The following is a 41,873-nucleotide window of genomic DNA, read 5'->3' as shown; positions in this document are numbered from 1 at the left end:
TCAATAATGACACTTAATCAGACTATTTTTATAAACACTTCCTCATTGCCCCTTAACCAACAATCCATCAAAGTTGGACTCTTTGTAACAGAGAGTCCTTATGAACAAACCCATTTCCTTTATAATCTGTTTCACTACCTTATTTATAACGGCTTATACTCCGAAAGAAAAACTTCAGCAACTTGAAACTGAACCTCGCTCGATCATTCTCAATAAAAACATTCAAATAGCACAGCCCGATCTCTATCTAACAACACCAAAAGTTATGCGTTATGATCGCTATCTATTGATAAATATATCTCCAACGTTGGCTCAAAGTGACCCGATCGAACAAATAATTGATGTTCATATCCCAACTTCTCAACAATCCCCTGTTAGTGATGCAATGCGTTATATTTTACAACCGTCGGGATATTCTTTATGTAAGACAACATCGTCTAATCAAGTACTCTATAACCAAAAACTTCCTGTTGTACATCATCAATTAGGGCCTATGCGCTTAAAGCAGGCTTTGCAAGTATTGGCAGGTGTTGCATGGCACTTGAGATTGATGCAGTACAACGAATAATTTGTCATTCATTGCGAGAAGGTTACCAATTACCGACAGAAATACTCACAAACTCAATATTATCAGCGGATAGGATGTTGCAATGAAAATTCAATCTATATTGAATTCTCAATTTTTAGTCTCATTGGGGATTAGCGTGTTGACAGTGTCAACAGAAGGAATGGCGGATCAAAGTCAACATCAAGTTTTAAAAACAGAGCAACAGGCATTAGAACAATCACTAATCGCTGAAAATGCTCAAGAATGGAAATTAACAGAGAAAGAATGGCAATGTTATGAAATGCTAAAAAAGGGGATACGAGGGCTGTTTTCACCGAATTTAGATCCCTTAACTTTATTAGGTATTGAAGCTCGTACTTATGAGGAGCGACGTTATTTTGCTGAATTAGTGGTGAGGCAAGAATTTCAGCGTGTTGAAGCAGAATTAGCCTTTCAGCGAGAGGCGAATCAAGCATGGCTTCGTCTTTATCCTGAAATTTTACCAATTCAAAATGAAATGAGAGAAAGTCGTCAGGCTTTATTTGTAAAAGAAAGTTGTTCTATTTGTGAGGTAAAACTCGCTCAGCTTATCAAACTAAATCAACCTATTGATATCTATTTAGTGGGAAGTGGGGGGAAAGATGATGTGATACGAAATTGGGCTAAAAAACATCATATTCCTATCGAAAAGGTAAAAAATCGCCATATCACATTAAACCATGATAACGGGATATGGCTAAAGCATGGCAATGGAATAATGCCTGTTGTTTTACAACAAGGAACGCAAGGATGGCAAAGAGTCGATTAGTTTTTTTATTTATCTCCATTGTTTATCTTGGTGATAATAGTCGCCGTTGTTGATGGTTTGGTCAGACGTGATTTACGTCGATATGGTGCAGCTTATGAATCTAGTTTTGTTTATCATCATGCTAAGCGAATAATCAAGCCCGCAATTTATATCCTCTGTGTATTGTATTTGTCATTGCCATTTGCAGTTTATCCGAATTTCTTGTTGTTGCCTTCTATCTTTTTGATAGGGATAGCTATTTCTGTGACAATAGGGTGTTTTAAAAAGTATTTGTAGGGATTATTCCTTTTTATTAATTAAGATTAAGATGCGATGGAGTTGCTGATGCCTGAGTTAACAATACGAGAGTGTGGTGAGGAGGCAATTAGATTAACTAATGAGTTATTTCAACAGTCTGAGCAATCTTTTATGGCATATTTATTAAATGAATCAGACTTAGCATGGTGTATTGCAAGTACTAGAAATTTTCCGCCAGAGAGGCAACTTCCTTGGGATCACGCAGGACAAACATTTCAAAATGATAATGGATTTAGCTTTTGTTTTAAGTTTTTAGATATGCAAAATAGGCCTGCTGGAGCCTGCATTTGTGAATATTGCTCTGATAATGTATTGAATATTGAAATGATTCAGAACTTTCAAATTAAATCATCTATTCTTGATGGAAATACGCTTAAGTTTATGCTTTATACCATAGTGTTTTTTCTGTTACTGACACAAGGGACGGGTGTACGGCTCATGTTTCCTATAAATGAAAATGTTGCAACATACTATGTTGAAAAACATGGTTTTCAGGATTTAACTGGTGATGGTTCAAAAGAAATACTTTACCGCTCAGCAGAAGATTTATTAAATTGGTTTGAGCAAAATAACCGCTCAGTTGATAGTGAGTGATTTATGAGCGATACTATAATGCAATCAACATGGCAAACTAAGGAGTTGGGTATGGTAACCAGAAAAGGAAAATCTGTTACGCCTGAGTCTTCGTTTTTCCAAACGCCACACATTATTCAGACTCGAGAAGATGGAAGTACTGTTAGTACTGTTTGTAGTCGTAGTGGAAAAGAAGTGACCTTTGTTACTCCAAAAGGAAAAAGGATCAGAGCATCACAGAATGAAGTTTTTAATACTTTATTGAAATCTATAAAATCAGTAAATCATTCATAAAATAAATAGTTATTGGATACAGAAAAAGAGAGTTTAGACTCTCTTTTTGCATATCTATGGTGTAGCTAGTGGTTTTAATTACAAAATTAATTTCTGATTACTCAAGCTCTTGATATTTTCTTACGGCAACAATGTGTGTTGAAGGATTAGCGACTGCCTAATTGATCTGCTTTAATCAAACAAGACACTTTAATAATGGAATATAATTTAACTATTGAAGTGTTGAATGAAAAAACGAACAAACCGAGTTTATACTCTTGAGTTTAAGCAAGAAGCGGTCGCATTAGTCTCAAAACAAGGTTATAGCGTCTCAAAAGCGGCAGCTTCTTTAGGGATCACCGATAAATTACTTTATAACTGGAAAGCAAAATTCGACGCTGAGCAATCCGGTAGTAGCTTGAATTCCGATGAGAGAGCTGAACTATTAAGGTTTCGAAAAGAAAATAAAGAACTTAGGATGGAGAAAAAAATCCTAAAAAAAGCAGCGCCCTCCAGCTAAAGGAAACCAAGTAACGTTTAAAACGATTAAGCAATTACCTTCTCAGTTTCCCGTGCAGAAGCTCTGTAAGTTAATGAAAATAAGTCGTTCTGCCTACTACGCTTGGCTTAAACGCCCAGCAAAATTGATCACCGCAGAACCAAAGCTATCTTTGAACAGAGTCGAAATAGCTTAGGTTACATAACGTGATATAAACGGTTATGCAAAGAGGGCTTTAGCGTGAGTGCTTATGGCGTTCAAAAGCTAATGGCTCAGCTTGGCCTAGTCGTCACTCAGCGTGTTGCTTACAAAGTCACCACAAAACGCAAACACAGTGATGCGGTAGTCGATAATTTGTTAAATCAAAATGTTAATCCTCACGCACCTAATGAAGTGCGGGCGGGTGATGTGACCTATTTAAAAACAGGGGAGGGCTGGGTGTATTTAGTCATCGTGATGGACTTATACTCACGCCGTATTGCGGGTTGACACATCGATAAACGAATGACGGCAGATTTAGTTGTGCAGAACAATTAGGGCATGCCAGTATTACATCGACATTAGAATACATTGATGAAAGTGTTGATAACTTGCGAGATATACTTGAAGCGGAATTGATGTGATAAGAATAACAAGAGGAGTATCTAGATTTGACAGTGATTAGGAAAGAAAGTAAAAGTGACAAATAAAAAAAACAGCCTTGATATGAGCAAGACTGTTTAGTTTAAGAGTTTTAACATAAAGTGACTGTGCCAAATTATATTATTTTTCAACTCTTGTTTGCCCTCTCAGTGATTTAACTCACTGACGAACAAAATAAATATGGTGCCCGGACTCGGAATCGAACCAAGGACACGGGGATTTTCAATCCCCTGCTCTACCGACTGAGCTATCCGGGCAACGGGGCGTATTAAACCCGATCTCACCGTCTTCGTCAACGTTATTTATCACAAAACTGTTCAATCGCTGTTTTTTTAATCTTATTGATTAATAAAAGACTCTTTTTTTCACAGAATGAGTAAAAAGAGTACTGAAGTGATTTTTGTTGTCGCAGAGCAATAAAGAAAAAATGTAGCGAAGTGAACAAAAGCAGGGTACCGATAACAAAAAAGCTTACCCAAATTGATTGGGTAAGCTTTATTTTTAACCATAATAATGGTTAACGATAGTTACGTTGCGCGGTGCTTACCTTTTCAAGATAACGCCGTGATTGGTCGGCCGGATGTTTATTGCGCAATGTCGTATAAACTTCCGTCGGCGCTAAGTTATTAATCATCGCGGCTGCTTTTTTCTTATCACTATGGAAGATGCGTAACACACTACCCGCACCGCCATTGTAAGCCTGTATCACCGCATAGCGACGAGAAACGGGATCTTTAATGTCACCTAAGTAGCTATTTTGTAATATCGAGATATACGCTGTACCAACATCGATATTATTCGCCGGATCAAATAAGTAACTGCGACTTGGCTGTCCTGATTTACCTTGCATACGAAATACATCTCGTCCGGCTGTTGCTGGCATAATTTGCATTAAGCCTAGTGCATCTGAGCTACTTACCGCATAGGGGTTGAAGCTGGATTCAATTTGCATAATTGCAAGGATCAGGGAAGGTTCAACACCATACTTGGCCGCGGCTTGTTGTACATAAGGTAAGTATTTATGTGCACGTTTATCTAAGTGGTTAGGTACTAAGTTAATAGTGACATACCAAATAGTGTTCAGCCCTGATTGACGTTTTTGTAATTTATTGGCAATTAGATAATCTGCAAATTTATTTGCTCGCCACTCCCAGCGTATAGGCTGCCCTGTATTATCAAGTACTTGTCCTAATAAAAAAGGCTCTGTACTGTGGGGGATATTATTTACATCAGAGTAGAGGTCGATAGAGCCGGGATCTTCTCCCATAAGCAATGTCGTGACAATCGCTTTATGTAATTGGAATTGAGGCGCGTCACCCCCTAGGGTTTCAATAGTGATAGTACCCGCTTCAAAATTAATATGGCTACGAGTTCTATAAGCGTCCGTATATTTTACGTAGTCTTTAGGGCCTGCGATTAATACTTCCTGCATTCCCCAAATCATCTCGATATTATTGGCAAATTGTCCCATTAATATATCGAAGGCATTGGTGTCTTTGCTGTAATCAGGCTCAAAAGTTTTAGTGGGTTTACTACTACATGAGATGAGTAGAGGGGCGATAATCAGCAAGAGAAGGATTTTTTTCATGGTCTATTGCATCGCTCTGGTGAATAAAACTCCAGAGCCGTAATGGCTCTGGAAAATGGATATTATTTTTCAGGTGGTGTGTAGCCGTCAATATGAACATCGTGGCCTTCAAATAAAAATCTTACCATCTCTTGTTCTAATAATTTGCGATCGTCAGGATTCATTGTGTTGAGTTTTTTCTCATTGATAAGCATGGTTTGCTTTGCCATCCATTGACCCCAAGCTTCTTTAGAAATCTCATTGAAAATGCGTTTTCCAAGCTCTCCTGGATATAACTGAAAATCAAGTCCATCCGCTTCTTTATTTAGGAAAGTACAAAAAATAGTTCTACTCATAATAAATCCTCAAATATCGCCGGTATTAGCTTAGACTAATTGTCTAAGTAAATTTTCTACAGGTGCCGCAAGCCCTACGCTTGCCGGGGTTTGTAAGTTATACCAAAGTCCTTGTTGCGCCTCCATCAGAGAGGTAAACGTGGAGAGTTTTACGCAAATTGGTACTATATCTAAATGAAAATGGCTAAAAGTATGTCTAAATGAAATTAATTGCTCAGTTTTATTATTTTCAAGACCATGTTCAGCTAGCCACTGTTCTAAAAGTATTTTTGTTTCAAACTGAGGAAAGGAGAACAGTCCTCCCCATATTCCTGCTGGTGGTCTTTTATCTAACCAGACCAGATTATCATATTGTAAAATAAGAAAATAAGTTGTTTTTTCCGGAATAGCCTTTTTAGGTTTTTTCCCCGGATAATCCGCCCAACTATGGTGAGCATAAGCAATACAACCTGTATTTAAAGGGCAAAGTTCGCATTTTGGTTTTGTTCGCGTACAAACCATTGCCCCTAAATCCATCATTGCTTGATTAAAATATTCAACCCCTTTGGTTGGGGTGACTTGTTCACTGATTTCCCATAATTTATTTTCAACTTCTTTTTTACCCGGCCAACCTTCTACAGCATAACAACGCGCTAAAACACGTTTTACATTGCCATCAAGAATAGGGTAAGGCTTTTTTAGTGATAGCGATAAAATAGCCCCTGCTGTAGAGCGTCCCACACCCGGTAAAGCACAAACGTCCTCAAAGGTATCAGGAAACTGTCCTTGATGCTTATCTACAATGTGTTGTGCCGCCTTATGTAAGTTTCTGGCGCGGGCGTAATAACCTAAACCCGTCCATAAATGTAGCACCTCATCAAGTGGCGCTTTCGCTAATGCGCTAACATTCGGAAAACGCGCAATAAAACGCTCAAAATAAGGGATCACCGTGGCAACTTGAGTTTGTTGTAACATCACCTCAGATAACCAAACGTGATAAGGCGTTTTTTCTTGTTGCCAAGGTAATGTTTTGCGCCCGTATTTGTGATACCAGTCGAGTACGACTTGCGAGAACTGCTGTGCTTCCATCATATTTTATTTTTAACTCAGATCTGTATAAGGGTAAGATTGCACCACAGAGAGCATAAACTGTAAACACCCTTAATATTTATCTTATAGAGTGATGCTTATATAGGTGACTCTTGCTAAAATTGGCTATCTTTGGATAATGTCGCTTAAATGTATACTATAACGACATTATAACGTTATTAAGTTAATAATTGGCCTAACGACTGACAGTATTAGACATGATCAAGAATGTAATTTCTCCGGAATTCAATGAAGAAGGGCGTGCTTTACGACGCGTTCGTAGTTTTGTTCGCCGACAAGGCCGTTTAACTCCTCGTCAGGAACAAGCATTAGAAAAGCAATGGCCTATCTTTGGCATTGAATATCAACCGGAACCTATCGACTTCAGTCAGGTTTTTGGACGTAACGCCCCTGTTGTTTTAGAAATTGGTTTTGGAATGGGCGCTTCGTTGGTGACTATGGCAAAAAATTCGCCAGAAAATAATTACTTTGGTATTGAGGTACATGCCCCCGGTGTAGGTGCTTGCCTTGCCAGTGCACAAGAAGAGAATATCTCAAATCTGCGAGTTATGTGTCATGATGCGATAGAAGTACTCAATCACATGATCCCAGATAATAGTTTACAGATGGTTCAGTTGTTTTTTCCTGATCCATGGCACAAAGCGCGTCATAATAAACGTCGTATTGTGCAAGTACCATTTGCAGAGTTAATTTTAACTAAATTAGCGCCAAACGGTGTTTTCCATATGGCAACAGATTGGGAACCCTATGCAGAACATATGCTTGAAGTTATGACAAGTGTTGATGGATATCAGAACTTATCAGAAACTCAGGATTATGTACCACGACCAGAAACACGCCCCGTGACTAAGTTTGAACAACGCGGTCATCGTTTAGGGCATGGAGTATGGGATCTTATGTTTAAGAGGGTAAAATAATGGCTAAACAACGTAGTCGCCGCTTACGCAAAAAAATGCGTATCGATGAATTTCAGGAATTAGGTTTTTCAGTTAAATGGACGTTCCCAGAAAATACCCCTATTGAGGAGGTCGACAGCTTTGTTGATGACTTTATCCTTAATGTGATAGAGCCAAATGGGCTGGCATTTGATGCGAGTGGTTATCTGAGTTGGGAAGGCCTGATCTGTCTACAAAAAATTGGCAAATGTACCGAAGAGCATCGTCAATTAGTAGAAAACTACTTAAAAGAAAAAAATATGCAAGATGTACAGACCTCTGAACTATTTGACGTTTGGTGGGACTAATAAAAAGTTATACATTTTTAGCAAATAATCACAAGGGCATCCAACAGGATGCCCTTGTCTGTCTAGGGAATCAGCTGTGACTACAACGTTATCTAACGCATTATTGTCAGATATATTGCAACAAATTCGTCCTTTAATTGGGCAAGGAAAAGTAGCAGATTATATTCCTGCTCTCGCTCAAGTACCTGCTAATCAAGTGGCTATGGCCGTGTATACGGTTGATGGTGAGCTTTATCAAGCGGGTATGGCCGATAAACGTTTCTCTATTCAGTCTATATCAAAAGTACTTAGCTTAACCCTTGCGTTAACACGTTATGATGAAAGCGAGATTTGGCAACGAGTAGGCAAAGAGCCTTCAGGATTACCTTTTAATTCGTTGATCCAGTTAGAAATGGAAAAAGGGCTACCACGTAATCCTTTTATCAATGCTGGAGCGATAGTGATTACGGATATGTTGCAATCGCGATTAAGTGCGCCAAAACAGAGAATGTTAGAAGTTATTCGTGCACTGACGAATACAGCTGATATTTGCTATAACACCGTTGTGGCAAAATCAGAGATGGAACATTTAAGTCGCAATGCTGCCATTGCCTATCTGATGAAATCGTTTGATAATTTTGATAATGATGTTATCACCGTATTAGAAACCTATTTTCACTATTGCTCGATTGAAATGAGTTGTGTAGAGCTTGTTCGTTGTTTTAGCTACTTAGCGAATCAAGGAATATGTGTTGGAAGTAAAAATCAGATTATTACGCCAAGACAAGCCCGACAAATAAATGCGTTAATGTTAACTTGTGGTATGTATGATGGTGCGGGAGAGTTTGCTTTCCGTATCGGTATTCCCGGTAAGTCTGGGGTGGGAGGCGGTATTATTGCTGTGGTTCCTGATGCCTTTACCGTAGCAGTATGGTCACCAGAGTTGGATAAATCTGGTAACTCATTGGCGGGGTGTGCTGCCCTTGAATTATTAGCAAACAAAGTAGGGCGCTCAATATTTTAAGTGGCTGTAGCGCCAAGAATGCGCAATGTTAGGTAAAAAAAGTAGTTCAATACGCTTCTAGGAGAGCGATTATGGGATTTAAAAAGTTGGTCGTTGCATTGGTTTTTGTCGCAAGTTCAGCCACTGCTGCACCCAGTTTTGACTGTGCTGTCACGCCAAAAGATGATTTACGTATTACACCTGAATTTGTTGAAGTGGTCGGCTCTAATGGTTTACTTGTTATTTATCCCGATGGCACGTTACTGCGCGATGAAAAGAGCGTCACACTAACCCCTGAGCAACAAGCTATTGCGAAAAAATATCAAGCGACAGTTAGGCAAGATATTCCTTGGTTAAGAAAAGAGACGGGAATTAAATTACAAGAGTCAAGAAAAGTACTGGATAAAGTTGTTATTGAAGCCTTTGGGCAAGATAGCCGTATTTTAAAGCGCTTAAGTGACTTAGAAAAAAATCTTAATCAACAAATGGATACTGTTATTTCGCTCAAGCCTGATAATGTCACATTCCATGCTCAAGCGATTAAACAGGTCGAAACCAAAGGGCGAGAAATAATTGAGAGTAGCCTTGGGGGGATGTTGCAAGATAGCATTAATGAATTAGGTCAAAAACAATTACTAGCTGCTGCGAGTGGTGATAGGAAAAAAGCCTTAAGTGGATTATTAGGTAATCTTGATGGTTTTCAACAAATCATCGAAAAAGAGTGGAAGCAACAAGAAGCTTCATTTAATCAATTTGGGCAGCAGGCATGTAATAAAATCACCCAAATGGAAAACCAACGTGTCGAATTGATAAATTCACTAAACAAATAGCTTTATCCTTACAGTAAATAAGAGTTATAGATTGTTGATTCACAATAGTTGAAAATAACAATGAAAATCATTCTTATTCAATTGACATGTAAAGTAAGCTGTTTAGAATGCCCTGCTTAAGTATTCCACTTAAACAGGGCTAAATTCATGAAAAAGATCCTTGCGTTAGTTACTGCCTCTCTTCTGTCAGTTAGCAGTTTTTCTGCATTAAGTAATACCTCAGTTACATACCAGCCTAATCAAATTGTTGAACAGCAAAATGATAAAGTTGTTATCAAGCACCTATTAGGTGAAACTGCAGTATCTAAAAATCCGTCTAAGGTTGTACTGTTTGATTTTGGTCTATATGACTCTTTAGTTGCATTAGGTTTAGCGGATAAAGTGGTTGGTTTACCATTAGGAAATGCACCTGAATATATTAAAGGGCGTATTGCGAATGATGTGGCTAATGTTGGGGGAATGAAAGCCCCTGATTTTGAGAGACTCGCTGAGCTTAAACCTGATTTAATTATTATTACCGGTCGTCAAGGCGCTTCTTATGAGAAACTCACAAACATTGCCCCCACGATTAATTTAGGTACAAATAGTGCGAATTATCTTGATTCAGTGGAAGCGAATATTCAATTAATAGGTGAATTATTTGATAAGCAACAAGCTACTCAAACACAATTAGCAACATTGAATACCGTGATTGAACAGGCTCAGAAAAAAGCGGCAGGATCAGATAAAAAAGTGTTGGTCTTACTGCACAATGCAGGCAATTTAATGCCCAATAACCAAAGCGTGATTTACGATGTGGTTAAAGCGAAGAAAGCAGAATTACCACCTGTTGCTGAAGAAGAGAAAGGCAAACGTCGCGTGGTTACTTCTGAAATGATCGCCAAAGTAAATCCGGATGTTATTTTTATTATCGATCGCAGTGAAGCCATTGGTGCCGGTAAATTAGAGAAAAACACCTTTGAAAATGATGAAGTGAAAACAACTTCTGCTTATAAAAATGGTGGTATTGTTTATTTGCAATCTGATCTTTGGTATCTCTCTGGTGGTGGATTAGAAAGTCTTACTCAGCAAATTGAAGCGGTGCAAAGTGCACTTTAAAATCAGTGATAATGGTTATAAGCGCCGATAAATAAATTATGCCCATAGTGTAAATGAACAGTATGGGCATTTGTTTATTAACGAAATAAGTGAATTTTCGTATTAAAGAAAGAGTTCAAGTAATGAATTAAGAAACAGTTTACCGTGGGGCGTTATCTGCCAATGGGTTTCTGTTTCACTGATATAACCTAATGCGAGTGCTTCATCAATTTGCCTACGGATAGTCTCTTGTGCAAGCCCCGTGTAGTCGCTAAAATCTTGCCGAGGAAAAGCTTCTAATAACCGAAAGCGGTTCATAAAAAATTCAAATGGACGGTCATCATTATCAACCCAATTTTGCTGGTGAAGATAACGTCCTGCCATAAAACCTTTAGGATGTTTGGTTTTTACCGTTCTCATAATTCGGCCATCGGCAAAACTTATTTTTCCATGAGCACCACAGCCAATACCTAAATAATCCCCAAAACGCCAATAGTTTAGGTTATGTTGACATTGAAAACCTGGCTTACAATAAGCCGATGTTTCATATTGTTGATATCCTGCTGCGGTGAGTAATTTGTCACCTTCAGAAAAAATATCCCATAACATATCATCATCAGGTAATTTAGGCGGACGGGAGCCAAATTGCGTATTGGGTTCAATAGTTAATTGATACCAAGAAAGATGTGGGGGAGATAAAGCGATTGCTTGTTGTAGATCTGAAAGTGCTTGAGATAATGATTGGTCAGGTAAGCCATGCATTAAATCAAGATTAAAGCTACGTAAGCCTAACTCTTTTGCTAGTCTCGCGGCATTTTTAGCTTCATCGGCATCATGAATGCGTCCTAAGCGGATCAGTTTATCATTACCAAAGCTTTGTACACCAATGGATATACGGTTAATTCCCGCACGTTGAAAACCGGCAAATCGTTCAGCTTCAACCGTACCAGGATTGGCTTCCATCGTAATTTCAGCATCAGGAGCAACGGCTATGCGCTCTTTTACGCCATACAGTAAATCAGCCATTGATTCAGCACTTAATAGGCTTGGCGTGCCACCACCAATAAAGATAGTTTGCACTTCACGAGAGCCAACATGAGTAAGATCAGCATCTAAATCATTGAGCAGATGTTGCACATATTCCTGATGTGGAACTTCGCCTTTTAAGGTGTGAGAATTAAAATCACAATAAGGGCATTTTTGTACACACCAAGGAATATGAATATACAAACTTAATGGTGGTAACTTAAGCATTCTTAAGTGCATCCAACATTAGTTTTAGTGCTTTACCACGGTGAGAGTATTGATTTTTTTGCTCTCTGGTTAACTGTGCCGCAGTGCAATTTAGCTCAGGGATAAAGAAAATAGGATCATAACCAAATCCACCATCACCTTGCATTTCTTGAGTTAACACACCTTGCCAAATACCATGGAAAATTAGCGGAGTGGGATCGTTTTCATGGCGTAGATAAACTAACACACAGTTAAACTGAGCTTGACGTTTCTCTGCGGGAACATCTTTCATTGCTTCGAGTAATTTATCTACATTTTGCTGATCGGTTGCCTCAATACCAGCATAACGAGCAGAGTAAATGCCCGGAGCACCACCTAATGCATCAACCGAGATCCCTGAATCATCAGCTATAGCCGGTAAGCCTGTTACTTTGGCAGCATGACGCGCCTTAATTAGTGCGTTTTCTACAAAAGTAAGACCTGTTTCTTCAACTGAGCCAACACCTAGCTCAGTTTGTGCGACAATATCTAAACCAAAATCAGCGAGTAATGAGGCTAACTCTGTTACTTTACCGGGGTTTCCAGTAGCAAGAATCACTTTTTGCATATTATCTTCCTTAGTAAAGTGTCATGGTGATTAGCCACTGTAAAACATCTACACGTAAATAATTAAGGGCATAAAGGATCAGGATAACAATCATGGCTGAGAAATCTAATCCTCCCATTGCCGGAATAACACGGCGAATTGGGGCCATTAAAGGCTCAGTTAATTGGAAGAGCAGATGATCGATAGGATTACGTCCTTGACTGACCCAACTGAGAATTGCACGGATGATAATCATCCAAAAAATAATCTTACCTGCTGCGGTGAGTAATTCAATAAATGCGAAGGGTAGGACTAAAGAAAATGGAATAGCACCACCTGCTCCGGATAAGTAAGAAGGGAGGATAATTTCTAATAACACTAAAACATATGCCAAGATGACCGAAGCAGTATCAATAGAGCCAATAGAGGGGATAATTCTTCTTAATGGACGCACAACAGGTTGGGTAATTTTAACCACAAATTGTGAAAATGGATTATAAAAATCAGCTCTTACACATTGCATCCATACACGAAGTAGTAGCACGGAAATATAGAGTTGAATAAGAGTCAGAATGACGAAATTTAAAAAGTTCATTAGTTGGCCCTGATGAAATTAAAACTGTTTTTCCATTTCTTGCGCTCGTTTAATCGCCGCTTGCATCGCTAAAGCAACATTCTCAGGTAATTTACCTGCATAGAATTGTGCCAATGCTGCAGCTGTTGTGCCACCTTTTGACGTTACTTGTTCACGTAATGTTGAAAAAGGTAAGCTATTTTGTTTTTCAGCTAATGCAGTAGAGCCACTGGCTGCTTGTTGTACAATAGCTCTTGCTACGTCGGCTGAAAAACCTAAGCGCTCGGCTTCTTGTTGCATAGATTCCATAAACAAGAAGAAATAAGCAGGCGCACTACCCGCAACGGCGATAATATCATTGATAGCTGATTCTTGCTCTACCCAAACCGTCGTACCGACGCTTTTCATTAACGCATCAGCAAATTGTTTATCTTCAGGGGTAATAGTGTTTTGAGCAAACATACCGCTTAACCCTTTGCCAACCAGTGCTGGGGTATTTGGCATGATGCGGATCAGTCGTAGCGAAGTGGCTAAATAATCATTATAACGAGAAGCTGGAATACCCGCGGCAATGGTTAGCACTAATTTTTGACTAAAATCGATATGTTGTAATGGCTTACAAACTTCAGCCATCATTTGTGGTTTGACGGCTAATACGATGACATCGGCATTTTCAACAGCACTGATGTTGTCGCAAGTACTCTGTATGGCAAACTCTTTTTCTAAAGGCTCACGTCGAACCTCTGAAGGTGAACTTACCGTAATGTTTTTTGCGGGATAACCACCATTAACCAGTCCTGCAATAATAGCGTGTGCCATATTTCCGGCACCAATAAAAGCGATATTGCGATGTTCCATACTAATTTAACCTCTTTTTTATTTATTGGCGTAATCACGAGCGCCAAAAATGGCCGTTCCAATACGTACCAGTGTTGAGCCACAGGCAATTGCTGCTTCCATATCACCAGTCATTCCCATCGACAATGTATCAATATCGGGGTACTGGTTTTGTAACTGTTTAAATGCTTGATGCATTTTCTCTAGTACCTCGACTTGCTTGTTATAGTCATTTTCTGGGGCAGGAATAGCCATTAGTCCGCGCAGTTTGATCCCTGGCAGAATGGATATTTGTGCAGCAAGGCCATCAAGCTCGGTAAGAGAGATCCCTGATTTACTGTTTTCATCACTAATATTTATTTGGATCAAAACATTGAGTGGCGGTAACGTAGTTGGACGTTGATCACTTAATCTTTGCGCTATTTTTAATCTATCTATGGTATGGCACCAGGCAAAATGTTCAGCAACAAGACGTGTTTTATTGGACTGCAATGGGCCAATAAAGTGCCAAACTAAATTTTTGTTTTCAGCAAAATAGCTAATTTTATCTACACCTTCCTGCACATAGTTTTCACCAAATTCAGTTTGTCCACATGCAATTGCTTTTTCGATATCGCTCACAGGCTTAGTTTTACTAACTGCAAGTAGAGTTATTTTGTCTGGAGAACGCCCGCATTTTTGCGCTGCGGTGTCAATGTGAGACCTGACATTGACGAGATTCTGTTTAATAGTATTCATGGCAACTCAGGAGATAATAAGATGAATATGGAAAAATTAATTATATATAGTGTAAAGCATAATGCTTCCGATCTGCACCTTTGTTGTGGCGATGTGCCACGATTACGGATCAATGGCGTACTTTATCAACAAAATCAATGTAAACCTATTACTTCTGATACGCTACTCAAATGGATAACACCTTATCTGACCACAGCGCAATTGCAATTTTTTGGTAAGGAGGGGCAAGTTGATACGGCGATAACTCTTGCTGAGGGGCAGCGCTTACGAGTGAATTTATTTCGCCAACAATTAGGGATATCCGCAGTACTAAGAGTGATAAATTCACAACTCCCGACATTAACATCACTACGCGCACCAAAATCAATCACTGCATTATTAGATAATGTTTCTAATGGACTCATTTTAGTGACGGGAGCAACAGGGAGTGGTAAATCATCCACATTAGCGGCGATGATTGATTATCTCAATCAGCATAAGCGTCAGCATATTCTTACTTTGGAAGCGCCAATAGAGTTTATTTACACCAATAAGCAAAGCATTATCCAACAACGTGAAATAGGGCGCGATGTACAAAATATAGCGAGTGCAATAAAAGCCGCATTACGTCAAGATCCCGATGTAATTATGCTAGGGGAATTAAGAGATCTAGAAAGTATTAAAATGGCATTAATTGCGGCTGAAACGGGGCATTTAGTACTAGCAACATTACATACGCAAGGCGTTGTTCAAACGTTAGAGCGTGTCACTAATGTATTTTCATCCAATGAACGACAATGGATCTCGGCACAATTAGCTGGAAGCTTAAAAGCAATTATTTCTCAGCAATTGGTTCCAGCAACACAAGGCGGGCGTGTTGCCCTGTTTGAAGTGATGTATATGACGCAGGGGATTGCACATCTGATCAGAGAAGGGAAATATCATCAAGTGACGACATTAATGCAAACTGGGTTTGAATATGGCATGCAAACCTTCACTTTAAGTCGCCAACAACGTCAATATGAAGGTTTGCTCAATGAGCACATCAATGAAGAAAATTAATACTGCCGTTCAAACCAGCTTTCTAAAATAATAACGGCAGAAGTTGCATCAACACTGCCTTTATCTAAAGAGCGATACCCCCCTTGTTCAAAAAGGTGAGCACGGGCTTCTACTGTGCTAAGGCGCTCATCATGTAAGGCGATTTGTACGCCAAAACGTCCATGTAAGCGATTGGCAAATTTTTTGGCTTGAGTAGTTACTAGCTGTTCTGTGCCGTCCATATTAAGAGGCAAACCTACCACCACTAAATCCGGTTGCCATTCTTTAATGATTTTTTCGATTTGACTCCAATCTGGAATACCATCTTTAGCTTTAAAGGAGGCTAATGGCCTTGCTGTCCCTGTAACTTCTTGACCTATTGCGGCTCCAATACTTTTGGTGCCAAAATCAAACCCCATTACCGTTCTATTTGACATTATGCATGACCAGCCGTTGGTGAAATTGTGTGGATATCGATACCAATTAGTTCGGCGGCTTTATGCCAACGCTCTGCAATTGGGGTATCAAAAATGATTTGTGGGATTGCTTCAACGGTAAGCCAACTATTTTCTAAAATTTCTCTCTCAAGCTGGCCTTTTTCCCAACTGGAATATCCTAATGAGACTAAGGTTTTTTCAGGCTGTCTTGCTGTGCCTAATGTTTCTAACACATCTTTTGACGTGGTGATCATGGTGCTATCGCTGATTTTAATACTTGAGCTAAAACCAGAAACAGGGGTGTGTAAGATAAAACCATGCTCTTCCGCTACAGGGCCACCAGACATAACCGGTTTTTGTAAGCTAATCGCACTATCTCTATCTGCTGAGAATATCTCCAACTGCTCTAAGACACTTTCAATAGAGATATCTTCAATTGGCTTATTAATAACTAAACCCATTGCACCGTTTTCATTATGTTCGCAAACATAGACGACCGAGCGTTGAAAGAGCGGATCGCTTAATGATGGCATAGCAATAAGAAAATGGTTGAGTAAATTCATAATAGTAATACTGTTCTCTGATTGTTTTTATTAAAAAACCTAGCCCTATTGATAATGTTTAATATAAGGGCTAGGTAAAGACTTTTAAACCTTAAAACACATCGTTTAAAAATTAGTTTTTCTTGTTAAGGCGAGCTTCAATAGCATCCATTAACATACCTGTAATAGAAACCTCAGGATAAGCTGCTTCAATCTCACGAGCACAAGTCGGGCTTGTAACATTAATTTCCGTTAAACGATCACCAATAACATCTAATCCAACAAAAATAAGGCCTTTTTGTTTTAAGATAGGTGCTACTTGGCGTGCAATTGCCCAATCGCTTTCTGTTAATGGACGCGCTTCTCCACGGCCACCAGCGGCTAAGTTACCACGGGTTTCACCTTTGGCAGGGATACGAGCTAAGCAATAAGGAACCGGCTCTCCATCAACTACCAGAATACGTTTATCACCATCAATAATTTCTGGTAAGAAATTCTGTGCCATACAGAAACGGTGACCGTGCTCTGTTAAGGTTTCGATAATAACACCGACGTTTGGATCATCTTTTTTCAGGCGGAAAATAGAGGCGCCACCCATACCGTCAAGTGGTTTAAAAATCACATCACCATGTTTTTCATGGAAAGCACGAAGATGTTTGGCTTCTCGAGTGACTAATGTATTTGGCGTTAATGAAGGGAACCATGCTGTAAACAGTTTTTCATTACAATCACGTAAGCTTTGTGGTTTATTAACAATTAAAGTCCCCATATCTTCAGCACGTTCAAGAATATAGGTAGCATAGATAAATTCGGTATCGAATGGGGGATCTTTACGCATTAAAATGGTATCAAGGGAGCCTAACGCAATATCTTGCTCTTGACCAAATTCAAACCACTTTTCAGGGTTTTCTTCTACACTTAACAGACGTGTGTGAGCACGGGCTTCACCTTGATTAAGATAAAGATCGTTCATTTCCATATAATGGATTTCCCAACCACGGCGCTGTGCTTCGAGTAACATGGCAAAGCTGGTATCTTTTTTAATTTTGATGGATGAAATAGGATCCATCACAATACCTAATTTAATCATTATTTCTCCTTTATCCCAGATCGCCGAACCGAACCTGCAAAGCGGTGATTGCGGTGAGTGCTGTTGTTTCAGTTCTTAATACACGAGGACCTAATAAAATATCAGTAAAATGGTATTTTGCTGTCATGGCAATTTCTTCAGGGGATAATCCCCCCTCAGGGCCAATTAATAGTCGTACTTTTTTAACTGGAAGTGGCAAGGTATTAATACTTTGGCTTGCTCTAGGGTGTAAATTAAGTTTTAAGCTATCATCCGTTTGGGCACACCACGCCTCTAATGACATCACCGGCATAAGCTGTGGAATTTTATTTCTGCCACATTGTTCACAGGCTGAGATAATAATTTTTTGCCATTGCTGATGCTTTTTTTCTAAACGACTAGGATCTAGTTTAACACCACAACGTTCAGAGATCAGCGGAGTAATAGTGTTAACACCTAATTCAACGGACTTTTGGATAGTAAACTCCATTTTTTCACCACGTGAAAGTACTTGGCCTAAATGGAGATCAAGTGGGGATTCTCTATCATCTATTTGTCCTTCATTAATCTGCACAATCACTGATTTTTTGCTGCTTTCGATAATATCAGCATCAAATACTTGATTGGAGCCATCAAAAAGTGCCAGTTTTTGGCCTTTTGACATTCTTAATACTCGTCCAACGTGATTTGCAGCTTCTTCTGCTAATGAAGTTTGTGTACCTGCACTGAGTGGCTCTGGATGATAAATGCGAGGAATACGCATAACGTGAAACCCTTACGTAAAATGTTAACCATGATAAACAAGATATTGTGATATGCATCATACGCATGCCATTAGCTCATGCAAGTTATCAGGTGGCTTTTTCTATCATTATAGCTGGATTTTATTTGCGAGATTTGTCGTAAAACTTCATGTTTGCAATATGATAAAACAACCATTGCTTGGAAGTAATAGCATTCTATTTTAGAGTCCTAGATTAGGAACTCGCAAATATCAAGGATAGATATTTATGTTATTACCGCAAAACATCATGATTACAATGGCCTTTTTTACCTTTTTAAAAGGGGGTAGCGATTATTTCTCTACCTCTGTTTTAGCACGCCTCTCACCTATTCGTTATCAGCAATTGTGGCAAGTCTATTTAATTATCTGTTTTTATTGGTCTTTTACTATTTCTAATTATTCGTTATTAATATTATTTCTATTGTTTAGTTTTTACCTCTTAACTCTCTCGTTTTTCGATGCAGATTATCTTCAGCTACCTGATAACTTAACTTTTTGGTTACTTTTCTTTGGAATTACGCTTAATTTAACGCCTTATGGCGTGATTTCTTCAACTTGCTCTTTTTATGGCTGTTTAGTCGCAAGCTTGTTTTTTTATAGTATTTATTGGCTCGGTTATTGGATATATCAAGAGACTATTTTGGGGTTGGGTGATGTAAAGCTTTTTAGTGCCATAGGCGCTTGGTGTGGAACAGAACTATTACCTTATATCCTCTTTTTTGCTGCACTATTAGGGATTGTTATTTATATGCTTATTTGGGCTTTTACTAATGTGAAGATAAAGCAGATTGCCTTTGGCTCTTGCCTTGCATTTTCAGCGATAGTTGTTTTAAGAGTAAAGACAATAATAATGTATTAAATAGGCTAATATTTCTTGCTGAATATTAAATAAGAGTGAGGTGTAGAATTTGTCTACACCTTCAAGTCTCTATCATTATTTACTCTATTTTCAGTAAGGTATTACAGCGTTTGTTTTAGAAAAGAAGTCCAACTTTTTGTATCGCCAAAATAATTCTCTACTGGGATCAACTGGTAGGTTTGGTTATCTTCAATACATAGCGTTGGGAAACCACGACCATTTACTTGATGCATTAATTGTTGAGTTTGCTGTATATGTTGAGTTATTTCATACTCATTTACTTGCGTAAATAGCGTCGAAAAAAGGGTGATATCAAACCCGAGTTTTTGTACGATAAAAAATAGCACATCTTTATCACTAATATTTAATCCATCAAGATAATAGGCATCTTGTAACGCTTTTAATAACATGACATCTCTATCGCCCATTTTTCTTGCTACCAATATCGCTGCAATTGGCATCAGTGAGTTTAATGTCATCTCTGTATTGGCGAGGTTATCACGGTATTGCTGGCTAAAAATTTGTCCCGATAACTGGCTAATACGTTCATCGATAGGGGTAACATGCTCTTTCCATGCATCGCCCCCTGTCACTTTTCTTGTCGGGGTAAATAATCCCCCACCATGTAGTGTTAGTACATGTGGGTATTCGTGACTCACTACTTCAATAAGTGGGGCAATGCCGTAGCACCACCCACAAAGTGGATCGTAAATATAGTGCAGCTTTTTGGTGCTATTTTCTTGGTTCACATGGCTTACTGAGGCCATTTCATCTCTCCTTTAAGGACTTTTGCGCTAAGCTCTAAACTCGATTTATCTGCTAAGTCAGGATAACTTTTTTCCATCGCCGCAATAAATTGTTCTGAGTTTTGAGTTTCAGCGAGTTTAATTTCTGCCTCTTTAAGGTAATTCATTGTGAAATCAACAGAACGCATATCATAATTGCTTTTTGGAACATAATGTCCTGGAATAACCGTTTTAGGTGATAACGTTTTAATCTGTTGTAACGCTTCTAGCCAATATTGGCGTTGTGCTTTAGATTGAGTATCTGCTAGCCACACATGAATATTTTCAGACAGTATTACCCCACCCATAATAGCATTCAGTTTTGGCACATAAACATAGGTTCTTTCTGGAGATTGGCTATCTAATCCTTTGATATAGAGTTTTTCACCTTCAAGAGAAAAACTATCACCAGTAACGACTTCAGGAATGATAACTTTTTTAGGGGCATTGTCTTTGAGGACAGGCCCCCAGTAGGCAAGTTTTCCTGCTTGGGTTTCATTAATGATTTTGACGGTGGGAGCTGAGGCAATCACTTTAGCATTTGGAAATGCTTCAGTAATGACATCTAACCCAAAATAAAAATCGGGATCAGAATGGCTGATATAGATATAAGTTAAGTTTTTCCCTGATGCTTTAATTTTATCGACTAAGGCTTGAGCATCATTTTTTTGGAATTGAGCATCGATTAAGACAGCATCTTTATCACCATAAATGATTTCAGATGAAACAGGGAATACACTGGCATCACCGGGATTGTAGATATCTAATGTTAACTCTGCTGCCATAACAGAAGTGGCGAAAAACGCAGTAGTTGCAAGTGTTAAAGGAAGTAATTTTTTCATCTTTATTTTCTCCATCATGTTGATGCGTTCTATAATAGGTTGCATGAAATGGGAGAAAAACCCTGTTTTGGTGAATACATTGTTGCATAAATCGAGCAAATAATATGGACAAAATTAAAGCATCAGAGGTTTTTGTGACCATCGTTAAGCAAGGTAGCATGATTAAAGCTGCTGATTATCTAGGTATGTCTAGAGCAATGGTGACGCGCTATCTTAATGAAATGGAGGAGTGGGCTGGGGTGCGTTTGTTGCATAGAACAACCCGTAAGCAGAGTCTGACTTCCGTGGGAGAATTAGTTTATCAACAAAGTTTACAACTGCTAGAGATGGCCGAGCGTATTCCCGCGAATATTCCCAAAGAGAGTCACCAAATCAGTGGGCTGGTGCGTATTACAACGGCACAATCACTCGCTAATTGTGCATTATCTGTGGCTATAACTGAATTTATACAACTTTATCCTCTTATTGCAGTCGATTTGCAGATATCTAATCAGACAGTCAATCTTATTGAAGAGCGTATTGATATTGCATTGCGTATTACCAACCATTTAGAGCCTAATCTGATAGCCCGCCCTTTAGCAAAATGTCTTTCTGTGGTTTGTGCTCATAAAGATTATTTAGCTAAACATGGTATCCCTAACACGCCGGATGATTTGACTTATCATCAATGTCTCACATATCGCTTTTTTGGCAGTAGCTTGTGGGAGTTTAGTTTAGGTGATGAGCGTTATTCTGTTCCTGTAGGTGGTAATTTAAGTGCCAATGAGTCTGTTGTGTTATTGCAAGCCACTTTGCAAGGTGCCGGAGTCTCCTTACAACCTTACTGCTCAGCAAAACCCTATCTTGAACGGGGTGAGTTAGAAATTTTGTTAGCGGATTATCAGCCACAGCCTATGGGAATTTATGCCGTGTTAGCGAGCCGACAAAATATGCCCGCAGCCGTGCGTGTTTTACTGGATTTTCTGGTTGACTGGTTTGCCTCTTCGCCTCATTGGTTGTCATTATCGGGTGAACGCGTGAGTTAATTGTTTTGGGTAATTAGCTAAAGTGGTTTTCATCACATCAATAAAATAGCGCACAAGTTGTGATGAGGGGCGATGAGATGGTGTGATCAAACTCACCGTAAATGGAATGGTAAAACTCAGTGGCCGTATACAGAGATCACTATATTGATAATCAAGGGCGGTAATAGGGTTAACGATAGAAACACCAATGCCTTTACTCACCATGGCACAAATTGAGGCCGCACTTTGTGTTTCCATGATCAATTGTCGAGTGATCCCCTGTTTAATAAACATAGCATCAATAAGTTGTCGATAACTATCATTAGCAGATAAGCTGATAAAACGAGTTTGATGAAAGTCTTGTGGCTGCAGTAATGCTTTTTTACTTAACACATGAGACTTTGGCAAAATAGCGACTTCATTTAACGTTAGCAGTGTTTCTTGTTGGGTTCCGGCAGGTGTTTGTGTGTGCTCAGTTAGCCCTAAGTCATAATGTTGTGCAGATAACCACTCCTCTAATAAAGGAGACTCCTGTGGCACTATCGTTAAATTAACCTCGGGATATTGGCTGAGAAATTGTTGGCAAATTGAGGGTAATAGTGATTGAGCAAATGCCGGTAAACAGGTGATATTTAATTCCGCTTGATGAAAATGGCGAATACTATTGGCTGCGGTAATAATGCGGTCAAGTCCATAATAAGAGCGCTGTACCTCTTCAAAAAATCTTAATCCCTCCGTGGTAGGTTGTAGTCGACCTTTAATTCTATCAAATAGCTTAAATGACAATAGCTGTTCAAGACGTGATAGTTCGCGACTGACTGTGGGTTGAGACGTTTTCAGTAAATCTGCCGCTTCGGTTAGGTTTTGTGTGGTCATCACTGCATGAAAAATTTCAATATGTCGCCAACTAAATGGAGTTTTCATAAATTTTATCCTATATCACAAGTGAATAGACTATAGCTAATTTGATATTTTTATTCCCGCTTTAATTGCTTAATAATATTTTTATTCACCCTACATTGCTGAGTAAAAAATGATGACAACATCCAACAATGCGATCCTATCTCAATTAGCACAAACTTATGGCACGCCATTATGGATCTATCAAGGTGAGACTATTTCTGAACATATTGAGCAATTAAAAGCCTTTGATGTGGTTCGTTTTGCACAAAAAGCCTGCTCTAACATTCATATTTTACGGTTAATGAAACAGCAGGGCGTTAAAGTTGATTCTGTCTCACTAGGTGAAATTGAGCGGGCGTTGGTTGCCGGTTTCCAAGGTGGTCGAGAGCGTAGTGAAATTGTCTTTACCGCCGATTTACTCGATGAAAAAACGATTGAACGTGTGGTTGAATTAGATATTCCGGTTAATGCAGGTTCTATTGATATGCTTCGCCAACTTGGAGAACGTCATCAAGGGCACGCGGTGTGGATAAGAATAAATCCTGGGTTTGGTCATGGACATAGCCAAAAGACCAATACAGGTGGGGAAAATAGCAAACATGGTATTTGGTATGAAGATGTGCCAGAAGCATTAGCGGTGATTAATCAATACAATTTGAATTTGGTTGGTTTCCATATGCATATTGGCTCAGGGGTTGATTATCAGCATTTAGCGAGTGTCTGTGATGCAATGGTTGAGCAAGTACTCACCTCTAATGTTGATATTAAAGCCATCTCGGCCGGTGGGGGATTGTCAACACCTTATCAGCAAGGAGATAAAAGAGTCGATTTAAACCACTATTTCTCTTTATGGGATAGTGCTCGTCAACGTATAGCGCAACACCTTGGGCATGATATTGAACTGGAAATTGAACCAGGACGCTTTTTAGTGGCTGAGTCTGGCGTGTTAGTGTCACAAGTAAGGGCGGTTAAGTCGATGGGAAATCGTCATTATGTGCTGGTGGATGCAGGGTTTAGTGATTTAATGCGCCCAGCTATGTATGGTAGTTACCATCAAATCACATTATTAGATAAATACGGCCAATTAAAATCTAGCGAGTTTCAACAAGAAACCATAGTTGCGGGGCCTCTTTGTGAATCTGGTGATGTGTTTACCCAGCAAGAAGGAGGAATGGTTGCTCCTCGTTTATTACCTCCGGCAGAAGTTGGTGATTACTTAGTTATTCATGATACGGGGGCTTATGGTGCATCAATGTCATCTAACTATAATAGTCGTCCCCTTATTCCTGAAGTGTTAATTTCACAGGGCATACCTCAATTAATTAGACGTCGTCAAACCATTGAAGAGCTATTAGCGCTAGAAATTAACCTGTAACTTTTACTATTCCTCCCAGTGTGATCATCTCCCAATAAAAAACACCTCATTATTAAATTAAAATAATGAGGTGTTGTATCCGTGTTTCAGTCGTTAAATGGCAGACTATTTATTGACGATCATAACGGCATAATTAGGCTGCTTTATCTGTTTTTATTGTATCAGTTGACGACTTTTTTGCCGGCACCGCCAAGGCATCAAAGTCAAATTCATCCACATTAATACTACGTAAACGGCTTTGCTCCGCTTTGTGTAAGATATCAGCTTCTTCGGGAGTCACTCGTTTATCGGCTAAGGCTTTATCCGCTAATTTATCTAATTGAGTGAAGCTAAATTTCTTTTCATAGAGTCGACAGATACGTTCAAACAGTGGCTCTGCGGCTAAAATATCGAGCAGAGCTTCTTCCATTAAACCATGAGGATTGTGCTCACTGGGTGTGAGGAATTGTCCTTTACCAATACGATCACGGGTTTCAGAAGGTTGTTGGATAATTTGAGCCACTTTACTATCTAACTTATCTGAAGGCAGTTTCTGCACTTTACCCAGAGGGAAAATAATGGCGCGCAGAGCTCCTGCAACAAAACGATTTGGGAAATTGCGTAATAGCTCATCAATGGCATTTTCTGCTTGGTATAAACACTCTTTAATACCCCAGTGTACCAGTGGTAAATCAGCGGTATTACGACCTTCATCCTCATAACGTTTTAGTACCGCAGAGGCGAGGAAAATATGACTTAAAATATCGCCAAGTCTTGCAGAAATACGTTCACGACGTTTTAAACTACCACCTAAAACCCCCATGGCAACATCAGAAAGTAACGCCATGTTGGCACTGAGCCGGTTAATTTGTTGGTAATAACGACGAGTTTCATCTTTTGTTGGCGCGGTACTTAAGCGACCATTAGTGATACCTAACCAAAGGCTACGTAATGTATTACTGGCAACATGGCCTAAGTGACCAAATAAGGCATGATCAAAGTCGTGTAAGTTGTTATCTCTAGCCGCTGCAATTTCATCTAAAACATAAGGGTGGCAACGAATAGCCCCTTGTCCATAAATGATCATGCTACGAGTGAGAATATTAGCGCCTTCCACTGTAATGGCGATGGGGGAGCCTTGATAAGAGCGAGCCACAAAGTTAGAAGGGCCAAGACAAATCCCTTTTCCACCAACAATATCCATTGCATCAATAATCCCGCGTTGCGCTCTATGGGTACAATGATATTTTACGATAGCAGAAAGTACGGCAGGCTTTTCTCCTAACATAATACCTGTGGTAATTAAGGTTGAAGCTGCGTCCAAGAGATAAGCATTACCAGCAAGGCGCGCTAATGGCTCTTCAATTCCTTCCATCTTCCCGATAGGAAGCTTAAATTGACGACGAATTCGAGAGTAAGCACCTGTTGCCATTGCTGCACTTTTTAAGCCTCCAGTGGAGTTAGATGGCAGTGTGATACCACGACCGACTGAAAGACATTCCACCAGCATTCTCCAACCTTGGCCTGCCATTTTTGGACCACCGATAATAAAATCGATAGGAACGAAAACATTTTTACCACGAGTGGGACCATTCATAAAAGGAACATTGAGTGGGAAATGGCGATGACCAATTTCTACCCCTTTTACGTCGGTTGGAATTAAAGCACAAGTAATACCGGGGTTTTCATCATCACTCAGTAGATGGTCTGGATCGCGAAGTTTAAAAGCGAGCCCTAATACTGTGGCTATAGGTGCTAAAGTAATATAGCGTTTATTCCATGTGAGACGAATACCAAGGACTTGCTCACCTTGCCATTCCCCCATACAAACCACACCACTATCAGGGATAGCGCCAGCATCAGAGCCTGCTTCAGGACTGGTTAATGCAAAGCATGGAATTTCATCACCTTTGGCTAAACCGGGTAAGTAACGTTTTTTCTGCTCATCAGTACCATAATGTTGCAATAACTCACCTGGACCTAATGAATTAGGTACACCTACAGTGATGGCGAGAATACCAGAAACACCCGCGAGCTTTTGCAGTACACGAGATTGTGCATAGGCAGAAAACTCTAATCCGCCATACTCTTTTTTGATAATCATCGCAAAGAAGCGATGGTCTTTTAAATATTGCCAAATCTCAGGAGGTAAATCAGCTAGTTCATGTGTGATTTGGAAATCATTGGTCATGCGACAAACTTCTTCAACTGGACCATCCAGAAAAGCTTGTTCTTCAGCGGTAAGTTGTGGCTTAGGATAATTGTGAAGTTGTTTCCAATCTGGTGCTCCACGGAATAATTCACCTTCCCACCATGTTGTTCCCGCATCAATGGCCTCTTGCTCTGTCTTAGACATAGATGGCATCACTTTTTGGAAAGCCTTTAGTGCAGGGGCAGAGATATATGCTTTGCGAATAGAAGGAAGAGTGAATGGTAATAATATCAATGCAACGGGCAGTAATAGCCAGTAGCTCCAGATATTGGCTAAACCCATCACGAAAGTATAAGCAATAAGTAAGATACTGCTTACTACAAGGCTGTATTTTCGGTAACTAAGTATACCGATGAGAACTAAGAAAAGCACAATACTGAGTAGGGTCATAATAAAACTCCTGTATTTGCAAGACATCAGAGGTCAGACCTGTTATGTGTTATTTAGATCTAATGCAGTCACCAAGTTTTAGCAATATTTTTACATTCTAATTACAATGTAGCTCACAAATTATTCGTAAATGAGAGAAGTTAGCATTTGTAGGTAAAGAGGTGCTTCTTTCGTATCATTGGATCCGTTACACTGAGAAATAGATATTTTTTGATCCCTTTTCTGGAGTAAAAATCCTATGTACCAAGATCTTATTCGTGGCGAATTAACTGAAGCGGCAGATACACTCTCTCGTTTTTTACAAGATGATGCGAATATTGAAGCTATTCAAAAAGCAGCTGTATTATTAGCAGACTCATTTAAAGCAGGCGGCAAAGTTTTATCCTGTGGTAATGGGGGATCACACTGTGATGCTATGCATTTTGCAGAAGAATTAACGGGGCGCTATCGTGAAAATAGACCCGGTTATCCTGCTATCGCAATTTCTGATGTGAGCCATATTTCTTGTGTGAGTAACGACTTTGGTTATGAATATGTTTTTTCACGTTATGTGGAAGCGGTAGGTAAAGAGGGTGACGTATTACTGGGGATCTCAACTTCCGGTAATTCAGGCAATATTATTAAAGCCATTAGTGCCGCTCGTGAAAAAGGTATGAAAGTTATTACTCTAACAGGTAAAGATGGCGGAAAAATGGCAGGGAGTGCAGATATTGAAATTCGTGTCCCTCATTTTGGTTATGCCGACCGTATTCAAGAAATCCATATCAAAGTTATTCATATTCTGATCCAGCTGATTGAAAAAGAAATGGAAAAATAACGATATAGTAATATTGCCTTATATGAATAATTAAAGCGTGAGTAAGTAGGAGCGGGCGATGTGTGAATTGTTGGGCATGAGTGCAAATGTACCCACTGATATCAATTTTAGTTTAAGTGGCCTCATTCCTCGTGGTGGTAAAACTGGCCCTCATAAAGACGGCTGGGGTATCACCTTTTATGAAGGATTAGGATGTCGTACATTTAAAGATCCACAAGCTAGTGCCGTTTCACCCGTCGCTCGTTTTGTACAAGAATATCCCATTAAATCACATGCTGTCATTGCGCATATTCGCCAAGCTAATCGAGGTAATGTCAGTTTAGAAAATACGCATCCTTTTACCCGTGAACTGTGGGGTAAAAATTGGACTTATGCTCATAATGGACAACTTAAAGGTTATCAATCACTGGATACAGGGCGTTTTAGAGCGGTAGGACAGACTGATAGTGAAAAAGCCTTTTGCTGGATATTAAATCAGCTTGAAAAGCGTTACCAGAGAACACCATCTAATTGGCCGGCTGTCTTTCGTTTCATTGCTATTTTAGCTGATCAATTGCGGCAAAAAGGTGTGTTTAATATGTTGTTATCCGATGGCCGGTTTGTTATGGCATATTGTTCAACTAATTTACACTGGATAACCCGTAAAGCTCCTTTTGGTAAGGCCAAATTGCTGGATCAAGATATTGAAATTGATTTTCAGCAACACACTAAAGCGGATGATATTGTGTCGGTAATATCGACATTACCCTTAACAGGTAATGAATCTTGGCAAAAAATTCCTGTTGGTGAGTTTGTTTTATTTGATCGTGGGTTGCGAATTTTGTAACCATTTACTATCGATACTTTTAGCTAAATTTAATGTGGAAATAGCCTCACGATTATTCACCAAATAGCGACCGTTTTTTACACTAATTACTGGGATTTTTTGGTATTCTTCCACATATTGGTAAGCAGGTGCTAACTGTTGCCAAAAATCCATATTGGCAGAGTATTGGAATTTTTTCATATTTTCGGCTGTCATTTTAAAAGGGAAAATATGAATATTAATGTTCTGTTGGCCATTTTTCAGCGCAAGTTCGGCATATTGGTAGATTTCATCCATCACAGTATCGGTCATTGCATAGCAACCCACTGATTTACAAGCACCGTGGATCATCAAAAAATCACCGGTATAACCTTGCTCTTGATCGTATTGATTAGGAAATCCTAGGTTAATTGCTCGATAAAACCGACTATTTGGGTTAAGCTGAGTTTGATTAACTTGATAAAAGCCTTCGGGACTTTTTAAATCACCTTGATATTTCTTCGGACCTAATCCTCCCGAATAGCTACAAATGGGATAAGTACGTATTTTCTCTAATTGTCCATCCTGTTTTTCTATATACAGTTCTAGTAAGTTTTCTTCTTTAAATATTTGAATATAGATGGGCTCTCCTGTACTTTTTTTAACAGGTTTGATAAGAAATTTTGAACTATTTTCAGCGTTAACAAATAATGAGGTTAATATTATTGTTAAAAATATGATTAATTGTTTTGCGTGACTGGTCATGGTTTTATCAAAAAAAAGGCTTAAAATTTGTTGATAAACTAGATTGTAGATTGCAATGAAGCAATCAATTTGTAAATTTAAATCTACTATGGTTTCTTTTCTATTACAAAATATTCTGTATAAAACTTAATCGTTGGTCGAGAAATGTGATATTTTAATTCGGTTTATGCGAATTGTTAACGTTTCAGTCAAAATAATATTCCCATTTGCTTGAGCTAAATCACTCGAATAGTCAGACAGGCTGAAACTGAGATGATAAAATTCAGATCGGCAGAATAAGAGAAAATAGTAACAATTATCGGAGATAAATAACTTAGGGTATCAAACTACCTTAAGGTGTTTTTATTACAGAGTCGCTACATTTTCGGGGTGAATTTGTAGCTTAGGGTTTAACTGATAAACTTGTGCAAATCTTATGATTAAAATTAAAAAAGGACTCGACCTCCCAATTGCAGGAGCGCCTGCCCAAGTGATAGAAGACGGACCCGCGATTCGACACGTAGCTTTGCTAGGTGAAGAATATGTCGGAATGCGTCCTTCTATGATGGTTTCGGAAGGTGAGCATGTTAAAAAAGGGCAGGTTCTTTTTGAAGATAAAAAGAACCCCGGTGTAATATTCACAAGCCCTGCGTGTGGTAAAGTTGTTGCCATTAACCGCGGTGAGCGCCGTGTACTTCAATCCGTTGTTATTGAAGTTGACGGCGATGAAGAAGTCACTTTCGACAGTTATGATAGCTCATCACTTTCAGAATTGACCCGTGAACAGGTAGAAACAAACCTAGTAAATTCAGGTTTATGGACAGCGTTAAGAACACGTCCATACAGTCGTTCCCCTAAATTAGGAACCACGCCGGTGGCAATTTTTGTCACTGCGATGGATACTAATCCATTAGCGGCAGATCCTACTGTGATCATTGAACAAAACGAGCAGGCTTTTAACGATGGTCTGATTGTTTTAAGTAAATTAACAGAGGGTAAGGTACATGTTTGTCATGGTGAAAAAGCACCGGCAAAACTCAATGATGGACAAATTAGCTATAACCAATTTGTTGGCCCTCATCCTGCGGGATTAGTGGGTACTCATATCCATTTCTTAGAGCCAGTCAGCGCGAAAAAAATGGTATGGCATCTTAACTACCAAGATGTTATTGCGATAGGGTATCTCTTTACTACCGGCTCTTTATATACCGAGCGTGTTGTTGCATTAGCGGGACCTCAAGTTAAAGCCCCTCGATTATTACGTACCTGTTTAGGTGCTGATCTTTATGAATTAACGAAAGATCAATTAGTCGATGGTGATAATCGTATTATTTCTGGCTCTATTTTATGGGGTTGGAAATCGGACGAAGCGCATCACTATTTAGGCCGTTTTCATAACCAAGTCTCTGTATTACGCGAAGGTCGTGAAAAAGAGTTATTTGGTTGGGGTTATCCAGGTACTAATAAATTCTCCATTACACGTACCACAATTGGTCACTTCTTAAAGAACAAACGTTTTGCATTTACAACCACAATGAATGGTGGTGAACGTTCAATGGTGCCAATTGGTAACTATGAGCGTGTTATGCCATTAGACATTATGGCAACACATTTGTTACGTGATTTGATTGTCGGTGATACTGACAGTGCTCAAGCATTAGGTTGTTTGGAATTGGACGAAGAAGATTTGGGACTATGTACTTATGTTTGTCCAAGCAAATATGAGTATGGCCCAGCACTGCGCCAAGTATTGACCAAAATTGAGCAGGAAGGGTAACTCATGGGGTTGAAAAATTTATTTGAAAAAGTAGAGCACCATTTTGAGCCCGGTGGTAAATACGCCAAGTGGTATGTACTCTATGAAGCGGTCACAACGGTTTTTTATACGCCGGGTACGGTGACACGTAATGGTTCGCATGTACGCGATACCATCGATCTAAAACGTATGATGATCCTTGTTTGGTTATCTGTTTTCCCAGCCATGTTCTGGGGAATGTATAACGTTGGTCAACAAGCGATCCCTGCTCTTAATCAGTTGTATAGTGGTGCTGAGTTACAGCAAGTGATTGCTTCTGATTGGCACTATGCACTTGCACAGTATTTAGGTGCATCATTGACACCAGATGCTGGGTGGGGAAGTAAAATGCTCCTTGGGGCAACTTACTTTTTACCTATCTATCTTGTTGTCTTTGCGGTAGGTGGTTTCTGGGAAGTGTTATTTTCCCTTATTCGCGGACATGAAATTAACGAAGGTTTCTTTGTTACTTCTATTCTGTTTGCGTTAATTGTGCCGCCCACATTACCATTATGGCAGGCTGCTTTAGGTATCACCTTTGGTGTCGTAATTGCAAAAGAGATTTTTGGTGGAACAGGACGTAACTTCTTAAACCCCGCATTAGCAGGGCGTGCTTTCCTCTTCTTTGCTTATCCGGCACAAATTTCAGGCGATCTTGTTTGGACTGCCGCTGATGGTTTCTCTGGTGCAACCCCTCTCTCTCAATGGTCTGTTTCTGGTCAAAGTGCATTGTTAAATAATGTCACTCAGCAGCCTATTTCTTGGATGGATGCATTCCTTGGAAATATCCCTGGTTCTATTGGTGAAGTCTCAACACTGATGATCCTAATTGGCGGCGCAATCATTTTATTTGCTCGTATCGCATCATGGCGCATTGTTGCCGGTGTGATGGTGGGTATGATTGCAATGTCATATCTGTTTAACTTGATTGGTTCTGACTCTAATCCATTATTCTCAATGCCTTGGCACTGGCACCTCGTATTAGGTGGCTTTGCATTTGGTATGATGTTTATGGCAACCGATCCGGTATCAGCTTCATTCACTGATAAAGGCAAATGGGCTTACGGTATTTTAATTGGCGTAATGGCTGTGCTAATCCGTGTCGTCAATCCGGCTTACCCAGAAGGAATGATGCTAGCAATCTTATTCGCCAACTTATTTGCACCGCTGTTTGACTATGTGGTTGTTCAGGCGAATATTAAGCGGAGAAAAGCTCGTGGCTAAAGAAAAAAACAAAGATAGCGTCGGAAGAACGTTCCTCGTTGTATTTATTCTATGTCTTGTTTGTTCCGTGGTAGTAGCTGGCTCTGCTGTTGGACTTAAATCTAAGCAAGAAGAGCAAAAGCTACTGGATAAACAACGTAATATTCTAGATGTTGCTGGTTTATTGGTGCCTAAAATGAGCGCCAGTGAAGTACTCAAAGTTTACGATACACGCATTAAAGCTAAGATTGTAAACTTCAAAACTGGCGAATTGACAGACAGTAAAGGCGACTTTGATTTAAATAGCGAACTACGTAGCGATGAAACTTCTATCGCACTATCACCTGAAGAAGATATTGCAAAAATTCGTCGTCGCGCCAATACCGCAGAAGTTTACTTTGTTCTTGATGATCAAGGTAAAACCCAAGAAGTGGTACTGCCCGTCTATGGTTCAGGCCTATGGTCGGTCATGTATGCCTTTGTTGCGGTAGATATTGATGGTGTAACAGCGAAGGGGATTACCTATTATTCTCATGGTGAAACGCCGGGGCTAGGTGGAGAAGTTGATAATCCGCAATGGAAGGCTCAGTGGAAAGGTAAACGCTTACTGAATGAAGAAGGTGTGCCTGCTATTAAAATCGTACGTGGCGGGGCATCAGATAGTCCTTATGGTATTGATGGCCTTTCAGGTGCAACCTTAACCTCTAACGGCGTTCAACATATGTTCGATTTTTGGTTAGGTGATAAAGGTTTCGGCCCATTCCTGAAAAAAGTTCGTGAAGGAGAGATCAATGGCTGATACAAAAGAGATCAAACGCGTTTTACTCGGGCCGTTGTTAGATAATAACCCGATTGCCTTACAGGTATTAGGGGTCTGTTCTGCATTAGCAGTAACAACCAAGCTTGAGACGGCATTAGTAATGACCATTGCGGTAACATTAGTGACGGCATTCTCAAACTTCTTTATTTCACTGATCCGCAACTATATCCCCGGCAGTGTACGTATTATTGTGCAAATGGCGATCATTGCTTCATTAGTAATTGTGGTAGACCAAGTTTTACAAGCGTACGCTTATGAAATATCTAAACAGCTTTCTGTTTTCGTTGGTCTTATCATTACTAACTGTATCGTGATGGGACGCGCTGAAGCCTATGCGATGAAGTCACCACCTATCGAAAGCTTTATGGATGGTATCGGTAATGGCCTAGGATATGGGGTTATCTTGATCCTTGTTGGATTTTTACGTGAGCTATTTGGTTCAGGTAAATTATTTGGCATTACGGTGATGGAATCTATCCAAAACGGCGGTTGGTATCAACCTAATGGCTTATTCCTGTTAGCGCCAAGTGCTTTCTTTATTATTGGCTTGCTAATTTGGGGATTACGTACATTAAAACCTGCACAGGTTGAAGAGGACTAATTGCCATGGAACATTATATAAGCTTATTTGTTCGTGCTGTTTTTATTGAAAATATGGCACTGGCGTTCTTCTTAGGGATGTGTACTTTCCTTGCGGTATCTAAAAATGTAAAAACAGCATTTGGATTAGGTATTGCGGTAACCGTTGTTCTGGGTCTTTCTGTACCTTTGAATAACTTGGTGTACAACTATGTACTACGCGCGAATGCATTAATGGAAGGTGTTGATTTAAGTTTCTTAAACTTTATCACTTTCATTGGTGTGATTGCGGCTCTGGTACAGATCCTCGAGATGATTTTAGATCGCTACTTCCCTTCGCTATATAACGCATTGGGGATCTTCTTGCCACTGATCACTGTTAACTGCGCTATTTTTGGTGGTGTGTCCTTTATGGCACAACGTGACTATAACTTTAGTGAATCTATTGTATATGGTTTCGGCTCTGGAATTGGCTGGATGTTAGCTATCGTATTACTGGCTTCTATTCGCGAAAAAATGAAATACGCGGATGTACCGTCAGGTATGAAGGGATTAGGAGTTACTTTTGTCACCACAGGGTTGATGGCATTAGGTTTCATGTCCTTCTCTGGTGTTCAGCTATAAAGGGTGAGAAGAACTCATGGATATAATTATTCTAGGTGTTGCGATGTTTACCCTGATTGTATTGGTGCTAACTGCATTGATTTTGTTTGCAAAATCAAAGTTAGTCAATACAGGGGATATTGAAGTTGAGGTGAATGGAGATCCTGAAAAAAGTTTCCATGCGCCAGCCGGTGATAAATTACTCAACGTATTATCAAACGAAGGTATTTTTATCTCATCTGCATGTGGTGGTGGTGGCTCTTGTGGTCAATGCCGCGTAAAAGTACTTGAAGGTGGTGGAGATATTCTTCCTACTGAGCTTTCTCATATTAATAAGCGTGAAGCTAAAGAAGGTTGCCGTTTAGCTTGTCAGGTTAACGTTAAAAATAATCTGAAATTAGAGCTACCCGAAGAGATCTTCGGGATTAAAAAATGGGAATGTGAAGTTATCTCAAATGATAACAAAGCCACGTTTATTAAAGAGTTGGTATTAAAAATTCCTGAAGGTGAAGTGGTACCTTTCCGTGCTGGGGGCTTTATTCAGATTGAATGTCCTCCTCACACTGTGCGCTATGAAGATTTTGATATTCCTGAAGAGTATCGTGAAGATTGGGATAAATTTAATTTATTCCGCTATGTTTCTGAAGTTAAAGAGACCACAGTGCGTGCATACTCCATGGCGAACTACCCTGAAGAGCATGGCATTATCATGTTAAACGTGCGTATTGCGACACCGCCACCACGTAATCCTGATGTGCCACCGGGAATTATGTCATCTTATATTTGGTCATTAAAACCGGGTGATAAAGTGACAATTTCAGGGCCGTTTGGTGAATTCTTCGCGAAAGAAACTGATGCGGAAATGATCTTCATTGGTGGTGGTGCTGGTATGGCACCGATGCGTTCACATATTTTTGATCAGCTAAAACGCTTACATTCTAAACGTAAAATTAGCTTCTGGTATGGTGCTCGTTCTGTGCGTGAAATGTTCTATACAGAAGATTTTGATATGCTGGCTAAAGAGAATGAAAACTTTACTTGGCATGTTGCGCTGTCAGATGCATTACCGGAAGATAATTGGACGGGTTACACCGGCTTTATTCACAATGTGCTCTATGAAAACTACCTCAAAGATCATCCAGCACCAGAAGATTGTGAATTCTATATGTGTGGACCACCAGTGATGAATGCTGCGGTGATCAAAATGCTTAAAGATTTAGGCGTAGAAGATGAAAATATTATGCTGGATGACTTTGGTGGTTGATTTTTCTCATAAAGCAGATAAAGCATAACAGTATGAAATGACAAGCGCCCACTAATGTGGGCGCTCATGATCAGAAGAGAGATATATGTTAAAAAGAAAGATGATGCATGGGATCTTGATGCTATGTGCACTGGTTTTCTTATCAGCCTGTGGTGAAAAACAGCAGGTGTTAGAAGGCGAAACGATGGGAACTTACTATTCAATTAAATATGTTCCTAGTAGTGATTCACCTTCACAAAGCGTCTTACAAACAGAAATCGATCGTATTCTTGAAGAAGTGAACGATCAAATGTCAACGTATCGTCCTCAATCTGAATTAAGTCGTTTCAATCAAAGTCGTGAAATTAATACGCCATTCCCAGTTTCACCCGCTACTGCTAAAGTCGTTAGTGAAGCGATTCGTATTAATAAAATTACGGATGGGGCTTTAGATGTTACTGTTGGGCCTTTAGTCAATTTATGGGGATTTGGCCCTGAAGGACGTTTTACTCATCAACCTTCAGCCGATGAACTAGCTAAACGTAAAAAATGGACGGGAATTGATTACCTTGCAGTGGAAGGTAATACATTAATTAAAAAAATACCTGAGCTTTATGTTGATCTCTCTTCTATTGCTAAAGGTTATGGTGTTGATGCTGTTGCCGAATATTTGATTTCTCAAAATATTACCAATTATATGGTTGATATTGGTGGTGAGGTGAGAACACAAGGTGTTAATGGTAATGATAAACCTTGGCGCATTGCGATTGAAAAACCTGCTAATGATGGCACCACACAGAGTGTACAATTAATTATTGAACCGGGTGATAATTCGATTGCGACATCGGGGGATTATCGTAACTATTTTGAAGAAGATGGCGTCCGTTTTTCTCATACGATTGATCCTACAACAGGTCGCCCAATCAAACATAACCTTGCCTCTATTACCGTAATTGTACCTACTTGTATGAGTGCTGATGGTTTATCAACAGGGTTAAATGTTCTGGGGCCTGAAAAGGGTTTAGAGGTAGCAAATAAATTAAATATTCCTGTTTTTATGATAGTTAAAACTGAAAATGGGTTTGAAGAGCGTTATAGTAAGGCATTCGCCCCATTCTTGAAAAAGTAGAATTTAAGGAGAGAAGGTTATGTTAAAAATATTTCTTTTTGCCTTCATCTTGTTCTTACTGGCATTCTTTGGAATGGCTTTAGGATATATTGTTAAACGTAAAAGTATTCAGGGCAGTTGTGGTGGTTTAGGCTCTATTGGTATTGAGAAAGAGTGTGATTGTCCTGAACCTTGTGATGCTCGTAAAAAAAGAATGGCGAAAGAAGCTGCTCGCCAAGAGCTATTGCAGAAAAACCGCATCTTATAATTTGGTTATCGATGCATTTTTTTGCTAACGATGGATTTATCAAGTAATAGCTAAAATAAAAGAGTGACGTATATTTTATACGCCACTCTTTTTTGTTTAGAAAAATCGCTTTCAGATAAGGATATTAAGCTTTTTAATACCGTGATTAAGTCGCTGCTACTTCCAAGGATAAGGGTTACTGCCTTCCCACTCTAATACTTCTTTTTTCGCTTCATCATAAGAATAGCCATAATGCTCTTGGAGTTTCCCTATCAGTTGCTCTCTGGTTCCTTCAATAATATCCAGTTCATCATGGGTGAGTTTTCCCCATTTTTCTTTCACTTTTCCTTTAAATAAATTCCAGTCACCAGAAGCTTTATTATTTAACATCTTATTCCACCTAACTTATTTCTGTTTATTGACACTATTAAGTGTAGAAGAGAAATGTATTAAGGTAAAAAAGCGCCAATGTCGCAACGATGTTTACTCTTTTCTGAATGCTTTTATTTTAGCTGGAGAATCAACCATAACTGCATCAGCACCTAATTCTACTGCTTGCAAATAATCTTTCTCAGTATTGATACCGAATAAAACGATATGCGCATTACCCCCCGCACGAAAACAAGACATCGCATCTTTGTCCCAACTTAATACAGCCGCTGAACGAGCTTCACCTAAGGTATATTTTTCAACCACCTCAACTTTTCTGTGCAGTTCAAGGCCATACCAACGTGTGATATCAAGATTTTCTGGCAGTAAACAGATATGCCCCATAGTAATATTGGCTAAGATATCGCGGGTAACATCACGACTTTCAAAGCGTTGTACATTATCAGGTAACGCATCTAAAAAAGCACTATTGGTAGAATAAACGCGCGTTCTTTCTAACGCATTATGTTTGCTTAATACCGAAGCTAATGCTTTGCCTTGTATAACGGGATCGGCATCAGGTGATTTTAAGTCAATATAGAATTGTGTTTTAGGAAATTGAGTCAGAATATACTCCAATGTCGGGATAGTAACTCCTTTATTGCGATATGGAAATTGTTGTGCTTCCCCATATTTATATCCTGCATCCCATTGCGCCAATTCTTTGGCAGTAAAGGTTGAAATTGCCCCTTGCCCATTAGTGAGGCTTTTTAGATCACTTGGACGATAAAGAACAGGGACATTATCTTTAGACAGTTGAACGGTTATCCAAATTGCATCAGCTTGATTGCTTAGTGCTGTTTTGATAGCAATTTCGGTATTTTCAGGTGCATCCGCTGTGCCACCTCTGTGTGCAATAATTTTAGGAGAAGCCATAACAAATACTGAGTAAAAGAGGAATGAAATTGCAATAAATATTTTGATCATATAACTCTATTTCCTTGTTTTATATTTGATTTTCAAATAATTACGATAAAAATAAAAAGAGCAGAATAAGTTAAAAGTAATCTATCATTACTGTGTGACATTTCTATAAACAAACGTACTTAATTAAAATAATAATCACTAATATCACTTAAAATAGGTATAGATCAGGGAATAAAAATTGTAGTTAATGGTTGTTTACTGTATATTTAAACAGTAAATAGCGTGAGGTGATTGTATGCGGAAAATTATTCATGTCGATATGGATTGTTTCTATGCTGCGATTGAAATGAGAGATAACCCTACATTAAAAGAGATCCCTATTGCAGTCGGTGGTAATGCTTCTCGTCGAGGTGTTATCTGTACTGCTAATTATCCTGCTCGCCGTTTTGGTGTCCGTAGTGCCATGTCAACGGCTACGGCATTAAAATTATGCCCTCATTTAAAAGTATTGCCCGGTCGCATGGCATTATATAAAGAGACTTCAGCTAAAATTCGTCAAATATTTGCCCGTTATACAGATTTAATAGAGCCGCTTTCATTAGATGAAGCTTATCTTGATGTGTCTGATAGCAAACACTGTCACGGCTCTGCCACATTGATAGCGCAACAGATCCGCCAGCAAATTTTTGCTGAACTTAACCTCACGGCTTCCGCCGGTATTGCGCCGATTAAGTTTCTCGCCAAAATAGCATCTGATTTAAATAAACCGAATGGACAATATGTGATCACCCCTGAACAGATGGATGACTTTATTTTAAAATTACCATTAAATAAAATTCCGGGAGTAGGAAAAGTCACCTTTGCTCGATTACAAGAGATGGGATTAGAAACCTGTGCTGATGTTCGTCGTGCTGATGTTATTTCCTTAGTGAAAAATCTAGGTAAATTTGGGCAAAGCTTATGGGAGCGTAGCCATGGTATTGATGAGCGATTAATCAATCCTGAACGTTTAAGAAAATCTGTTGGTGTTGAGCGCACACTAGCTGAAGATATTGATTCATGGGATGAGTGTTTAGCATTGCTTGATGGATTATATGATGAATTAGAAAAACGATTAAGCCGAGTGAAACCTGATCTTAGAATTGCGAGACAAGGGGTTAAATTAAAATTTGATGATTTTCAGTTAACCACCCAAGAGCATTCTCATCCTATTTTAGAAAAAACGGATTTAATTGATATTGCTTATCAGGCATGGCATGAACGTCGAAATGGCAGGGGAGTAAGATTAGTCGGTTTTCATGTCACGTTGCAAGATCCACAAATGGAACGACAACTTCTTTTAGCATTATAAGTATTAAAAAACCATAGCGAGCATCAAGGCGCACTATGGTTAATGTATTTAAATATACTTTTTAATTAATAGATGATCACCAGCGGTAATTTATCGTTGCTGTCATGGTTCTGCCAATGCCATAAAAACAGGCAGTTTCACCCGCACAAGAGGCAACATAGTGTTTGTTGGCAATATTATTCATATTTAGTTGAACTTCAGCCCCTTTTAAAGAGGAGGATAATTCGCCTAAAGAATAACCTACCATGGCATCGTACAAAGTGACTGCAGGTACACTAATCGTATTTTTAGTGTCACCTTGAGATACACCGATATATCTCACACCAAAGCCCGCTTTAGCACCATTAAATAGCCCTGATGTTTCATCATACTGTCCCCAAAATGATGCCATATGTTTAGGAACCCGTGGTAATTCTTTTCCTTGTGTACCTGCGGTGATGGTTTTTCTCACTTCAGTATCGGTATAAGCATAGCTACTAATAAATGATATATTTTCAGTTAATTGGCTATTAATTTGCGCTTCAATACCACGGCTTCTAATTTCACCTACTGGCTCAAAATAGGCTTTTTCAGCGTTATAGTTAGTCACATTACGTTGTTGTAATTGGTAAATAGAGAGTGTTGCTAATGTCTGTTCATTTGGGGTGAGGTATTTTATTCCTGCTTCTAATTGACGCCCTTCACTTGGCTCAAATGGTGCACTACCCGGAGCTCTTCGTGTCTGTAAATTAGGTTCAAAAGAGGTGCTATAACTAATATAAGGTGAAATACCATTATCAAAGGCATAGAGTAGACCCACTCGACCGGTTAGCTTCTGGTCGTCTTGTTGGTCTTTGCTGTTTTTGATGTGATCATAGGTACGAACTTGCGCCCAATCTTGGCGTAATCCCCCTAATAAGATCCAGTTTTTCCATTGGATCTGATCTTGCAAATAGATCCCTAACTGGTCGTGTTTTTGTAATTGATTTGTCACCGGTTTTTGTAAACTGATATCAATAGGATAATGATAATTAGGATTTCGCCAATCCAGATCATATTCTGGGCCCATCGCTTGCAATAAATTGTCTTTATTTTTACTCCATTGATAATCAATACCTATAATTACTGTATGCGCTAATTTTTCAGTATCAAAATCAGCTTGTAGTCGAGTATCAATACCAAATGTATCTGTTTCTCGTTTTTCCTGTTGAGCTCGGCGCTCAAGAATATAAGGGTTATCTTTTCTTAATGAACCAAAAACAAGATATTTATATTTTTGTTTGATATGGCTATAACGGGCATTTTGGATCAATTTTAATCTATCATTAAATTCATGTTCAAATTCATAACCAACGCCATATTGTTGGCGCCATGATTGGTGATAATCAGCATTATTTACATTGAAATCAAATGGAATGGTGCCTTCGGGTGTTTTTTTGACCGTACCATAAGCTGGCAAAAAATTACGGTATCCCGCTTCGGGCTCTTGTTGAATAAAACTTAATAACGTTAAACGTGTCTGCTCATTTGGCAAAAAAGTGATGGCAGGGGCAAGGGCAAATCGTTCTTCTTTATAGTCTTTAATTTGAGTATGTTGTGTTTTTGCTAATCCATTAAGGCGATAGAGAATACGATTATCATCACTTAATGAGCCTGCAAAATCAAAAGCTGTCTCTGCTAATTTATCATTTCCTACACGTGCTTGAATATGATTAATGGTTGTTGAAGTGGGTCTTTTGCTGGTCATTGCCACAAGACCACCTGGATTTAATTGACCATATAGAACAGAAGACGGGCCACGGATCAGCTCAACTCTCTCTAATAGCCAAGGGTCAATAGCTCCTGTAGAAGATGAGGCTCCCATACCATAACTAAGTCCATCAAGAAAACGGGGGGCATAGCTATATCCACGAATAAAGATTTCATCATTTCGGTTTGAACTGCCGCGATATTCAGTGAAAACGCCAGGTGTATACCGCAATGCTTGAGAGACAGAACTGACATCTTGCGCATCCATCTGGTCACGTGTAATGACACTGATTGATTGTGGTGTCTTATCTATATCACTAAGTATTTTATTTGTTGATAGTGTTTTTGTTGCCACTAAACCTGAAATTGGTCCTTGCGGATCTTGTGAGGGGGATGCGGTAACAATGATTTTATCAGGTGAATTTTGTGTCATTGCGGCATGAATTTGTAACGATAACAGACTGAAGGGGAGAGTAAGTAATAGGTTGGTAGCAATAATTTTTTTAGACACTGTTGATCCCTTTAAATTTTTAATTTTTCTTTACCTAAAATGCGGTAATGGTGAAAATACCATTATGTAAATATTAATACTAATGATAATTA

46 protein-coding genes, 1 tRNA gene and 1 pseudogene are annotated in these 41,873 nt (G+C 39.2%); 27 read left to right on the top strand and 21 right to left on the bottom strand.

Going from position 1 to position 41,873, the window contains the following annotated elements:
• Nucleotides 1-100 precede the first annotated feature (100 nt).
• The 7 genes and pseudogenes from pilL2 to AACU98_RS06235 all read left to right on the top strand — a co-directional run bounded on the left by pilL2 (nucleotide 101) and on the right by AACU98_RS06235 (nucleotide 3,486).
• Nucleotides 101-568: a PFGI-1 class ICE element type IV pilus protein PilL2 gene (gene pilL2, locus AACU98_RS06265; protein ID WP_409553906.1), complete on the top strand. Its 468-nt coding sequence runs from the start codon at nucleotides 101-103 to the stop codon at nucleotides 566-568.
• A gap of 82 nt (nucleotides 569-650) precedes the next feature.
• The gene (locus AACU98_RS06260) at nucleotides 651-1,355 is read left to right on the top strand and encodes a TIGR03759 family integrating conjugative element protein (RefSeq protein ID WP_161735697.1); all 705 of its coding nucleotides are present in this window, start codon (nucleotides 651-653) and stop codon (nucleotides 1,353-1,355) included.
• Nucleotides 1,356-1,370: 15 nt separating this feature from the next.
• Nucleotides 1,371-1,631: pseudogene (locus AACU98_RS06255) on the top strand (TIGR03747 family integrating conjugative element membrane protein); the annotation flags it as partial.
• 48 nt (nucleotides 1,632-1,679) lie between these two features.
• Nucleotides 1,680-2,246, top strand: coding sequence for a hypothetical protein (locus tag AACU98_RS06250; protein ID WP_237611758.1), 567 nt, complete (start codon nucleotides 1,680-1,682; stop codon nucleotides 2,244-2,246).
• A gap of 3 nt (nucleotides 2,247-2,249) precedes the next feature.
• A complete protein-coding gene (locus AACU98_RS06245; RefSeq protein WP_004244841.1) occupies nucleotides 2,250-2,519 on the top strand; it encodes a hypothetical protein in 270 nt (89 codons plus the stop codon).
• A gap of 226 nt (nucleotides 2,520-2,745) precedes the next feature.
• Complete coding sequence (locus tag AACU98_RS06240) at nucleotides 2,746-3,018, top strand: transposase (protein WP_036972209.1); 273 nt, start codon at nucleotides 2,746-2,748, stop codon at nucleotides 3,016-3,018.
• A gap of 219 nt (nucleotides 3,019-3,237) precedes the next feature.
• Complete coding sequence (locus tag AACU98_RS06235; protein ID WP_004247373.1) at nucleotides 3,238-3,486, top strand: IS3 family transposase; 249 nt, start codon at nucleotides 3,238-3,240, stop codon at nucleotides 3,484-3,486.
• A gap of 334 nt (nucleotides 3,487-3,820) precedes the next feature.
• Here the strand turns inward: AACU98_RS06235 and AACU98_RS06230 are convergent.
• The 4 genes from AACU98_RS06230 to mutY all read right to left on the bottom strand — a co-directional run bounded on the left by AACU98_RS06230 (nucleotide 3,821) and on the right by mutY (nucleotide 6,633).
• Nucleotides 3,821-3,896, bottom strand: a tRNA-Phe gene (locus tag AACU98_RS06230).
• Nucleotides 3,897-4,156: 260 nt separating this feature from the next.
• The gene (mltC, locus tag AACU98_RS06225; RefSeq protein WP_004244838.1) at nucleotides 4,157-5,227 is read right to left on the bottom strand and encodes a membrane-bound lytic murein transglycosylase MltC; all 1,071 of its coding nucleotides are present in this window, start codon (nucleotides 5,225-5,227) and stop codon (nucleotides 4,157-4,159) included.
• A 62-nt stretch (nucleotides 5,228-5,289) separates the two neighbouring features.
• Nucleotides 5,290-5,562 carry an oxidative damage protection protein gene (locus AACU98_RS06220; protein WP_004244837.1) on the bottom strand — a complete coding sequence of 91 codons (273 nt, stop codon included), beginning with the start codon at nucleotides 5,560-5,562 and terminating at the stop codon, nucleotides 5,290-5,292.
• A gap of 30 nt (nucleotides 5,563-5,592) precedes the next feature.
• On the bottom strand, nucleotides 5,593-6,633 hold the full coding sequence (gene mutY, locus AACU98_RS06215) for an A/G-specific adenine glycosylase (protein ID WP_161735696.1): 1,041 nt from the start codon (nucleotides 6,631-6,633) through the stop codon (nucleotides 5,593-5,595).
• Nucleotides 6,634-6,848: 215 nt separating this feature from the next.
• Between mutY and trmB the strand changes: the two genes are divergently transcribed.
• The 5 genes from trmB (at nucleotide 6,849) to AACU98_RS06190 (ending at nucleotide 10,804) form a co-directional block, all read left to right on the top strand.
• Nucleotides 6,849-7,568, top strand: coding sequence for a tRNA (guanosine(46)-N7)-methyltransferase TrmB (trmB, locus tag AACU98_RS06210; RefSeq protein ID WP_004244835.1), 720 nt, complete (start codon nucleotides 6,849-6,851; stop codon nucleotides 7,566-7,568).
• Nucleotides 7,568-7,894, top strand: a complete 327-nt coding sequence (locus AACU98_RS06205) for a YggL family protein (RefSeq protein WP_004244834.1) — start codon at nucleotides 7,568-7,570, stop codon at nucleotides 7,892-7,894. Before trmB ends, AACU98_RS06205 begins: the two co-directional genes overlap by 1 nt.
• 76 nt (nucleotides 7,895-7,970) lie before the next feature.
• Nucleotides 7,971-8,897, top strand: a complete 927-nt coding sequence (glsB, locus tag AACU98_RS06200) for a glutaminase B (protein ID WP_161735694.1) — start codon at nucleotides 7,971-7,973, stop codon at nucleotides 8,895-8,897.
• A 71-nt stretch (nucleotides 8,898-8,968) separates the two neighbouring features.
• Entirely contained in the window at nucleotides 8,969-9,706 is a 738-nt protein-coding gene (locus AACU98_RS06195; protein WP_049211312.1) for a YggN family protein, read from the top strand.
• Nucleotides 9,707-9,853: 147 nt separating this feature from the next.
• Entirely contained in the window at nucleotides 9,854-10,804 is a 951-nt protein-coding gene (locus tag AACU98_RS06190) for a siderophore ABC transporter substrate-binding protein (protein ID WP_012367557.1), read from the top strand.
• A 102-nt stretch (nucleotides 10,805-10,906) separates the two neighbouring features.
• On the opposite strand, the gene hemW is transcribed toward AACU98_RS06190, so the two are convergent.
• Genes hemW through AACU98_RS06165 form a run of 5 tightly spaced genes read right to left on the bottom strand, consistent with a single transcriptional unit; the run spans nucleotide 10,907 to nucleotide 14,751 of the window.
• A complete protein-coding gene (gene hemW, locus AACU98_RS06185; RefSeq protein ID WP_004244830.1) occupies nucleotides 10,907-12,037 on the bottom strand; it encodes a radical SAM family heme chaperone HemW in 1,131 nt (376 codons plus the stop codon).
• Nucleotides 12,030-12,623 carry an RdgB/HAM1 family non-canonical purine NTP pyrophosphatase gene (gene rdgB / locus AACU98_RS06180; protein ID WP_161735692.1) on the bottom strand — a complete coding sequence of 198 codons (594 nt, stop codon included), beginning with the start codon at nucleotides 12,621-12,623 and terminating at the stop codon, nucleotides 12,030-12,032. Before rdgB ends, hemW begins: the two co-directional genes overlap by 8 nt.
• 10 nt (nucleotides 12,624-12,633) lie before the next feature.
• Nucleotides 12,634-13,197, bottom strand: coding sequence for a YggT family protein (locus AACU98_RS06175; protein WP_004244828.1), 564 nt, complete (start codon nucleotides 13,195-13,197; stop codon nucleotides 12,634-12,636).
• Between the two features lie 18 nt (nucleotides 13,198-13,215).
• Nucleotides 13,216-14,034 carry a pyrroline-5-carboxylate reductase gene (gene proC, locus AACU98_RS06170; protein WP_004252280.1) on the bottom strand — a complete coding sequence of 273 codons (819 nt, stop codon included), beginning with the start codon at nucleotides 14,032-14,034 and terminating at the stop codon, nucleotides 13,216-13,218.
• Nucleotides 14,035-14,052: 18 nt separating this feature from the next.
• Nucleotides 14,053-14,751 carry a YggS family pyridoxal phosphate-dependent enzyme gene (locus AACU98_RS06165; protein ID WP_161735690.1) on the bottom strand — a complete coding sequence of 233 codons (699 nt, stop codon included), beginning with the start codon at nucleotides 14,749-14,751 and terminating at the stop codon, nucleotides 14,053-14,055.
• A 21-nt stretch (nucleotides 14,752-14,772) separates the two neighbouring features.
• Between AACU98_RS06165 and AACU98_RS06160 the strand changes: the two genes are divergently transcribed.
• The gene (locus tag AACU98_RS06160; RefSeq protein ID WP_161735688.1) at nucleotides 14,773-15,792 is read left to right on the top strand and encodes a type IV pilus twitching motility protein PilT; all 1,020 of its coding nucleotides are present in this window, start codon (nucleotides 14,773-14,775) and stop codon (nucleotides 15,790-15,792) included.
• Here AACU98_RS06160 and ruvX read toward each other — a convergent pair.
• The 4 genes from ruvX to rsmE all read right to left on the bottom strand — a co-directional run bounded on the left by ruvX (nucleotide 15,789) and on the right by rsmE (nucleotide 18,582).
• Complete coding sequence (ruvX, locus tag AACU98_RS06155; RefSeq protein WP_004247382.1) at nucleotides 15,789-16,208, bottom strand: Holliday junction resolvase RuvX; 420 nt, start codon at nucleotides 16,206-16,208, stop codon at nucleotides 15,789-15,791. The genes AACU98_RS06160 and ruvX overlap by 4 nt on opposite strands.
• Nucleotides 16,208-16,771: a YqgE/AlgH family protein gene (locus tag AACU98_RS06150; protein WP_049210105.1), complete on the bottom strand. Its 564-nt coding sequence runs from the start codon at nucleotides 16,769-16,771 to the stop codon at nucleotides 16,208-16,210. Before AACU98_RS06150 ends, ruvX begins: the two co-directional genes overlap by 1 nt.
• A 112-nt stretch (nucleotides 16,772-16,883) precedes the next feature.
• The gene (gene gshB, locus AACU98_RS06145) at nucleotides 16,884-17,840 is read right to left on the bottom strand and encodes a glutathione synthase (protein WP_049211316.1); all 957 of its coding nucleotides are present in this window, start codon (nucleotides 17,838-17,840) and stop codon (nucleotides 16,884-16,886) included.
• Between the two features lie 10 nt (nucleotides 17,841-17,850).
• Entirely contained in the window at nucleotides 17,851-18,582 is a 732-nt protein-coding gene (gene rsmE / locus AACU98_RS06140) for a 16S rRNA (uracil(1498)-N(3))-methyltransferase (RefSeq protein WP_017827572.1), read from the bottom strand.
• A gap of 247 nt (nucleotides 18,583-18,829) precedes the next feature.
• Between rsmE and AACU98_RS06135 the strand changes: the two genes are divergently transcribed.
• Nucleotides 18,830-19,462 carry a prepilin peptidase gene (locus tag AACU98_RS06135; RefSeq protein ID WP_017827571.1) on the top strand — a complete coding sequence of 211 codons (633 nt, stop codon included), beginning with the start codon at nucleotides 18,830-18,832 and terminating at the stop codon, nucleotides 19,460-19,462.
• Nucleotides 19,463-19,563: 101 nt separating this feature from the next.
• Here the strand turns inward: AACU98_RS06135 and AACU98_RS06130 are convergent, their stop codons facing one another.
• Together AACU98_RS06130 and AACU98_RS06125 are read right to left on the bottom strand one after the other, a co-directional pair.
• Nucleotides 19,564-20,229, bottom strand: coding sequence for a DsbA family protein (locus tag AACU98_RS06130; RefSeq protein ID WP_017827570.1), 666 nt, complete (start codon nucleotides 20,227-20,229; stop codon nucleotides 19,564-19,566).
• On the bottom strand, nucleotides 20,217-21,089 hold the full coding sequence (locus AACU98_RS06125) for an MBL fold metallo-hydrolase (RefSeq protein WP_237612032.1): 873 nt from the start codon (nucleotides 21,087-21,089) through the stop codon (nucleotides 20,217-20,219). The genes AACU98_RS06130 and AACU98_RS06125 overlap by 13 nt, the downstream gene beginning before the upstream one ends.
• A gap of 104 nt (nucleotides 21,090-21,193) precedes the next feature.
• Between AACU98_RS06125 and AACU98_RS06120 the strand changes: the two genes are divergently transcribed.
• Nucleotides 21,194-22,114, top strand: a complete 921-nt coding sequence (locus AACU98_RS06120) for a LysR family transcriptional regulator (RefSeq protein WP_004244813.1) — start codon at nucleotides 21,194-21,196, stop codon at nucleotides 22,112-22,114.
• Here the strand turns inward: AACU98_RS06120 and AACU98_RS06115 are convergent.
• The gene (locus AACU98_RS06115; protein WP_004244812.1) at nucleotides 22,091-23,017 is read right to left on the bottom strand and encodes a LysR family transcriptional regulator; all 927 of its coding nucleotides are present in this window, start codon (nucleotides 23,015-23,017) and stop codon (nucleotides 22,091-22,093) included. The genes AACU98_RS06120 and AACU98_RS06115 overlap by 24 nt on opposite strands.
• A 109-nt stretch (nucleotides 23,018-23,126) precedes the next feature.
• Between AACU98_RS06115 and lysA the strand changes: the two genes are divergently transcribed.
• Nucleotides 23,127-24,371 (top strand): diaminopimelate decarboxylase, encoded by a 1,245-nt coding sequence (gene lysA / locus AACU98_RS06110; protein WP_017827569.1) that lies wholly within the window; start codon nucleotides 23,127-23,129, stop codon nucleotides 24,369-24,371.
• 133 nt (nucleotides 24,372-24,504) lie between these two features.
• On the opposite strand, the gene fadE is transcribed toward lysA, so the two are convergent.
• Nucleotides 24,505-26,952, bottom strand: a complete 2,448-nt coding sequence (fadE, locus tag AACU98_RS06105; RefSeq protein WP_161735686.1) for an acyl-CoA dehydrogenase FadE — start codon at nucleotides 26,950-26,952, stop codon at nucleotides 24,505-24,507.
• Between the two features lie 238 nt (nucleotides 26,953-27,190).
• Between fadE and lpcA the strand changes: the two genes are divergently transcribed.
• Nucleotides 27,191-27,769, top strand: coding sequence for a D-sedoheptulose 7-phosphate isomerase (gene lpcA / locus AACU98_RS06100; protein ID WP_004244807.1), 579 nt, complete (start codon nucleotides 27,191-27,193; stop codon nucleotides 27,767-27,769).
• Nucleotides 27,770-27,827: 58 nt separating this feature from the next.
• Entirely contained in the window at nucleotides 27,828-28,595 is a 768-nt protein-coding gene (locus AACU98_RS06095; protein ID WP_004244806.1) for a class II glutamine amidotransferase, read from the top strand.
• Here the strand turns inward: AACU98_RS06095 and AACU98_RS06090 are convergent.
• Nucleotides 28,566-29,318 (bottom strand): L,D-transpeptidase family protein, encoded by a 753-nt coding sequence (locus AACU98_RS06090; protein WP_004244805.1) that lies wholly within the window; start codon nucleotides 29,316-29,318, stop codon nucleotides 28,566-28,568. The genes AACU98_RS06095 and AACU98_RS06090 overlap by 30 nt on opposite strands.
• Before the next feature lie 415 nt (nucleotides 29,319-29,733).
• Between AACU98_RS06090 and AACU98_RS06085 the strand changes: the two genes are divergently transcribed.
• From AACU98_RS06085 to nqrM, 8 genes are all read left to right on the top strand, one after another.
• Nucleotides 29,734-31,074 carry a Na(+)-translocating NADH-quinone reductase subunit A gene (locus AACU98_RS06085; protein ID WP_004247390.1) on the top strand — a complete coding sequence of 447 codons (1,341 nt, stop codon included), beginning with the start codon at nucleotides 29,734-29,736 and terminating at the stop codon, nucleotides 31,072-31,074.
• A gap of 3 nt (nucleotides 31,075-31,077) precedes the next feature.
• Nucleotides 31,078-32,316, top strand: coding sequence for an NADH:ubiquinone reductase (Na(+)-transporting) subunit B (locus AACU98_RS06080; protein WP_004244803.1), 1,239 nt, complete (start codon nucleotides 31,078-31,080; stop codon nucleotides 32,314-32,316).
• Nucleotides 32,309-33,094: a Na(+)-translocating NADH-quinone reductase subunit C gene (locus AACU98_RS06075; RefSeq protein ID WP_004244802.1), complete on the top strand. Its 786-nt coding sequence runs from the start codon at nucleotides 32,309-32,311 to the stop codon at nucleotides 33,092-33,094. Before AACU98_RS06080 ends, AACU98_RS06075 begins: the two co-directional genes overlap by 8 nt.
• Nucleotides 33,087-33,716 carry an NADH:ubiquinone reductase (Na(+)-transporting) subunit D gene (locus tag AACU98_RS06070; RefSeq protein ID WP_012367566.1) on the top strand — a complete coding sequence of 210 codons (630 nt, stop codon included), beginning with the start codon at nucleotides 33,087-33,089 and terminating at the stop codon, nucleotides 33,714-33,716. Before AACU98_RS06075 ends, AACU98_RS06070 begins: the two co-directional genes overlap by 8 nt.
• Before the next feature lie 5 nt (nucleotides 33,717-33,721).
• A complete protein-coding gene (nqrE, locus tag AACU98_RS06065) occupies nucleotides 33,722-34,318 on the top strand; it encodes an NADH:ubiquinone reductase (Na(+)-transporting) subunit E (RefSeq protein ID WP_004244800.1) in 597 nt (198 codons plus the stop codon).
• Between the two features lie 16 nt (nucleotides 34,319-34,334).
• On the top strand, nucleotides 34,335-35,561 hold the full coding sequence (nqrF, locus tag AACU98_RS06060; protein WP_107034152.1) for an NADH:ubiquinone reductase (Na(+)-transporting) subunit F: 1,227 nt from the start codon (nucleotides 34,335-34,337) through the stop codon (nucleotides 35,559-35,561).
• A gap of 85 nt (nucleotides 35,562-35,646) precedes the next feature.
• Nucleotides 35,647-36,669, top strand: a complete 1,023-nt coding sequence (locus AACU98_RS06055; RefSeq protein WP_004244798.1) for an FAD:protein FMN transferase — start codon at nucleotides 35,647-35,649, stop codon at nucleotides 36,667-36,669.
• Between the two features lie 19 nt (nucleotides 36,670-36,688).
• Nucleotides 36,689-36,916, top strand: coding sequence for a (Na+)-NQR maturation NqrM (nqrM, locus tag AACU98_RS06050; protein ID WP_004244797.1), 228 nt, complete (start codon nucleotides 36,689-36,691; stop codon nucleotides 36,914-36,916).
• Between the two features lie 156 nt (nucleotides 36,917-37,072).
• On the opposite strand, the gene AACU98_RS06045 is transcribed toward nqrM, so the two are convergent.
• Together AACU98_RS06045 and AACU98_RS06040 are read right to left on the bottom strand one after the other, a co-directional pair.
• Nucleotides 37,073-37,285 (bottom strand): CsbD family protein, encoded by a 213-nt coding sequence (locus AACU98_RS06045; protein ID WP_004244796.1) that lies wholly within the window; start codon nucleotides 37,283-37,285, stop codon nucleotides 37,073-37,075.
• A 93-nt stretch (nucleotides 37,286-37,378) separates the two neighbouring features.
• Complete coding sequence (locus AACU98_RS06040; protein WP_004244795.1) at nucleotides 37,379-38,251, bottom strand: glycerophosphodiester phosphodiesterase family protein; 873 nt, start codon at nucleotides 38,249-38,251, stop codon at nucleotides 37,379-37,381.
• Between the two features lie 235 nt (nucleotides 38,252-38,486).
• On the opposite strand from AACU98_RS06040, the gene dinB reads away from it, so the two are divergent.
• Nucleotides 38,487-39,542: a DNA polymerase IV gene (dinB, locus tag AACU98_RS06035; RefSeq protein ID WP_004247392.1), complete on the top strand. Its 1,056-nt coding sequence runs from the start codon at nucleotides 38,487-38,489 to the stop codon at nucleotides 39,540-39,542.
• Between the two features lie 76 nt (nucleotides 39,543-39,618).
• Here the strand turns inward: dinB and AACU98_RS06030 are convergent, their stop codons facing one another.
• Entirely contained in the window at nucleotides 39,619-41,781 is a 2,163-nt protein-coding gene (locus tag AACU98_RS06030) for a TonB-dependent siderophore receptor (RefSeq protein WP_161735684.1), read from the bottom strand.
• Nucleotides 41,782-41,873: the final 92 nt, after the last annotated feature.

This window comes from Proteus sp. G4380 (assembly GCF_963885725.1).
In the GTDB taxonomy this organism is placed as follows: domain Bacteria; phylum Pseudomonadota; class Gammaproteobacteria; order Enterobacterales; family Enterobacteriaceae; genus Proteus; species Proteus mirabilis.
The sequence above is the reverse complement of the archived record's forward strand: the minus strand, read 5'-3'. Positions and strand labels throughout refer to the sequence as shown.

Coding starts and splice junctions, on each gene's coding strand:
- mltC (WP_004244838.1), bottom strand. CDS start 5,227: ATGAAAAAAATCCTTCTCTTGCTGATTATCGCCCCTCTACTCATCTCA.
- AACU98_RS06165 (WP_161735690.1), bottom strand. CDS start 14,751: ATGAATACTATTAAACAGAATCTCGTCAATGTCAGGTCTCACATTGAC.
- rdgB (WP_161735692.1), bottom strand. CDS start 12,623: ATGCAAAAAGTGATTCTTGCTACTGGAAACCCCGGTAAAGTAACAGAG.
- gshB (WP_049211316.1), bottom strand. CDS start 17,840: ATGATTAAATTAGGTATTGTGATGGATCCTATTTCATCCATCAAAATT.
- AACU98_RS06080 (WP_004244803.1), top strand. CDS start 31,078: ATGGGGTTGAAAAATTTATTTGAAAAAGTAGAGCACCATTTTGAGCCC.
- fadE (WP_161735686.1), bottom strand. CDS start 26,952: ATGACCCTACTCAGTATTGTGCTTTTCTTAGTTCTCATCGGTATACTT.
- AACU98_RS06205 (WP_004244834.1), top strand. CDS start 7,568: ATGGCTAAACAACGTAGTCGCCGCTTACGCAAAAAAATGCGTATCGAT.
- lysA (WP_017827569.1), top strand. CDS start 23,127: ATGATGACAACATCCAACAATGCGATCCTATCTCAATTAGCACAAACT.
- AACU98_RS06045 (WP_004244796.1), bottom strand. CDS start 37,285: ATGTTAAATAATAAAGCTTCTGGTGACTGGAATTTATTTAAAGGAAAA.
- pilL2 (WP_409553906.1), top strand. CDS start 101: ATGAACAAACCCATTTCCTTTATAATCTGTTTCACTACCTTATTTATA.
- AACU98_RS06240 (WP_036972209.1), top strand. CDS start 2,746: ATGAAAAAACGAACAAACCGAGTTTATACTCTTGAGTTTAAGCAAGAA.
- AACU98_RS06195 (WP_049211312.1), top strand. CDS start 8,969: ATGGGATTTAAAAAGTTGGTCGTTGCATTGGTTTTTGTCGCAAGTTCA.
- dinB (WP_004247392.1), top strand. CDS start 38,487: ATGCGGAAAATTATTCATGTCGATATGGATTGTTTCTATGCTGCGATT.
- AACU98_RS06220 (WP_004244837.1), bottom strand. CDS start 5,562: ATGAGTAGAACTATTTTTTGTACTTTCCTAAATAAAGAAGCGGATGGA.
- hemW (WP_004244830.1), bottom strand. CDS start 12,037: ATGCTTAAGTTACCACCATTAAGTTTGTATATTCATATTCCTTGGTGT.
- AACU98_RS06090 (WP_004244805.1), bottom strand. CDS start 29,318: ATGACCAGTCACGCAAAACAATTAATCATATTTTTAACAATAATATTA.
- AACU98_RS06095 (WP_004244806.1), top strand. CDS start 27,828: ATGTGTGAATTGTTGGGCATGAGTGCAAATGTACCCACTGATATCAAT.
- nqrF (WP_107034152.1), top strand. CDS start 34,335: ATGGATATAATTATTCTAGGTGTTGCGATGTTTACCCTGATTGTATTG.
- mutY (WP_161735696.1), bottom strand. CDS start 6,633: ATGATGGAAGCACAGCAGTTCTCGCAAGTCGTACTCGACTGGTATCAC.
- AACU98_RS06085 (WP_004247390.1), top strand. CDS start 29,734: ATGATTAAAATTAAAAAAGGACTCGACCTCCCAATTGCAGGAGCGCCT.
- rsmE (WP_017827572.1), bottom strand. CDS start 18,582: ATGCGTATTCCTCGCATTTATCATCCAGAGCCACTCAGTGCAGGTACA.
- nqrM (WP_004244797.1), top strand. CDS start 36,689: ATGTTAAAAATATTTCTTTTTGCCTTCATCTTGTTCTTACTGGCATTC.
- AACU98_RS06160 (WP_161735688.1), top strand. CDS start 14,773: ATGAATATGGAAAAATTAATTATATATAGTGTAAAGCATAATGCTTCC.
- AACU98_RS06190 (WP_012367557.1), top strand. CDS start 9,854: ATGAAAAAGATCCTTGCGTTAGTTACTGCCTCTCTTCTGTCAGTTAGC.
- AACU98_RS06135 (WP_017827571.1), top strand. CDS start 18,830: ATGTTATTACCGCAAAACATCATGATTACAATGGCCTTTTTTACCTTT.
- AACU98_RS06245 (WP_004244841.1), top strand. CDS start 2,250: ATGAGCGATACTATAATGCAATCAACATGGCAAACTAAGGAGTTGGGT.
- AACU98_RS06120 (WP_004244813.1), top strand. CDS start 21,194: ATGGACAAAATTAAAGCATCAGAGGTTTTTGTGACCATCGTTAAGCAA.
- AACU98_RS06070 (WP_012367566.1), top strand. CDS start 33,087: ATGGCTGATACAAAAGAGATCAAACGCGTTTTACTCGGGCCGTTGTTA.
- AACU98_RS06055 (WP_004244798.1), top strand. CDS start 35,647: ATGTTAAAAAGAAAGATGATGCATGGGATCTTGATGCTATGTGCACTG.
- nqrE (WP_004244800.1), top strand. CDS start 33,722: ATGGAACATTATATAAGCTTATTTGTTCGTGCTGTTTTTATTGAAAAT.
- ruvX (WP_004247382.1), bottom strand. CDS start 16,208: ATGTCAAATAGAACGGTAATGGGGTTTGATTTTGGCACCAAAAGTATT.
- trmB (WP_004244835.1), top strand. CDS start 6,849: ATGATCAAGAATGTAATTTCTCCGGAATTCAATGAAGAAGGGCGTGCT.
- AACU98_RS06115 (WP_004244812.1), bottom strand. CDS start 23,017: ATGAAAACTCCATTTAGTTGGCGACATATTGAAATTTTTCATGCAGTG.
- proC (WP_004252280.1), bottom strand. CDS start 14,034: ATGGAACATCGCAATATCGCTTTTATTGGTGCCGGAAATATGGCACAC.
- AACU98_RS06175 (WP_004244828.1), bottom strand. CDS start 13,197: ATGAACTTTTTAAATTTCGTCATTCTGACTCTTATTCAACTCTATATT.
- AACU98_RS06260 (WP_161735697.1), top strand. CDS start 651: ATGAAAATTCAATCTATATTGAATTCTCAATTTTTAGTCTCATTGGGG.
- AACU98_RS06040 (WP_004244795.1), bottom strand. CDS start 38,251: ATGATCAAAATATTTATTGCAATTTCATTCCTCTTTTACTCAGTATTT.
- AACU98_RS06130 (WP_017827570.1), bottom strand. CDS start 20,229: ATGGCCTCAGTAAGCCATGTGAACCAAGAAAATAGCACCAAAAAGCTG.
- AACU98_RS06250 (WP_237611758.1), top strand. CDS start 1,680: ATGCCTGAGTTAACAATACGAGAGTGTGGTGAGGAGGCAATTAGATTA.
- AACU98_RS06125 (WP_237612032.1), bottom strand. CDS start 21,089: ATGAAAAAATTACTTCCTTTAACACTTGCAACTACTGCGTTTTTCGCC.
- lpcA (WP_004244807.1), top strand. CDS start 27,191: ATGTACCAAGATCTTATTCGTGGCGAATTAACTGAAGCGGCAGATACA.
- AACU98_RS06150 (WP_049210105.1), bottom strand. CDS start 16,771: ATGAATTTACTCAACCATTTTCTTATTGCTATGCCATCATTAAGCGAT.